The sequence below is a fragment of the Lacticaseibacillus thailandensis DSM 22698 = JCM 13996 genome (genome assembly GCF_001312865.1).
In the GTDB taxonomy this organism is placed as follows: domain Bacteria; phylum Bacillota; class Bacilli; order Lactobacillales; family Lactobacillaceae; genus Lacticaseibacillus; species Lacticaseibacillus thailandensis.
In genome coordinates this window covers 1-57,671 of record NZ_BBER01000005.1, presented here as the reverse complement: position 1 = coordinate 57,671, position 57,671 = coordinate 1, and the positions used below count along the sequence as shown (strand labels likewise).

Below are 57,671 nucleotides of genomic sequence, written 5' to 3'. Positions count from 1 at the left end.
ACGTGTCATCGAAATATAGGCGGTCGTGATAAACGACGGTGGGCAAACTGGTCACACCATTAGCCGCCACCTCAGCTGCCACCGTGGCCGCGACTTGGTCCGCATTGGCCTGTCGCTGCACGTGGTACGTGCTGGTCAAGTAGTCCGCAACGGACGGAGCCGCCTTCAACTCATCCTGGTGCGTGAACACCGCCCGCACCAAGCGCAAAGCCGCTTGAGGATCAGCATAATCAATGTAGCCGTTGGCAATGTTCCCCGCGCGCAATGGCTCCTTCTGCTTATTCCAAAACTTGAGGTGTACCTGCAACTTACCCGCGGCCACGGCCGCTTCCAGGTCCTCGTGCACCTGGGCCAACCAGTTACGCGTATCACCACAACCGAGATTAATAATTGCGATGATGGATTCCGGCGCCGTCGCGGCACCGTACGTTAACGTGGTGTCATTATCCAAACTAAACTTTGTCATGAATTCAACCTACCTTTGCTCATAATATCGTTGCCCGCATTATACACCCAGAACGTACCGCCGGATGGCGCGTGCCACCCCGTTGTGATCGTTATCGCTAGTCACAAAGGTGGCAGCGCTCGCCGCGCATTGCCCATCGCCACCGGGACGCCCACGCTGGCCAACATGGGTAAATCGTTCATTCCGTCCCCAATGGCCATCGTTTCTTCAGCCGCAATTCCGAGGTATGCGCCGAGGTCGGTCAATGCCGTGCCCTTGTTGGCAGTTTGGCTCATAATTTCAATGAAGTACGGTCGCGTCCGCACGATGTAGTAGTGCGCCCCTAGCTGGTTGATGCATTGCATTTGGACCGCGCTGATATCGGCCGGATTACCCGCCAACACAATTTTGGCCGCGTGAAAATCAGGGCTAATATCCGCCAGCGACACGTGGTGAATGCCAGCGTGATTCGCCGCTGCCTGCCGTACCGTGTACGGGTTAATGTAACTATCGGTGACGTAGTTATGCCCTTGCTCATCTAGAAAGTGAAAGTGCATGTGGTGGGCGACGCTAAACTCCGCCACCGTGGCAATATCATCCCGGCGCATGGTGTGCCCTTTAAGTACCCGTCCCGTCAGCGTTTGCAATAACGCCCCATTATAAGTGATGGCATACTGGGTATCACCATGCAAATTTAGTTCACGCAAATATGACCGGATGCCAAACAATGGGCGACTAGTGGTGAGCACCACCTTCACACCGCGACTAGTAGCCTGTTGTAAAACAACGGCCGTGGTGTCAGTCATCTGTCCCTGTGAATTGAGCAGCGTATCATTGATATCAACTGCAACCATTTTTATCGTCATGACACCCTCCTCCCTGGTAGCACCTCACGGTCAACGCCGCCGGTACCACCAGTAACATATCAAAAGTCTATCCTTCGATTATAACGTAAATTATCGGTAAGCGGTGCCATGACCGGTATTACTTGCACCACGAACAAAAAAATCAGACCCAATTATGTGGACTTTTCGGAGGAAGCGCGATATACCGATAATGCCGAAAACGTCATGCACACCTTTGGTGATAACGTCATGCGGGTAGAACACCTCGCGGCACACGACGGGGTCGCGTTGGCCCGAGCCATTCGCAAAGTCATTACCGCGACCAACACCAAAGCAATGGCACGAAACCACCAGTCAGCATAAGGACTGGCAAGACGTACCTCACCGCAGCGAGCAAGCTTCCCCATTACAGCCCCGAATAACAGGAGCAAAAAGCACAAGCCCACAATCGAGCTTGTGCTTTGTTTACGCATCTAACTACACTCCTACTTAACGGGCCGCATCCGGGTCGCGCGGTACTGGCCGGTTAAGCCGTCAAAACTGAACGCCTCGTTGGTCAGGTCAAATTCCACACGCTGTTTTTCGGTCAGTTGGAAGCGACTAATATCGGTACCCTCAATGGCGTGGTACGGCAAAAAAAACAACTTTGCCATCATCCGCATCAATGATGCCACGGCCCACTCCGGCATCATACCAACGTACCTTACCTAACTGCACCGCACCTGCCTCCTCACGTGTAACGTATTGCCACCCAATTCTACACTCTTGGGTACCGTCCTCACCGTTAATTTTACTACTTCACCCCAGCAACGACACGTCGCCGATAACTTAAATATAACATCAACCAGTGGGCTGTTAAAATGCCCACCACCAAAAAAAGCATTTCTAGGCAACAGATTCACCGTCGCCCAGAAACGCTATTTCTTTATGATACCTAAATGTCGTACTTGAACCTACTCCACTTGTGCTGACGAACGCCGCCCCCGCACAATCTTTTTACGGAGTTCCTCAATGAAGAACACCGGTAGTGGGATGCAGGCGAGGAAGACCCACTCCTGCCAGTGCAACGGCCCGGTCTGGAACACGTCCTGCAAAATTGGTGCGTGCATCAAGCAATCAGGATGAGGAATTCGACCACGATCCCGACGTTGATCTTGAAGTTCTTCCAGATGCCAATACTGAAGACCGACGCGTTGCGCGTCCGGCAGTTCATTACGTTGGCCATCTGTACAAAGATGACACAGGCCAACGTCATCGTCGTCGCCGTGATATAACCACGGGTACCGTCGGCCGCCAGGGCCACACTTGGCCAACCAGCCAGGTAGTTGACGAAGAAGTAGCCACAGGTGGAAACCAGGGCCCCAATCATTCCGTACCAGGCAAAGGCGCGCCACAACACGTTCTTCGTCAGCAAGTGTGACGTCTGTGAACGTGGCGGTTCCTTCATGGCTCCGGGTTCAGCCCGTTCAGCCCCCAGGCCCAATGCCGGAAGCATATCGGTCCCCAGGTCGATGGTCAGAATCTGCATAACGGTTAATGGTAATGGAATCAACCCACGGCTGAGCAGGAACAGCACGGACGGAATGGCTTCACCCACATTTGAGTTCAGGATGTAGGTCAAGAACTTCTGGATGTTGCTGTAGACGGTCCGGCCTTCCTCAATGGCAGCGACGATGGACGCAAAGTTATCGTCCGTCAGCACCATGTCAGCGGCATCTTTAGCCACGTCGGTCCCGGTAACCCCCATGGCCACACCAATGTTAGCCTTCTTGAGGGCTGGGGCGTCGTTGACCCCGTCACCAGTAGACGCAACGATTTCACCCATTTCTTGCAGGGTGGAAACGATCTTGTACTTCTGTTCTGGTGCAACGCGGGCAAAGATGAGTTCGTCCTTGAAGGCCGCCTTCAAATCGTCTTTGCTCATCGCAGCCAGCTCGCTACCAGTAATGACCCGGGCCTGGTTGCTAGAGACAATGCCAATTTGCGCCGCCACGTTGCGTGCCACCACCGGACTGTCACCAGTAACCATGATGATCCGAATCGACGCGTCGTGGCATTCCTTGACCGCCTGGAAAATCTCCGGACGGGCTGGGTCGGCCATGGCTGCCTGCCCCACGAGCGTGAGGTTTGTTTCACAGTTGTCGATCGTCAGGTCGTCCAGGTTGGCCGGCACCTGGTCCGCCGGAATATCCCGGTAGGCTACAGCCAGTGTCCGCAACCCAGATTCGGCATATTCCTGTTCCGCCTTCATGGCTGCCTTTTTATCAGCATCCGTGATGGGCCGGATGGTCTCGCCTTTGTCCAAGACGGTAGCACACTGGGTCAACATGTCGCCCAGTGATCCCTTGACGTTGATCCGCAAACTGCCATCAGGAAGTTTGTTGATCGTTGACATCCGCTTACGGACGGAATCAAAGGTCAGTTCCTTCACGCGCGGCATCTGCTTGTTGAGATCATCTGCGTCTATGCCGCCCTTTTCGGCCATGATGATCATGGCAGCTTCGGTTGGCGTCCCTAATAGTTTCGGGGCACCCTGGGGATCATCCCCCGGCTGGACGCGGGTATCGTTATCAATGGCGGAAATTTCAAGTAATGTTTTCAGTTCTGGTTCGTCCTTGAGGTGGACGTGGTGTCCCCGCCGCAGGATCTTCCCGTTGGCGACGTAGCCAGTCCCCTTCACGCCGTATTCACGGAACGGTAGCCAGATGTGGTTGACCGTCATTTGGTTCTGAGTTAAGGTCCCGGTCTTATCGGAACAAATGACCGTCGTCTCACCCAGAGTTTCTACGGAGTTCAGGTCCTTGACCAGGGCGTGCTTCTTGGCCATGCGCTGCACCCCTTGGGCCAGGGACAACGTCACGGTTGGCAATAACCCTTCAGGAATGAACGCCACGATCATCCCCAAGGCAAAGATAAAGGATTTGGCCACTGGGTATTTAACCACAAAGATAGCCAGGATGAAAAAGAGGATCCCAATACCAATGGCGATCATCGACAACTGCCGGGTCAGCCGGTTGAGTTCCAGCGTCAGCGGGCTGTCCTGGTGGGACTGTTGCTGCGTCAGCTGGGCAATCTTCCCAAATTCGGTCGTCATCCCCGTTGCCAGCGCCACAGCCGTCCCGGTCCCGGCACCAACATTGGTACCTTCATAGATCAGGTTGGCTTCGGCAAACTGACCTTCACCCGGATCGTAATCCACGCTCTTGCTTTCGGGAACAGATTCCCCCGTGAGCGCGGACTGGTCGACCTGCATCGAACTAGCCTGAATCAGCATGGCGTCCGCCGGCACGGCGTCACCAGCCTGCAGGTCAAAGACATCGCCGGGTACCAACTCAGTAGTTTCGATCTGTTTGAGTTGCCCATCCCGATGCACATTTACATAGGTGGGTAACATCTTCATCAACGAATCGGTCGCCTTTTGGGCGGCGTGTTCCTGCCAGAAGCTGAACACCCCGTTAATGATATTGACTGCCCAAATGGCAATCCCCAGTTCCAACATTCCGGCTACTACGGCGATAATACCGCCGACCCAGAGTAGCCAGGCCATCAGGCTCGTAAAGTTCTTCAAGAAGGCTTTTAGCTGAGATTGCTTTTTGCTCTTCTGAATTTCGTTTGGCCCGTACTGACGGAGTCGCTTAGCAGCTTCATCACTGGCGAGACCTGCAGCGCTGGTACCAAAGTCGTGATAGACCGTCGCCACTGGTTCCTTGGCGTAGTCCTGCGGCGTCTTCTTGGCGTCACGCTGAACTTGTTCACTCATCTGCTTGTCACCTCATCTAAAAGTGGTGTTGCGTTGCCACAACACAAATTCTTGGCCAGAGCCAAGTAAAGCGGTTCATTTGCCGCTAGGTTGGACCATACAGCGGTATAACACAACATGACCATAAACTGCAACCAGCGGTGTGATATTGTCCCACCGCTGGCATTCCCTTTTGGTCACGTAAAGTAATTTTAACACCATCACCAGTCCGTGCGCACAATATCGGCACAGAAAGTCACTGGAGAGCAACTACTTGGCTGGTCCACCCGTAATGGGGTGCGTGGCCATACTGTTGTAAATGGTACGCTTGAGCACTGCTAAGTCGCGGGCCGTGTCGGTAGGACCAAGCTGACCGAGCAGGTGTCCTTGCAAGAAGTAAATGAACAATGGTCCCGCGATGGCCCGGATGACATCGCCAACCGTCATTTCTGGGCGAATTTGGCCCACCTGCTGCAAATGCTTGAACGTGCCCACCGCCTTGTTCACGGCGGCATTGCCATTATCTGGCTGTAACCACTTGGTGAAACCTTCTTCACGCAAGTGCCGGTTCGTTAGTAGTTGTGAGAAAAGAATCACGAAAGCGTCGGCGTTGACCTGCAAAAAAATGCAACCGATCCGTGACCACATAATCCAGCAACGTCTGTAAATCATCCGTTGTTGGTAAATGGTCCACAAAGCTGCTTTGGTACGCCCCAAACATATTCGTAATAATTGGGGTAACGATGGCCGTCAATAGGTCACGTTTGGTTTTGAAATACTTGAAAATCGTGGCCTGACTAATGCCTGCCGCATCCGCAATTTGCTGCGTGCTGGCGCCATCGTAACCGTTAGCCGCGAATACCGCCAATCCCGCTAGGAGCGCCTTGCGCTTCCCCGGCGGCATGGGTTGCGCTGCCACCCACTCACGGTAGTCCATAAACACATTATTCGTTGACTCCGTCATGTTTGTACCCCCAAATTGGTTGATCAATTCGTATTAACTGGATGTGCACATCACCCTCTAGTCAGTTTACCACCGGGCGGCCAATTCCAGTTTTGTCGTCTTTAAACTTTGCGGTAGCGTTTCAAACCGACCACGTTTAACGCGGCGAGTACGACGCAAAGGCCAGTAATACCACTAGGTCGACCCAGATCTTGCTCAAACCGTCACCATTAAAAATAATGGCATTTTGTGCGTCGGCCGCGTAGCGTATCGGAAAAATGTAGCTGAAGTAGTCCAACCACTTGGGTAGCGCGTCCAACGGAATCAACCCCGACAGGAAGATCTGCGGCACCAGCACGATGGGCAGAAATTGCATCATTTGGAATTCGGATGCCGCCAAAGTGGACAGGAAAATGCCAGCTGTCACCGCCACAAACGCAACCAGCACGTTGACGAGTATCACATTGGCTAGGTTGCCGACAACCTCAACGTTGAGCAACCACACCGTCGAAATGACGATGACAACTGTCTGTAATAAGGCCAGAATCCCGTAGGTGCCCAAATAGCCCAGGACAATTTCGCTACGCCGCACCGGGGTGGCCAACACACGATCCAGTGTCCCCGTTGACCGTTCCTTAAGCAACGCCATACCTGAAACCAAGAAGACAAACAGGAACACGAAGAACGCCATCATGATTGGCATGATCTTGTCAAAGTAACTGGTATTACTATCCCCGTACACATAGTGGTTGTGTACCTTAACGGCCTTGGTCGTCTGTTTAGTCTTACCAGCAGTTGTGGTTGGCGTGGTACTAGTGGCACCCTGAGCAGCCACCTGTGCTTGCATCTTCGCCTGCAACGTGGCATTCGCCATAGCCAACTTAGTCACTTTGGCGCTTAACTCCTTCAGCGTAGTAGACGTCATGCTACTTTGGAAGGCCAGCTTGGTCATGCTGGTCTTGGTCGAATCAGTGTTGGCGTATGTGACGTCAAACCGACTGTCGTGCTCCTTGACGATGGCATCCACTTTACCCGACTTCAAGGCAGCCTTTGCGGACCGGTTCGTCGTGTACTTGTGGGCACTAACGTGTTTTACGTCATTCAGTTGGGTCCGCAGGCTGCTTTGCACGCCCACCGTAGCCACATCCACGTGCGTCGTGGAGTTCACTGAGAAAACCACGCTCATCAACCACATTACCAGGACCGGGGCAACAAAGACTAACGCGAGGGTCCGCGGATCCCGCAGCAATTCCTTGGCAATTCGCCGCATTAATTTAATTACTCGTCGCATTATAGTTCGCCCTCCGCCTTCAAAAATACCTCTTCAACCGTGTCCACTTGATAATCAGCTTCCAATTTATTCGGGGCGTCAAACGCCATAACTTTGCCGCCTAGCAATAGCGCCACCCGGTCACACTTCTCCGCCTCGTCCATAACGTGGGTCGTGATGAGCACGCTGCTACCAGCCGCCACGGCGCGCCGCAATTCGTCCCAGATGCGTAACCGCAAGGCGGGGTCAATGCCGACAGTCGGCTCATCAAGCACCAATAACCGTGGTGAATGGAGTAAGGCAATCGCCAATGACAACCGCCGCATCATCCCACCAGAGTAACCAGATACCCGTTTGTCCAGATCACCAGTGAGGTCAACTACCTGGGCCACCCGGTCGATCTCGGCAGTCAGCGTATCCTGGGGTAGACTCTTCATCACCGCAAAAAACTGGAGGTTTTCACGGCCCGTAAGTGTGGTGTATAACGCATCGGATTGCGCCATATAGCCAATTTGCCCCAGTAGCGCGCGGTTAGGCATGGTTGCGCCGTAAACCTGCGCACTCCCGCTATCAGCGATTTCCATCCCCAGTGTCGTTTTGATGACCGTGGACTTGCCCGCACCTGAGGGACCAATGAGGCCCAAAATCTCCCCAGGTTGTAAGTCCAGGTTCACGCCGTTGAGCACCGTTTGTTGGCCAAACTTCTTGGTCAGTCCTGACAATTTAATGACGCCTACCATACGTGTATCCTCCTCGTCTTGTCGGTGAGTGAGTGCTCACTAACCTATCGGTGCAAAGACTACACCCAACCATGGTGAGGGTCAAGGAAAATCACAAAAAAAAGGCGCTGTCTGCAACCAGACAACGCCCGCAAATCATTTATTTAGTATTATGCACATGCCGCCGTACACGGGTGAAAGCCCACGCAATCGCCGCCGCCACGCACGCCACGATCACGACCACCAAAACGTCCGGCCACTGCCCACTTGTAACCAGGTCACCACCAAACGCGTACACAAAGGCCACGGTGCTGGTGCCCAGGACGCACGCCGCAACGTAACGTCGCCGGGTAATGGTCACCCGGTTAGCCGCCACGTTAACAAACATCGTGGGAATCATGGGCACCGCATAGCCGATCGCCAGCACAATTTCGGGCCGTCGAGCATTGACGAGTAAGCGGTACAGCCACGTATCCGGCGGTTGCCGCTTCCGACCGACCTGACCAAACAAGTAGGTCTGTAGCATGTTGCCACAGGTCATCCCCACGGCGTCCACCATGAACCCCCGCCAATGGCCAAAACAAACACCACCAAAGAATGCCAGCACCGAAATGGGTACTCCCGGGATGTTCGCCATAATGACCAATAAGGCGGTAAAAATCAGGAGGTCAACGGGACCTAACGTCCGCATGGCCAGCAACCAGGCTTTGTAGTGGCGCGCCGACCGCCAGAGGGCATTCAACTGGTCCCAGTAACGGTAACCAAGAATGGCCACTAGCACGAGTGCGACGATGATGGTGACGACACGCCCACGCCGGCTTGACCAATCCGTTCGTAACCACCGCACACCATCGCCTCCCAGCATCTAGGTGAGTTACCACTCACCTTTTCTCGACCCAATGATAATAATGCAGTCGCCCGTTGGTGTCAATTGGGACAACTGCGTTTCAGCCAGTGCTCGTGCCCCAGCAAATAGCGCCCTCACGCGTTGGTCGCCAACTCCGGCATCTGGTCCCGGTACAACTGGGCGTAAAAGCCGTTCGCTGCCATCAATTCCGCATGGGTGCCACGTTCAATAATAGTGCCATGGCGCAACACGTCAATCTCATCCGCATGCACGATGGTCCGCAACCGGTGAGCAATCAGAAAGCTGGTACGCCCACGCGTGACGGCATTCATCGCTGCCTGCAGCTGCGCCTCGGTGACGGTATCCACGTTGCTGGTGGCCTCGTCCATGATCAATACCGGCGGGTCGGTCAAAATCGTCCGCGCGATACTCAGCAGTTGTTTTTGTCCGGCAGAGAAGACGGACTGTTCATCCGTAATTAGCGTATCGTAGCCATCGGGCAACGTCATGATGTAATCGTGGATGCGGGCCTGCTGGGCGGCGTTGATCACAGCCGCATCCCCAGCATCAGGATCACCAAAACGAATGTTATCCCGGATGGTGCCCGAAAACAACTGCGGATCCTGTAGCACGATGCCGACGTTGTTCCGCAGGCTGGTAAGTTCGAGTGCGCGAATGTCGGTGCCATCAATGGTAATGCTCCCGGTATCGACATCGTAAAAACGGTTGAGCAGGTTCATTACGGTGGTCTTCCCCGAACCGGTCGGCCCCACCAGCGCCACCATGTGCCCGCGTGGCGCATCAATATTGATGCCGTGCAAGATCTCGACACCTGGCAGGTAGCCAAAGTGGACGTCGGTCAACTTAACGCCGTGGTGCACCCCGTCAATCACTTTGCCATCGGTGGACCGGACCTCATCGGGCTGCGCAAAGACTTCGCTCACGCGCCGAGCACCAGTGACGGCCTGCTGGATGATGTTATACACGCTGGTCAACTGAATGATTGGCTGATAATACTGCTGAGCATACTGGACAAAGACGGCCACCACGGCCAGCCCGGTCCCCAGCGCCATGTTGCCCTGCAGTACGTACCAACTACCAAAGAAGATAACGATGGCCGTATTCAGGAGCATCAGCCCCGACATGACCGGCATCAGCATCCCAGCCCAAATTTGCCCGCGCTGGGCCGCTTGCAGCACCGTCGCGTTGCGGCTGGTAAAGCCGGCAATTGACGGTTGTTGCAAACCGTTGGTGATAATGACCTTCTGACCGGTAATTTGTTCATTAATGTAGCCGTTCAGCGCCCCAACGGCACGCTGTTGCTCGTTGACCGCCCGGCTGGCGTGTGTGATGACGAACCAGCACACCAAAACCGCCAGTGGCGTAGTAATGATCGTCACGACGCCCATCATGACGTTACTAGAAAACATCATGATCAGGACCCCTATCAGGGAACCAAACCAATAGAAACTGTTGACAAACACTTGGTTCATGGCATTAAAAATGTTATCGAGATCGCTGGTAAACCGGGCCAGTAAGTCCCCGTCCTCAGTCCGGTCAAAATAGCTGACCCCAATTCGCTGCATTTTGGCGAATAGTTCGCTCCGCATACGGGAGGTTGATACACCGGCGACCCAGCCCAAAATGGCTGAGGTGGCGCAATCCGCAAATCCTGCCACCACGTTAATGGTAATCATCGTCGCTGCCGTCCGGATAAAGGGTGCCATAACGACGGTTTGATGAGCGCGAAACTCAGCCAGTACGGTGGTCAGTTGCGTCACCGCGTGACCCAGTAAAATGGGGGTGTATACCGCTGCGCCGCAGTAAATGGCCACAGTCAGCACACTGATGATCAATTGCCACGGGTACGGCTTGAGGTAGTGGCCAAAGTAATGACGTGCAATTTGAAAATCACTTTGCATTTAGCCCACCTCCTCAGTGTTACGCTGCGAATCCAGAATAGTTTGGTAGACCCGGTTTGTCGCCGCCAGCTCGGCATGCGTCCCGTTGCCGACCACGCGACCGTGATCCATGACCAAAATACGGTCGGCGTGCATCACGGACGAAATCTTTTCCGCAATAATAACCGTCGTCATGTGGCCGAGGTCCCGCGCCAATGCTTCTTGCACCCGCTTTTCACTACGCGCATCCAACGCACTGGTCGCGTCGTCGAGCACCAGTACGGCTGGCTGCCCAATTAGACCGCGGGTAATGCTCAACCGTTGCTTCTGCCCACCAGAAAAGTTTGCCGCCCGCTCGTCCACGGGCGCGTCGAAACGCTCAGGTAGCTGGTCGATGAACTCGGCTGCTTGGGCAATCTTGGCCGCCCACTCCATGTCGGCTACCGTGGCGTCCGGCCGAACTTGCCGCAAATTGCTGGCAATCGTACCCGAAAACAGCGTCGACCGCTGCAGCACCACCGCCACGGCTTTGCGGATACTCCGTGGGTTTAGTTCCCGTAGGTCGTGACCGCCCACTAAAATGGCACCGGTGTCGGGATCGAATAATCGCCCTAGTAATTGCGCCAGCGTGGACTTGCCACTCCCAGTCGCACCCACGATGCCGAGCATCTCACCTGGTTGGACTTTGAAGCTGATATTTTTGAGCACGGGTTCGTCGTCACCCGGATAGGTGAACGTGACGTTCCGCAACTCGATCCCGCCGTCGAGGTTCAACACGGGCGCCCGGTTAGGAAACAGCATCGACGGCGCGTGCCGTAGCACCTCACCAATCCGCCCAAGGGAAACAAAGGCCCGCGTCGCCCCGGTGGCGATAAACGCCGCGTTCATCAGGGCGTACAAAATCTGGAGCACGTACCCCACAAACGACGAAATAACGGCTAAGTATGCCGGATGACTGGTAATTTGGTTCCCAATGAGTAGCACAGCAACACCAACAACAACGTTGGCAATCATGAAGAACCCGGGAACCATCACGGCGAAGGCATACCCAATCTTGATGCTCAGCGTCTCCATCAAACCAGATGCGTGGTTAAACTTAGCCATCTGCGCGTTTTCCTGGTTAAAACTCTTCACGACGCGCACACCCATCATGTTTTCACGCGCGATGGTGTTCACTTCATCAATGTAGTGTTGAATTTTGCCAAAGTAGCCCCCCATTTTGACGGTCATAAAGGCCCCCAGAGCGCCAATCACCACAATCATGGCTAGGAGCAACCACCAGAGGTCAGGAATGGCCAGCAACGCTAGCGCGAGGGCGCCCGCAAAGGTGATGGGGACCCGCAAAACGATCTGGAGGATCGACATGACGAGCATCTGCACCTGGTTAATGTCGTTGGTCATGCGCACACCAAGGGATGACGCACTAAAGGCCTCAATATCGGCGTAGGCAAAGCGTTGAATGCGCTGATACAAGTCCGTACGCATATCTGCGGCAACCCGCACGGCGTTTGGGCAGCCCAAACGGTATTGAAGATGCCAGCAACGATGCCTAGCAGTGCCACCAGCAGCAACTGTAACCCCAAAGTGAGTACGGTCGCCTGCTGGTTAGCGATGATGGCCGCCAACACCTTCTGCAATAGAAATGGCTGCCACAGAATGGCAGCGGCTTGCAAAATCGTGGTAATAACCGCCCCAGCGGCGGTACCGGCATGCCGGCGCAAGTATGGCCAAAGGACCCGCATAGCAACAACCTCCCCCAACGTAAAATGAGGCGGAGCTACATGGCCCCGCCATAATTTCACTAAAACCTTATCTTCATCTAATGTAGCATAATCGTCCCCGTTGCACCATGGGTGGTTACCTTTGGATCCAATTCGTGGGGGCGGTACGTCTCCCGCCCCAGATGTAATCCGCCACTTCCGCGACTGGGACGTACATCCCACCAACTACCAATGGGATGGCCAGCATCAGCGTGGTATACTTACCTGCGTAAACGTCAAGTGAAAGGGTTATTTTATGCAGATTGTCAACTGGATTATTCTAGCTATCGTGCTGTTGGACTGGGTTGCGGCGATCATCACCGTTTTCCACGCGCAGCGTAATATTGCCGCCACTTGGGCATGGCTCCTGGTGCTAGTCGTTATACCGGTGTTCGGCTTTATTCTGTACCTCTTTACGGGCCGCGGACTGGGCAACACCAAGCTTTTCCGCCTGCGCACAGCCGACCGGATTGGGCTCAAAGAAGTCATCGATACCCAGCGGGATAGCCTCCCCCGGTTAAAACGTACGGATACCGACGAAATTACACAGCACCGCGCCTCAACGGTCGAAATGTTCCGCCAGTTAGATAACGCCCCACTCATTCGGCGCAACGCCATCGAGATTATCACGGATGGTAACGATAAATTTGCGCGCATGTTTGCCGACATTAAGGCGGCACGCCACAGTATTCACATCGAATATTACACGTTCTACCCGGACAAAATTGGTACCCAGTTGCGTGACTTACTCGTCGAAAAGGCCCGTCAAGGCGTCGAAGTGCGGGTAGTCTACGATGCCTTTGGCTCCCACGGCACCACCCACCACTGGTTTAAGCCCCTCCACGACGCGGGCGGGAAAACCGTCCCCTTTGTCACTAGCCGTAATGCCATCGTGAGCTTCCGGTTAAACTACCATGATCACCGGAAAATCGTGGTCATCGACGGTAAAATTGGTTACACGGGCGGGTTTAACGTTGGTGACCAATACCTCGGGCGGGCCCCCAAGTTCGGTTACTGGCGTGATACCCATCTGCGAATTGTCGGCCATGGGGCACAGTTACTGCAAGTGCGGTTCATCATGGACTGGAACTCCTCCGTGGGCCAAGCCGACCACCTGCAGTATGACCTCCGCTACTTTCCCACCCCGGACAAAGAAATCTCTGGCACCACCAGCATGCAGCTGGTGACCAGTGGTCCCGATTCCAGTACCGAACAAATTAAGCTGGGTTACATCAAACTGATCAACGCGGCTCGCCGGCGGGTCTGGATTCAAAGTCCGTACCTCGTACCTGACGACGCCGTCATCACGGCGTTGCGGATGGCCGCGGCCGCCGGGATCGATGTGCGCATCATGATTCCGTGCATGCCCGACCACCCGTTCATCTACCGGGCGACACAGTACTACGCCAACTACCTGCACCAGTTTGGCGTCCACGTGTACATTTACAACAACGGTTTTCTGCACGCTAAGACCATGCTGGTGGATGACGACATGGCGAGCGTCGGGAGTGCCAACCAGGACTTCCGCTCCTACAGCCTTAATTTCGAAATCAATACGTTCATGTACGACCACAGCATTGTGCGGCAGTTGGCTGACATTTACCAAAGCGACATGGAAGACTGCACCGAACTGACCGACCGCATGATTGCAGCGCAAGGACGTTGGCTCCGGTTCAAGCAACTCTTCTCGCGCTTATTGTCACCCGTTCTATAACGCGAATAGCTCTACCATTACTAGCGGTCGGACTTGCCGTAAAGTCCGGCCGCTTTTTTTGCGTTGGGCTCTTGTTGGCGCCACTTCAAATAACAAGTTGACATATTTTTAGCACTCTAGTTGACAGAGTGCTAAACAGGTGCGATAATACATTATGTAAACAAGAGGACGACGTTAGGCAACTTGTTTGCGGATGCCAGTTTAATAAGCAGCAGCAAGGTACCGCCCACGTCGGTGATACCTTTTTCCATGCCCTGAGTGGTGTACGCTCACTGCAACTCCTGTTTACTAAACCTAGCAAATACTCAACCCTCAAGGAGGAACGTAATATGGCACAGTTTTCAGACCCATTTTTTTAACAACGATATGGATGATTTCTTCAACCAAGTAATGCGTCGCATGGGTAGTGACGGTTCTGCCCGTTACATCGTCAACGGCCACGAAATGACCCCCGACGAGTTCGCCCAGTACCGCGCCACCGGCAAGTTGCCCGTCCAGTCCGCCAACGAGATTCCCGTCCAGCAGACTGGCGAATCGGCAACCAAGAAGGGCGGCATTCTCGAAAAGCTTGGTCGAAACTTGACGGCGGAAGCCAAAGAAGGTCTGCTCGACCCGGTCATCGGGCGGGAACACGAAATTCAGGAGACCGCCGAAGTCCTGAGCCGGCGGACTAAGAACAACCCGATTCTCGTCGGTGATGCCGGTGTTGGTAAGACCGCGGTTGTTGAAGGCCTGGCCCAAGCAATTGTTGCAGGTAACGTCCCTGAGTCCGTGAAGGACAAGCAGATTTATTCGATTGACCTCTCGAGCCTCGAAGCCGGGACGCAATACCGGGGCTCCTTTGAACAGAACATTCAGGAATTAATTAAGGAAGTCAAAGCCGCAGGGAACGTTATCCTGTTCTTTGACGAAATCCACCAGGTTCTGGGCGCCGGCGCTACCGGCGGTGAAGAAAACGGCAGTAAGGGTATGGCCGACATCATTAAGCCCGCCCTTTCCCGTGGGGATATCACCGTGATTGGGGCCACGACCCAGGACGAATACCGTAACACCATCATGAAGGACGCGGCATTGGCACGGCGCTTCAACGACGTGACGATCAATGCCCCAAGTCCAGCCGACACCTTTAAGATTTTGCAGGGTGTCCGCAAGCTGTACGAACAGCATCACCACGTCCAGTTACCTGACGACGTACTGCACGCCGCTGTGGACTACTCCGTACAGTACATTCCACAGCGCTCCCTACCGGACAAGGCCATCGACCTGCTGGACATGACGGCGGCACACCTAGCCGCTAAGCATCCGGTCATGGACAAAGTCGCCCTGGAGGACCGCATCAAGTCCCTCAACGAACAGAAGGACGCCGCGGCCAAGAAGGAAGACTTCGAACAGGCCGCTAAGCTGAAGACCGAACTGGAACAGGCTCAGCAGCAGCTCGACCACGGCGATGCGGATACCAAGCAGCTACGGCCACGCCAAATGACGTCGCCGCCGCCGTTGAACGGCTGACCGGGATTCCGGTCGCCAGATGGGTGCATCCGACATTGAGCGGCTCAAAGGTATCGGTGACCGGCTCAAGGGTAAGGTCATCGGCCAAGACGAAGCCGTAGACATGGCAGCCCGTGCCATCCGGCGGAACCGTGCCGGCTTTGACGAGGGTAACCGGCCAATTGGTAGCTTCCTGTTCGTTGGTCCAACCGGTGTCGGTAAGACCGAACTGGCCAAGCAACTCGCCCGCGACCTCTTCGGCAATAAGGATGCCATCATCCGGCTAGACATGTCCGAGTACTCCGACCGGACCGCGGTTTCGAAGCTGATTGGGACCACTGCCGGTTACGTGGGCTACGGCGATAACGGCAACACCCTGACGGAAAAGGTTCGTCGGAACCCATACTCCATCGTCCTCTTCGATGAAATCGAAAAGGCCGACCCACAGGTATTGACGCTACTGTTGCAAGTCATGGATGACGGCCGTCTGACGGATGGTCAGGGCAACGTGGTCAACTTTAAGAACACGGTTATCATCGCGACTTCCAATGCCGGCTTTGGTGAAGAAGCCTTGACTGGCAAGCAGGACAAGGACTTGCCACTGATGAAGCGGCTAGCACCATACTTCCGTCCTGAATTTCTCAACCGGTTTAACGGCATCGTTGAGTTCAGCCACCTGACCAAGGATGACTTGAGCAAGATCGTGGACCTGATGTTGACAGACGTGAACACCACGTTGGCGAAGAAGCACATCACGTTGACGGTCAGTGACGACGCGAAGAACTGGCTGATTGAACAGGGCTATGACGAAGCCATGGGTGCACGGCCACTGCGCCGGGTCATCGAACGGAATATCCGCGATAAGGTCACGGACTTCTACCTCGACCACCTGGATGCTAAACAGCTGCAGGCCGACCTGGTTAACGGCCAAATCGTTATTAGCACCACAAAGTAATCGTCCACGGGACACGGCAGGGTGTCCCGCCGCACCAAATTAACAATCACGCCCAAACGGCCCGGTGCACGTCACGCATGGTGACGGCGCCGGGCCGTTGGTGTACATAAAATTGGTCTAATAATAAACGCCTTAGTAGCGTCGCATAATTATGAACCACAGATTGGCAATAAGACCCTGAGGTGGGCCTTATCTAGCCCAAACGGTAACAGCCATTTGCGCCCACGCAGCTTGCCGTGCATCAATACCATCACTATCGATAGTATTAACTTTCTCAGCAAGGCTACGAGTCTCCGCAAACTTGGCATGTGCAACCGTGTCGGCCTTTGCCCGCAATGAACGCTTGGCCTTTCTATTCTCTTCTTTAGTTAACAAGAACTTGTTACCAATACGATCACTATCTTCAACATTCGCATTCAACTCCAACACCTTCACGTCATTCAGATCGATGTCTTCAACTTCGTTACTATATGCAAGTTCTGACAAAATGTACTTCGCTGCTCGTTCAGTTTTAACTGAAGCGGTAAGGATGTCGTTGGCAAACTGCCTATCAGAGGTCATTTGCTCCGAGATAGCGTGATTAATTTCAGCAACTGTATTAATACTGCCCCGATAAAGATTATTGGCGATGGTTGCAAAGGACTTCTCATACTGGTTGGCAACAAGGCCACCAATTGTAAAATTGCGAACCGTAAAGGAAATAACTTTAAATAAAACTACCCCAATATCATGTTCATTGAAGGTATCATCACGATCAATCATAACCAAAATTAGCGGGTAGAAAGTTTTTGCGCCCAACAAATTCAGCACATAAAGATTTCGGATAACGACTTGGTCACTAAAGATGGATTCTTTTCTGGGATCGGAGATTGACACATAAAAGTCAGACAATTCGGCAAGTTTTTTTAACAAATTCACGAGCTTCGTTGGCAGTCTGAATTTTTTTGGCTAAGTGACCGGTACAATTTCTTTTCCGTGGTAAACGGTTCAGTTGCGTTCCAGTATGAACGTATAAATTTAGTCGCAACTGACGAACTATACCCCAAAGGATCCATCATCTGATCCCAATAATGCTTGATGGTATCATCACCCTTAGCTTTGCGGAACAAATGGTTTTTAAGTAAGTCCGAGCTATCGAGATCACGCCCACGCGCATTGAGGGTTTCAAAAATAATGAACGCACTAGACTCATCGTTGGTAGAAATTAGCATCACAAATTCATGCTCCAGCAGCATCTTCTTTTGCAATTCCAAATATTCTAAACGTTCAGGAATAGTTTTGCGCGTCTTAAATGCGGCTTGAATTTTATTATTGAAGTAATTATAGGCCTTAACAAAATTCTTTTCGCTATCAATTTTAGCCTGCTTGCTATACGCCTCAAATTCATTGGGCACCTGAATTAATTGCCGAAAGTAGTCACTGAGTTGCTCAGACTGTGTGAAAACATAGTTGCCATTACGACAAATCAAATCATTTTGAATATCTTCGGCACGAACCTGTGCTTTAGGACTGTCAGTTAGGTGCGCAAACTGGTCACGGAGAAGCGCCAACATGATTACTACGGTCGTTACGCGCTGTTGGCCATCAACGATGTATGCACGTCCGTCAAGATTGTTAACAACAACTTGGCCCAGAAAATGGTCATCCTCATCGCTGCTTACAACTTCCTGCAGATCCGACCAGAAGTCCTCCCACTGGTTAACATCCCACGCATAACCGCGTTGGTAAGCTGGAACTGCAAAGTTGGAATTCTCGGTCAGCAAACTCTGAATCGATTTACGTGCAAAATTCATTTCGGTCATAATATCCCTCCATCACCATGAGCCATTAGTTAACTCCCTTAATTGTAACCGCATGCTTGCCATATTTACAGCAAAAAAAACCAGTCATAAAAGAGGGCAACAAATCAGCGCGAACATCGCCATGCATTACTCCTTTACTCAGTCGCCAATTCGATCAATATTCGGATCAGCTCAAAGACGGAGCTGAAACACAATGCCCGACCACCAACTCACGTACGACGAAGTTTACCAACAAGTCAGAAACCTTGCAGATGTTGATTGCTCAGGCACCAGCGGCATATTGCGATTGCGCGAGCGTACACCCCAAGCGCTACAATCTATGGCTTGGGTCCGACACCAAGTTACTCGACGAAACCCTTGAACACGACCTACCTTATTAGGCAGCATCTACCCGTAAATTTATCACCACATACCAAAAGCCGCCCATCCCTGAGCGGCTTTTAGCGTATAAATGACAGTTCGGGCTTAACATCCACAAATCGGCAGAAATCAATGGATTGCCGCTGGCATCCCCCCTTAACGGATCTTCGTTACCTTGTTGTGCGCGTTCATCTGAACGTGCATCTTGGAAATACTGATGTAGCCTAACTTCTTAACCAAGGTGTTCTGGACCTTCTTGGACTGGATATACTTGATGAATGCATCAGCAGCCTTGTTGTCCTTGCCCTTTGGCGTGTACATGTGTTCGTAGGACCAGATGCGCCACTTGTTCGTTGCGACGTTGGCCGCGGTGGGCTTAACACCGTTAACGTTGACCGCCCGCAGACCGTGATTAACGTAAGCAAAGGCGAGATAGCTGATTGCGCCCGGCGTGCTTTCAACTACCTTCTGCACGGCGCCGTTAGAATCCTGCTCCTGCGTCTTAATGGCCGTGGCCCCCTTCAGGACGGCATTTTCAAAGGTGGCTCGGGTACCACTACCGGCCGCACGGTTCACTACCACGATGGTTTGGTTTGCGCCGCCCAACTGCTTCCAGTTGGTGACTTTGCCCGTAAAGACTTCGCGCAACTGCTTCATGGTTAGCGAGTGAACACTCACGTCCTTGTTGACCACTGGCGCCATACCGACTACCGCTACTTTGTGGTCCACCAATTTGCCCGCCTTGATGCCCGTCTGCTGAGCGGCAAAGATGTCCGAGTTCCCAATTTCCACGGAACCATCCTGCACCTGGCTGAGGCCAGTACCAGATCCACCGCCCTGGACTGACAGGTTAACCTGAGGGTGACTCGTTTGGAAATCCTTCGCGGCCTGCTCAACCAGCGGCTGTAATGCCGTTGACCCCACGGCGATCGTTTTTCCTGAAACCGTGGCCGCGTGAACCTGAACTGTACCGTTATGGGCCACCACCCCACCAACTACAATGGCGCCCAAGGCAACGGCGACAGTGACAAGCTTACTTAACTTCATCAGCAATTACCTCTTTCTTCGTGCATTAACAAGAACCATCCCGATTACAAAGATAATGATAGCCGGGGCGTGTAACGGAACGCTGCATGCGTACGTAAAGAAGTGTGTTGTCTTTGTATCGGTCAATCACGGGTTTTACATCGGGTCCAACCGCCCACCGGCAAAAAAACGGGGCCCCTCTTCTCGAGGGACCCCGTTACGGTGGTACTGTTGTTAGTCTGCCGCGAAGACGTGGTCCTCGTCGAGCATGTACTGAAATTCAATCTGGTTACTAGTGAGGTCGATCCGAAATAGTCCGGTCATCGCGGTCTGCGCGTCTGTCAGCGCCACAAAGTACTCGTGGTCACTCCCCGCGACCCGCTGCATGGCACCGTATTTGCCTTGAAACCCTTGTTGCCGAAACTGCTTGATGATCCGAATCATTTCAATCTGCGTTACTTCACTACTTTCACTACTCATTGCTACGTTCCCCAATCATTCTGACCTGTAATCGCCGCGCGGCCAAGCCCTCAATCGCGCGCTTCAGCCGCGCAGAGCCTGCGCATGGCCACGTGGGCGCCCGTAAGGACCAACCCATGGCGCAAAAAAAGCACTCCCCCCGAAAGTGGAGTGCTTCCCGAATCCATCAGGTAATTACTTGCCTAACTTTTCCTTGTTCGTAACCTTCAGCTTGTCATCAAAGTCGTAGACAACTGGTTCGCCAGTAGCCATTTCGAGGTTCATGATGTCAGCATCGGAAATGTTTTCGATGTACTTAGTCAGGGCACGCAGAGAGTTACCATGTGCAGCGATGATAACGTTCTTGCCGGCCAGCAGGTCTGGAGCAATGTGGTCTTCCCAGAATGGGATAACACGTTCCAGAGTGACCTTGAGGTTTTCACCACCAGGATGATCCGTGGGTCCAAGTCAGCGTAACGACGGTCTTGTGCTGCTGACTCTGGGTCATCAGCATCCAACAATGGTGGCAACACGTCGTACGAACGACGCCAGATGTGCACCTGTTCGTCACCGTACTTCTCGGCCGTTTCCTTCTTGTTCAAGCCCTGCAGAGCGCCATAGTGACGTTCGTTCAGACGCCAAGTCTTCGTTTCTGGAATCCAAAGCTGGTCAGCTTCTTCCAGAGCGTAGTGCAACGTCTTGATTGCACGGGTCAAAACGGAAGTGTAAGCCTGATCAAACTGGATGCCAGCTTCCTTCAGCTTCTTACCAGCTGCCTTAGCTTCTTCAACACCCTTTTCGGACAGGTCAACATCGTGCCAGCCAGTGAACTGGTTGGACAAATTCCATTCGGATTGACCATGACGAATCAGAACCAATTTTGCCATGTTAACAATTACCTCACTTTTTTTAGTTACCAAACCTTGCTTGGCATTTACCTTCCCATTCTACACTAACTGCCCTAGTGGTTCCACCTTCGTTTGTAGCCGGCGCCACCAGCCGCACCGAACCACTAGGTAGCACGAAATCCCGCCCACTCGGTGACAAACCACCAGCAAACGGGGTAATCGGCAAAGCTATTTTCAAAGTGATCGCCACTAATCGGCGACTACTGGTCACTCACGTCACGACCCGGCGCCGCGGCTTTGTTCGTGGCCCCTGACTTGCCGGACTGCTGGACCCCCAGAATATCGAGCAGGAAGGTGAAGACCGGAATCCCCACAATCAGACCCCAGGTGCCCCAGATGTGCTCAGCAAACAGTAAAACCACAAACGTAAAGAAGATCGGTAACTGCGTGCGGCTACTCATAAACTTCGGGTTGAGAACGTAAGATTCCAGGATGTGAATGACGATGATCATCACGATGATCGTCGCGACGTCCTGCCAGCCGCCCACCGTGTACGCGATGATGGACAGCGGGACGACCGAAATAATGGCCCCCGCAACGGGAATCAGCGACAACAGGAAGACCATGATGCCCAAACTCGGAATGTTCGGCATCTTCATGAATAAGAGGGTGATAACCGTGATGGTGGTGTTCACCAACGCAATGACGATTTGTGCTTCCAGGACGATCCCAAACGTATTGATAAACTTCTTGGCAAAGAAGCTGACGTCGGCAAAGAACCAGCCGAACGTTGAATCCAAAAACTTCTGGCCAAAGGCGTTGAGCGAATCCAACTCAATCGTGTAGAAGAAGCTCAGCAACAGCGACAACAAGAACGTGACGATCATCCCACCGATGCTTGTGAGCGCGCTGAGTAGCGTGGTGACGGAGTTTTGCAGTTGTTGCTTCAAGTTCATCTTTGATAGCTGCTTCAACCCCCACTGGATTAGCTGGTTATCATCGAAAGCCTTGCTGTTGTAAAACTTGCTGACCGAATTAAACAGGTGCAAACTCTGCTCCCCGATCATCGGGGCGTACCGCGTAATGACGTAGTACAGTGCCGCCAGCAGCAATAAGTACACCGGAATGACGACGAACAGCGGTCGCAGGCGTGGGAGGAGCCGCTGCACCCAGCGAATCAGTCGGATAATCAGAAAGGTAAAGATGAACGTTAACAGTATCGTGCTCATCAGGTCACGGACCAGCCATAAGACCATGACGATAACGAGCAGTACGGCCAGCCGCCGTACCCGGGTGTGATGAACAAAACGTTGGTAAGGGGTCATGTAAATCCTCCAGTTCCCAGTAACACGGAAATAAAAAGCCGGCACTATACCTAGGTACAGTTCCGGCGGTCAATTACTATGTGGGGTTACTCATCTTCATCAGCCGTCGAGTTAATGGCCACGTTGGAAATATCACGCGGCGGTTGGGCAGCCAGGTGGGCGACCACCGACGTCAATACCGGAATTGGCGTCAGGAAGTTCTCGCCGATCCACCGTACCGTTACGGCGTAAAGCCCTGAGGTAACAAACGACTGCCAGAACTCGGCGTAAGTCCCGGTAAACCACGGTCGCTTGACGTTCTGGTCAAAGAACTTGCCCACCGTGCGCGCAAAGCAATCATGCAGGATCTGGTCCCCACCGGACACAATGGCTAGACGAAAGCGGGTCGAATGATCCCGGACGAATTCAAAGTAACGGGGAATGATGTTTTCCGCGTTCAGCGGCTCCACTTCACCCAGCTGGTCGATCAAATGATCCATCTGGGAGCTAAAGTAGTCGTCCAATACGTCCTGCTTGGACTTGTAATTACGGTAAAAACCCATCCGGGAAATTCCTGAACGCTGAGAAATAGCACTCACCGTAATCTCATCCAGTGGCTGGTCCTCCATCAGCAGGAACAACCCCTCTTGGATACATTCGCGACTAAACGCCTGCTGCTCGCGTGTATATTCAGTTGCCATGCCGTCACCTCCAGTCCAGTAAATGTCTACTTGTTGTCCATTAAACCACACTTTATCAATACCGCCAATATATCCGTGACAAGCAGGGGGGCGGTGTCACAGATACGCCCCATGCGTGGTCTAGCGGTGATTATGGTTGTTACGCGGTCCTCAATGTCGGGCCGTGATTCAGGTTATTTATAACACTTTCGGTTTCATACTGGTATTAAAATTCCGATATTTGACCAATCGACTTGATCTACCAAACAGTAATAGCCGCCACACCCATCCGGTGTTGGCGGCTATCATTCAATGTCTGAATTAACGTACCACGATGACGCTGGCCTTAGCGTTGCGCGTGACAAACGCAGACACACTGCCCAGGTGGTTGTTGGAGCGCTCATGCGTCCCAACAATGATCAGGTCGGGCTTGAATGCCGGCGCTACTTCTTCAACGATTACGCGGCCCGGCTTGCCTTCCGCCACAATGGGCTGCGCATCCTCAACCCCGAACTGCGTGGCTTTGTCCACGTAGGTATCCAGATTGTGGGTGATTTCTGCCCGCCGCTGCGCCAGGATATCCGGTGACAGTGACTGAAAGATGTTCATATCACCCGTTTCCAGCACCGACACGATGCCTAACGGAATACCGTAGATTTTGGCCAGGGTGCAAGCGTAGTTGAACGCCCGCCGGCTGGACTCATCATCATCGTCGTCGACCGCCAGTAGCAACCGCTTAAAGTGTAGTGACTCAACCTGAAAATCATCTTCAGTTACCATTCGCTTCAACCTCCTTAAGGTTGCCTTTGAGTTCAGCAAAATAACGCTTGTACAGTTTATTATAACCGAAAAATAGTCGGTGCAAGAGGACCCAGCGCGGAATGCTAAAGTCATGCGGGTCAAAAATCGTCGTGCCCACATGTGCCTGGTCGATCAACGTCAACGCCTGGTTCTTCAACGCGCTGTCTGGGGTGTACCGTTTAAAAATATGCCGCGGTACGCCCAGCCACAGGTACGCCCGCCGCGGATCGTCGTGTGCGTAAACCGTGTTGGTCTGATCCAGGTCACGGGTCACGTAATCCCGCACCAGCCACTCGGCAATATTGTAGCCGTTGAGGGTGAGAAAGTAACCGCTACGGCCTGACCGCATGTTAATCTCAAGTAACTTGTACGTCTGGTCGCGGTCATCAAACTTCAAGTCTAAGTTCGCCAAACCGGTGTAACCAATACCCTCCAGGAAGGGCTGAACCAGGTCGCACAACTCGCGATCATATGCTGGCAACATCGCCATTACGTTCCCAATAGCCGCTGGGGACGGGTCAACCAGTAACGGCCGTCCTACCGACATCAGCTTGACGTGATGCTGCTGATCCACGTACGCGTTGATCACGCGCATGTGGCTATCATCCCCCGGAATAAAGTCCTGTAGTACTAGGTCGCAACTATAATCCTGCTCGTAGATACGGGCCACGATCGTGTTGAGCTCCACCTGGGAGTGGATCGTAAACACCTTTTTCCGACCCCGAAAGTTGATGCCTTGCCACTCCACGGACTCGGTAGGTTTAAGCATGACAGGAAAACTAAACGGTGACGTAATGGCCACCCCGCTGTCGTACATTGCCCGGGTAATAATTTTGGTTTCTGGGTAGGGTAGATCATAATCCCCACACAGGTTGTAAAACTGTTCCTTATCATTTAATTGCTTGAGTAAATCATAATCGACGCTGGGACAAACAAACCGTGGGTCCAATTCGTCTTTGTGCCGCGCCACCAACTCGGCGTACGTATCAGTGCAAGCACCAACAACAGTGGTCCGTCCTGCTCGTCGTACCGTGCCGCTACGTCATGCATTGCCGCCACAAACGTGGCATCTTGATCTAATTCTGGTACCACGTGAACGTGCACAATGTGCGACCAGCGCGTCGGTACGAGTTGGTTACGGGCAAAGGCGTCCACGGGCTGCCCGGTTAATGCGTAGAAGTTACGCGCCATGCCATAGGTGGTCGCGTCACTGCCTAGCAATACCGGCCGATAGTCGTTTGGACTAGCCATAAACACTCTCCCTTTGGTATCTTCCTGTCAAATAGTGCGGTTCTAGTATACCACAGGGAACGGTCCACCTACGCAAGCGCTTTCAATAATACACAGGTGCGTCGTGGACTACTTGTCGCTGGCGTAGCGCCAAGTACCGGTAACACCAAGTTTTTTTCCGCCAGTCACCAAAAATGATGTACTGAAATCGAAGTCAGGGAGGAAGGAAACCAGTGCCAGTGGCCGGCCACTTTGAACAGGATTCCCAGGTGACCGCGCCGGAAGTGATTAGCCCAGACGAATCACCGCCGCCTCCTGGCACCAATTATCGCCAATCTGGTCAACTTCAGTATTAGCGGCATAATTTTCGGGGATAGTTTTTCTCGCCAGACTTCGTGTTCGACACTGAGCAGCACTAAGCTGGTGTCGTGGTCTATTTTCATCATCGCTGTGCTACTGATACTGGCCCTCACGTAGTAATAAACGGTGCAACGAAGATGGGTAAAGTCAGCGTGTACCATATCAAGGATCACAAAAGGGGCCAGCAAACGCCGGCCCCTTTTTCGTTGCAGCTTATAATTTAAGCCCGCCATTTTCGCTACTATTCAAGTTCCTCGCCGTTAGACTGAATAACACGCTGATACCAGTAAAAGGAGTCCTTACGAAGGCGCTTCCCGGAACCATTACCCTTATCATCCAAATCAACATAAATATAGCCATACCGTTTACTCATCTCGGCCTGTGAATAACTAACTATGTCGATTGGTCCCCAAGAAGCATAACCAATCACATTCACTCCGTCCTTGACCGCCTCCCGCATAGCAGCAATGTGCTGACGTAAATAGTCGATGCGGTACGAATCATGAATCTTGCCATTTTCAACCTTATCAAGAGCACCCAAACCATTTTCAGCAACAAATAGTGGTAGATGGTACCGATCCCAGAGATTGTTAAATGCATAGCGGAACCCAGTGGGGTCGTATGACCATCCCCAAATGGACGCATCAAGATGGTTATTAGCTTGTTGCTCATTAGGCTTATCTGCCGAAACAACACTACTGGAGTAATAACTAAAGGCAATATAATCAACCGTGTTACGCCGAATAGTGTCTAATTCGTCCTGCGTGACCTTAAGATTGATATCATGCTCCTTGAAGTAACGCTTCATGTAGCCTGGATATTCGCCTAAAACCGTCACGTCGGTGAAGAAATAGGACTCTTTCTGATTGAGCTGATACGCGGCCATGACGTCTTCAGGCTTGTCGCTTTGAGGATACATGGACGTATAACCCAGCATCATCCCCATTTGCAGGCCCTTATTGAGGCTGTGTGCATACTCAACGGTCTTAGCATTTGCCACAAATTGGTGATGAACAGCCTGAAACTTAGCCTGCTCCTGATTGGCATGCTCGCCCTTTAAAATACCCAAGCCTGCGAATTCACCCCAACCATACACATCGTTAACTTGATTAAAAATAATCCAGTATTTAACTTTATCCTGGTACCGATCCAATAGCACTTTGGCAAACTTCAAGAACAGATCAACTAGCTTAGGGTTAGACCACCCACCATACTCAGTGATGAGGTAGGTTGGCATTTCGTAATGCGAAATTGTCATAACGTGCTCAATGTGTAATTCGAGCATCTTGTCAATCAACCGATCATAAAACTTAAGCCCTTCTTCGTTAGGGCTTCCCTCATCGCCACGAGGAAAAATCCTGCTCCAGCTAAATGACGTTCTGAAGCATTTAAAGCCCATTTCTGCCATCATTTCCAAATCACTGGCAAACGTGTGGTAAAAATCAATTCCTCTACGCCGAGGATAATTCCCTTGTTTATCATTGAGTGCCCGCTCAATTTCTTCACGGGTCACGTTTTCCCCAAAAGAACCCAACCGACTATACTCATCGGGTAATAGCATAATGTCGGCTTGACTTGGGCCACGGCCATCAACATCCCAAGCACCTTCAGCCTGGTTTGCCGCAATGGCACCGCCCCACATAAAATCAGGTCGAAATCCTTCTTGTGCATGCAATAAATTCTTATCCATTAACTATAACCTCCATTACTAGATATCTTCTCGACGGACCTTACTAAACATATCTGCAAATTGCGTGGCAAACTGATCGTAATCATCACACGCTAGTAACAACTCTACGTTGTGTTTAATTGATAGTGCGCTAATCATGACCTGTAGCAGTTCACCAAAAACATGGACCGCTTTATTACTAACGGCAATCATGATTATTAACCTGCAACTACTTTCCGCGCTCCACTTAATAGGTTTATCATTCATGATTACTAACATAACTGTGTGCTTAGCCTTCATACGCATAGTGTGCGGAATAGCAACATTACCAAAATTTGTTGCTGCCAATTTTTCGCGCTTCAAAATTTCGTGGATAAACTTATCATCCGTGTACCCCTGACTCTCAAATTGTTGTGCGCCAAAATCTAGTGCTTCTTGCTTTGTTTTAAATTGCATATGGTTGAAAAATAGGTCTCGCGATAAATAACGGTGAAGGTAACCAATATTTTTTAGCACCCAATCTTGGTGTGCAATTTGATCAATTTCCTTATGCAAACGGGCAATATCGATACTCGAAAGTAACGGAGATACCCGCACTACCCGTTGATCCGGCATCGTCTTTAGCGATTGCGTAGTAATAATGAGTCGTGAATCAAACTGAATCCCTCCACCAGGAATATCCTGCATGACCTGTGTAACTCGAAGCTCATGCCCAAAAACATCATCAAGTCGCTCTAACAGACTCGTAGCCATATCGTAATACTCTGGTACAACCACAACAGCGTTGATTAAGTGGTGTTGATCGTTTTCCAGGTATGCTCCTAAATGCAACAATAGATAAACACTCTCACAATGATCAATGGTCAAATGCAGCTCATCTGATAACGCTTCAAGCATGTAAAGAGCCATCTCATAAAGTAATGGATACTGTTGCGTTAGCTGGCTAAAATCCTCAGTTTGCGGACTTTGCCCAAATCTGACCCGACTAACCATGTTGTTGACGTGAATAATGAAGCGTACTTGAAAGCTAGGATCATTCAGCTGCAAATTATATTCGTGGCTGGTTTTATCAATCACTTGCAAGCATGCATCAACAACGCGTTTGGGTACGTACTGCTCCAAATCCTCTATACCTTGCTTATTAGTATCACGCGCAATAGTTTTACCCACCAGCGCCAAGGTTAATGCACTAACTTCGTATTCATTAAATCGAAGGTTAAATTGTTGAAAAAGGCGGTCAGTTATCTGGAGCGTTAATTCATATTCCTCCCGACTCTTAAGGCCTTTATTTTGAATAAATTGACTATAGCTGTTACCCTGCATGATGCGGTTGATGGAAATTGCATAGTGTAGCAGCAAATCATTCATTTCATAACCATTAATAACTAAGTCCTTTTTGTTAACTACCGAGGTAATAATTTGCTGGAGGGAATCTATCGAAATATTGGGAATTAGATGTGCTAAATTAAATGGACCTGGTTGTAAACGACCTAAACTCCTTAACTGTTCACCTGCAAACCGGTGAAATAAGCGACGTCGACTATACTCAGTGCCCTCCAAAGTAAGCATGGCCTTACTCAATTTTATCTGGACGTCATTTCCTTTGTTCTCATGATTAAATTTAGCCACTGCATCCTTAATCGTTGCCTCCGAAAAATAGGTTTGGTTAATAACCGATTCAAGTGACACGCTACCTTGCGACGAAGCAAAGAGGATACCAAACAGCTGATTTTGTATATTTTGTTTTGGCGTATCTAATAGCGCACTATTTAGTGATTTTATCCGGTAGCCAAATTGCCCAGACTCTATTACAGAAGAGGACGCATTAATACTATTGACATGGTTACGTATTGTACGAGTGCTAACCCCAAATTGAACTGCTAATGTCTGCGCTGATTGCCAATTGCGATGAGCGTGCAAGAACTTAACTAGATCACTATCCTGAAGTTTCATATTGAGGTCTCTCTCACTTTATTCGTCATCACCCGACTGTTCTTGCTTCAAAGCCACACTGTCAGCTGCCCGGAAGAACGGCAAGTAAACAAGCCAAGAAATAATAAATAGTACAACTACATAAATCACACCGCGCAATGACTTGGTGGCAAAAAAAAGGCAAAAATAGGAGTTGGCAGGTACCACAGTCCAAACACGTGAGCCGGAATAGGTACAAGGCCCAATTTCATAACTACCCATGCTGAAATTGGGCCAAGTAGTCCCATAATCCACATTGGCACCATCAAAATTGGGTTGAACGCAATTGGTGCACCAAACACAATTGGCTCGTTGATGTTAAAAATCGACGGAATCAAGCCCGCACGTCCAACCATCTTCATCCGAGCTGATTTGGCCATAAAAGCCATCATAATGGCTAATGCTAAGGTTGCACCGCCACCACCAATAACAAACATATCGATAACTTCGTCAACAAAGATATGCGTTGGGGCGCCACCATTAGCTACCTGTTGGGCATTAGCAGCAATACCTGGCAGGGCAATTGCAATTTCGACTGGGTAAATAATCCAGCTGGAAATACCAAAAGTGTACAAAAACGAATAGCCCAAGAAAATAATGAAAACAAAACCGCCAAAACTGCCACCAATCTTAACTAACGGCATTAATACACTAGTAATTGACGCAGACATATTGAAGTGCAACTGGAACGTGAACAGCCATCCAATGAGTAAAACAACAATAATCGGAATCAACGTGTTAAACCACGTAGCAACAAAATCAGGCAAACTGGAGTCTTCACCGAAAAACTGGAACTTGGAAGCAATGTTCATCACAAAACCGACGAACAGCCCTGATACCAGCGCGGCCAGCATCCCACCAGTGCCTAACAAGTTGATATTGAGGACCAAATTCCCAGCCTTAGTAAACGAGGGATACGTCACCAACAAGAAGAATGCAATACCGGCTAACCCTGCCGCCTTGGCAACATCCTTATGGTTTTTGTGGGTCATAATGGCCTCAGGCAACAAATAGGATAAAAATAATGAGAATAGTCCAAAGCTAAAGGTACTCAACATCGAAAAGTCTGGGAATCCCTTCCAAACGTTCTGAACGAGTGACAATATCGTCGCAAACGACCCAATGAAAATCATTGGAATCGCTGTTAAAATGGAATCTTGCACGGATGCTACCCATGGATTTTTGACAATCTTATTTGCTTTAGGAGCAAATACATCCGTCATCCATGTAATCAGCTTCTTCATGACTTTTCCTCCTTCAAAGACTTAAATACCGGCACCAATTTCTCAGCCATAATCAATTCACTCTGAATTGTCATTAAGGTATCTTGCGCATGCCCAAACAAGACTGAGTAAGGAATGTATTCTCCGTTTGCTTCCCTCTGCAACATGTCCGTTTGATTCTTGTGCGCAATGGTTATTTCCTGCCTAGCATCGTGCAGTAACTGATGTAACTGCTCAAAGTCAACGGTATCGCCCGCGAGCAAATCGAACACTTTCATGATGGTGTCACGAGCATTTCCAGCATGTAAAATAACCTGCATCGAGATGAGATTCAGATTTTCACGTAACGTTTCTTCCTTAGCTTCCATACGACCCTATCCCCTGTTTAATTCCTCGTTTGCAAAAGTAACTAATCCCGCGCCATCAAGTGCTCCATATACCTTTTGAGGAATAATGGCCACCTTGACCCCATACTGATCAGCCTCCTTCTGCGCATCGTGCAGCATATACTTAAGGTGTGGTGCAATTAGTAGTAAATCTACCCCCTGGAGAAAGTCTCCCAGTTCAGAATCACTACGCGCCTTAAACTCCAAATCGGACTTAGCCTTCTTTGCCGCCTTACGTCCAGCAGCAGCCATAAAACCGCTTGATGCTCCACTACCACAAACCAGTAAAACTTTTGCCATAGTTATTTCCTCCTGTCATAATTTTTCTACGCTTTAATAGTAATCGCTTACAATTAGGCTTAGAGCCAAAGTTGTTTCCGGGGGTAGGAAACTTTTAGTGTACAAAATTGTTATTAAAAATAATCCTAGAATTAAAATGTGGACGTAAGCATTCCGTGATATTTGCACAAATGTTGTTGCGCTTAATTTCTCAAATTAGAATTTGTTGGCGTTCATTTGATCACATAAAAATACCCCAGAGCCATCCTTTACAAGAATCACTCTGGGATATTTAACAGATATTAAGATTTAAATGTTAATCGTTGCAGTCATCCTCAAAGATGAACTCACGCTGTTGCTGCTGCGTGTACAGGTATTCTTTCAGCGCCTGCGCAATTACTTCCGCGTTGCTCTCACCCGTCGCCTGGGTCTCTTTGGCCAGCTGGTCCATAATGTCAGCTGGTAGTTTGATCGTGATGTCGGTGGATTCAGTCATATTGTCATACTCCTTCTACTACGTGAAACGTAGCATCTCAGCTACAGACATCTTACTAACGGCCTTTATTTTAACACAACTGGCGATTGCTAAGGCATCCACCCTTAGTTATCCCTATCGTATCATTAGTTGACTACTTACTTTTGGTTAGTGTATACTATACCTTGTAGATAGGAACCAGTTACTAACGCCCCAACCTGAGGAGGCTGATAGGATGAAGATTAACATTAAACCAGCAGCACAAGAATATTTGCGTAACAAGATTCGCGATACGGACAACGTGTTCCTTGCGCTGGACGACGGCTCCAGCAAGTATTCCATGGTCGGCGGCACCTGTACCATTGGTAGCAGTTTCCAGTTAGTACTACGTGACGATGCAGATCCCGATTACGCCGATCCGATGGAAAACAACGCCAACCTGGCGTTGACTACGGGCAGCGAAGAGAGTACGTTCCTCGGCAACGGCCTGAACCTGGATTACAAAAACGCCGCGCTAGTACTGCGCGATGACAGTGGCATTATCGATGGTAACGTCACGGTTGCGCGCTACGTACCCCAGAACTTGGACACTGAGGAACTGCGTCAGCAGATGCAGGCCCTGGGCGTTAACATCTGTGGTGCCTAGCCCAAACAAAGCGACCACGGTCGGTCAACCGTGGTCGCTATGACCCAACTCAATAATATGGTAACAACCGCCCCACCGGTACCCCTTTACCGGTGGGGTATTTTTGTTGCACTGCAGTCGGGCAATCCACACGCGGCCATTATGCTCCCACTTGCCGCATCAACGCCACCATGTACCAGGCACCTTCCTGGTAGTCACGGACACGCAGGCTTTCGTTTGGCGCGTGGGCCCCGCTACCATAGTAACCGCAGCCAACCGATACAATTGGCACATGCAGCGTGTCGGCTACGGGTGCTTGGGGCCCGCCACCAGCGGAGTTGGGCACAACCCGTACGTTGTCAGCGCCGTACACCGACTTGGCGACGTTGGTGGCTGCCTGGAAGAATGGATTCTCCAGGTCGGAACGGAACGGATCCTCCCCCAACTTAAAAGTCATCTCGACATCTTTGAATCCATTCCGGTCGAGCTATGCCCGGATGAGGTCAAAGCAGGCCTGCGGAGTCTGTCCCTGGGCCAGCCGGCAATCTAACTTGGCGTGGGCTTCTCGTGGGATGACGGTCTTCACCCCATCCCCGGTATAGCCGGCATTAAAACCATTCACGGTCAGGGACGGTTCGTTCACGCTCGCCAGCTTAGGGTCGTCACGTAGGTATGGTTGCCGTAACCCCGCCCGCTGGCGCAAGCCATCCGCGTCAAAGTCCATCCGGTCAACCGCCTGCTTGGTCGCCGCAGACATGGGTGCGACCAAATCATAGTACCCATCGACAGCTAAGCGTCGGTCGGGCGTCCGCAGCGAGTGCAACGCGTCGATCAACCGCCACGCCGCGTTATCAACGTAAGCACCGAGCGATGAGTGCAAGTCCACATCCGCCGTCCGCACGCTGAGGTCGAACGCCAAAATACCTTTGACCCCACCAGTCACGGTGAAGTGTTCCTGCCCGTTCTTACTGCCGCCTTCCCAAACGCAGACATCAGCGGCCAAATCCGCCGCGTGGTGCTGCACATAGTCGGCAAAGTGGCCTGAGCCCACTTCTTCTTCACCTTCAACCACGAATTTAAGGTTACATGGCAGCCCACCGTGATCCTGCAAGTAACGTACGGCCGTCAACCGGCACATCAGTTCACCTTTGTCATCCCCAATCCCCCGGGCCCGCACGGTACCATCATCCTGGAAGGTTGGTTCAAACGGCTCGGTGTGCCATTCGTCGAGGGGTTCCGGCGGTTGAACATCGTAGTGGTTGTAGAACAACATCGTGTGGTCTGACGCCCCCTGGAACTGGGCAAAGACGACGGGGTTGCCGCCCAGCTCATCCCACTGCGTTACGTAACTGGCACCCAACTCGCGGAAGGTGTGTTGCAGCCAATTGGCGGTCTCCTGAATGCCGCGGTGCTGCGCGGAGACACTCTCCAAGCGCACGTACGGTGCCAAATGGTCAAAGTAATCACGGGCAAACTGTTCAACGGTGGCCCGTTCGGTACTGGTTGCTGATTCTGTATTTGCCATAACGTTAATCCTCCTTGCATGCTTGTGTACAGGGTACTTGGCGTGGACTGGTGCGGGCAAAGGCCGCTTACGCTAGCGCTTTTACCCGCGGGGCTCCGCTCTCTAGTCAAAACGAGCTGCACCCCGCAAAAGCTACCGCATAAGGCATGCCCCCCCCCAAGGCCAAACCAGGGCCTTTCGGCGAGCCTGCCTTATGCTAGCGCTTTTACCCGCGGGGCTCCGCTCTCTACTTCAAATCGACCCCACGCCATCCTGGGTTGCCGCCGGCCGCATTATCAACCATGCCGGTCAGCTTCGTGTTCCGCAGGTAGTTTGTCGCGTTCTGGTACAGTGGGATGACCCCTTGTTCCTTCATTAACAACTTCTCCGCCTTGACCATATCGTTCCACCGCTCGGTCTCGTTGGCCGTCGTGTGGACCGTGTTCATCAGGCTGTCGTACTCAGAATTGCTCCAACCACCGAAGTTGTAGGAATTACCCGTGACCATCATGTCCAAGAACGTTGTCGGATCGTAGTCGGGACTCCAGCTCGTCAGAATAACATCAAAGTCATTGCCCAACAGGTCCTTGACCCGCGTCGCCTTAGGTACCTTCTTCACCGTGACCTTCAAACCCTTCAGGTTCTTCGTCCAGGCTTCCTGCAGGTACTGGGAAATCTGGTCCCACTGGTCATCCTCATCCACGGTCAGGTTGAAGCTGAGACCGTTCAGCCCCAACTCTTTGAGCCCCTTAGCCCAGTACTGCTGTGCCAACTTCCGGTTGTAACTTACCCCGCTGTTGGCCGGGTCATTTTTGACGTAGGCTTCCTGAGCAAAGTCGGTGCCGGTCTTCGGGTTCTGCCCCAGGTCGCGGGAAACAAAGCCGAGTGCCGGTTGCGAGCCATCGGCCAACGTGTTCTGCGTGAACGTCTTCCGGTCGATTGATAACGACAGCGCCTTGCGAATATCCACGTTGTTGAAGGCCCGCTTCAAGGTATCGTTACTTGGCGCCTTTTCATTAGTGACCACGTAGGTGCCCACCCCAGAAAGGACCTGCTTGAATGACTTGTCGTTTTTTTTCATTTTTGACCTCATCCCCAGATAATTCGGTTTGGTCCAGCTGGCCCGACTCAAACATATTTAAGCCAGTTGACGTGGTCTTAACTACCTGGTATGTAACTTTGTCCAGGTGCACGTTCTTTTTATTCCAATACTTATTGTTCTTCACCAGCGTCCAGGAATCGTTGGTCCCGTTCCAACTCTTCAGCGTGTACGGGCCATCATACCCAGTCTTGGCGGCGTTGGTGCCGTACTTACTGCCGTACTTCGTGACCACGCTACGTTCGGCCGGCAAAAATTCGGCGTTCGGCATCATCGACAGGAACGTGGCCATTGGGTGTTCCAGGTGTACGACCAACTTGTAGTCACCATCAGCCTGGACACCCAGGGTCGACGGGTCCTGTTTACCACTATTAATGGCGTCCGCATTCTTGATACCGGAGTAGCGGTACGCGTTGACCGCTTTGGTCTTAGGATCAACGTTCCGGCGCCAGGAATAAACAAAGTCGTGGGCGTTCAACGGCTTGCCGTCCGCCCACTTGGCGTCGTGGCGCAGTTCAAAGGTGTAGGTCAACCCATCTGCGGATTTGGTCCAAGATTTAGCGATGCCGGGCTGCAGTTTGTTGTGCTTGCCCATCACTACCAAGCCTTCCTCAACGTTGGTCAACACTTCACCGCTGGAAGTATCGGCCGCCTGCGCCCCGTCCAGCGTTTCTAGCTGGCTCGGAATGGATACCGTGATGGCCTTGGTGGCGGATGCACTAGCTTTGCTATTGCCACAGGCAGCTAACAGCAGTACTGACGCTGCCGTTGCTGCCAACAAGCCGACTCTTGCCGGCCAACTCCCCTTGTGACGATTCACTGTCTTCATAATTAGATCCTCCCATGGACTGTTTGTATTAACCCAATTAGTTAACTGACTAATATGTCACCGTGCTGCGGTTACCCGCGGGGATACACCCTCTTGCCTCCTTGGTAAACCTGCTTATCCGCCTGCCGGACCGCATCCACATCGTCTAGCGGGTTCTCCCGCAATACCAGGAAGTCAGCGTACTTGCCGGCCGTCAAGGCACCGTACTCGTCGCTGACCCCTAACAAATCGGCCGAGTTGCGCGTCGCCGCGTACAGTACGTCCTGCGGGGCCATCCCCACTTTGTGTACCAGCAGGTGCAGCTCATCCCAGTACCCGGTGGCAAAGTCGTTGAACGGCGTTCCCGCGTCGGTCCCCGTGGCGAACGGTACGCCGGCCTTGACCGCCATCTTCATGTTCTTGAAGAACGCCTGAGCAAAGTCGCTCGCCTTGCGCACCATGTAGTCCGGGATCTTACCCGCACCGTGTTCTACGATGCCCTCGACTGCGTTCAACGTCGGGACTAAGTACACCTGGTGGTCCTTCATGAACTCGGCTTCCTCTTCATCAAGGAAGATGCCGTGTTCAATTGAATCCACGCCAGCTTCCAAAGCCAACCGGATCCCAGACGTGCCCTGCGCGTGGGCTGCAACCTTGCGCCGGCGGGCATGGGCCTCCCGGGTCGCAACCGCCATCTCCTCCTTGGTGAACTCCGCGTCCAGCGGGCTGTCAGCGACCGACATAACCCCGCCAGTTGCCATGATTTTGATCACATCGGCACCGTTCTTGAAGGCCTGGCGCACCGCGTGACGCATCTCATCCGGCGAATCCACCAAGTACGACTCGTTGCCGGTGTGGTGTGGGCTGTCGCCGTGACCACCCGTCGCACTCATGGCCCGGCCGGAAGCCACCACGTGCGGCGCTGGGAAACCGTATTCTGCTTGCGCGTTCCGTAGCTTGACGTCCACGTCGTAATCCGTCGACAGGTTACGGACGTACGTAACCCCGGATTCAAGCAGGTCCTTGAGGTTTTGCAGGGCCAGCAACGTGGTCTCGGCTTCACTCCGTTCACTCGCAGCCAACTGGTGGGCGTTACTACCCAAATGCACATGGCAGTTCATCATCCCCGGCATCACGTACTGGCCGTCGCAATCCACCGTAGTATCGGCAGTCGGCGCCGTGCCCGTACCGGTAGCGGCAACTTTGCCCGTCGCGTCGTCCACCGTCAGCCAGCTATCCGGCGTAAAGCATCGTGTTCCCCATCAAAAAGTGCCAAGTGCGTATACAGTGTTGTTGTCATGTTATTTTTCCTCACTTTCAAAGTTTGTATGGTGGTCACTACTATATGTGTCGTGGTCCGATTATCCGGCTAATCCCCCACGTTGAGGCGTTTACGGGTATGAAAAATGGCGCCCCACCACCAATTTCAGTGTGCAGAGCGCCGGCTCGTATCACTATTTGACGTCGAGTCGGCCTAGTTCAGCTATATCCGCGTTATTTCATCACCGGCACTCGTGCCGACAATAAAACCCGCAACTAACGAATGACTGCAATCGGTGTAATAATCACCTTTGCGATCATGGTAATTGCGGGTATTTGGATTGCTTCTAGGCGTTCAACGTTTTGGTTCATCATGGTTATTCCTCCACGGGTACGTGTTGGGCGTACCCACTGCACCGGGTGTCAGCCACCCGGAGAATAACCGTTAGCGTCGTGGCGGCGTCCCATAAAACCGCCACTAACGATTATTCATTAACTGCATCAGCGTGTGGGACAACGTTAATGCTAATAATCGCCGGAATAATAATGATGCTAATCTGGTTGATCTTAGTCATAATCAATTGCCCCTTTCACTGTGGAAGATTTTCCTCGTCCTCGAGGATGGGATTAGCATATAGCAAAACAATGAGGGTCGTCAACACCTTTTTCACATTTTGTCTTAATATAACGTACAAAAAGATAAAATGTAAGTGATCAATTGCTATTCAATAGCGCAATTGGTGGTTAAAGCTTGCCCTAATTAATTACGCTCGTTAGACTAATTAGCCACTAAAAAAATCGCACCCCCCGATTGGAGTACGACTTGTTGGTATTGATCCATGCTGGTTCTACACTGCCATTTCCGCGTTGGCCGCAATGGCCGCCGCAAACGTTTCGTACGTGTGCGCATCAAACGCGACGATACGTACCCGCCGCACGTACTGACACGTGCGCATGGTAGCCATTAACGTCCGCACGGCCACTGGCGCCGCTTTGACCAGCGGAAAGCCATACACACCCGTACTGATCGACGGAAAGTCGACCGTCCGGCACCGGTGCGCGTCCGCCACCAGTAGACTATTGCGGTAGCTATTCGCCAGCAACTCACTTTCACCGTAACCGCCACCCTGCCAGACAGGCCCCGCAGTGTGGACCACGTACGCCGCCCGCAGATCAAACCCGGGTGTGATTTTAGCCTCACCGACCATACACCCGTTCAACCGCCGGCACGCCGCCTGTAAACGGGGTCCAGCCGCACGGTGAATGGCACCATCCACACCACCACCGCCCAGCAGCGATGGGTTGGCTGCGTTCACGATGGCGTCACTGCGGCTCTTAGTAATATCGCCGCGGATCACACTAACATTGATTTTCATGGCTGCACCCCCTTTATTGTTAAATTTATAATAACGCCTGCAGTAGGGGGTGCCAAGCGCTTTGCGTGCTTTGTAACTCAGCCGTAACGATTGTCATTTTGCGGTCTGTACCAAAGTGCCACAGCTATTATGTGGCGATTGCTGACCCGAATCCATAACAACACTTAATTATGCGGTAACCGCGCTAATTGTTCTTCCAACCACTGCACGTATTGGCGTTCCCGCGTCAAGGCGTGGTCTAAGATCAGGTAGTGACCAAATTGTTGACTGGCTGCGTCCGGGTCGGCAAACAGTAGCTGTCGGCGTGCCTCCAGGTGCTGCAGCCACTCGCGGTGAATTCTCAGCTGCTCTTTGATCATCCCCGGTAGCCGGGTATCATCCGCCCGTTGCACAAAGTAAAGCTTGAGGACAAATTCATCCTTGGTCGTCGCCATGGTGGGCGTTGGCGACCCCACCCATGCCGTGAGCACTGCCTGTCCCTCCGCAGTGTTACGGTACCGCTTCTTCTCCAGCTTGGTGCCCGTCACCTCAACCGTATGTGCAATGAGCCCCTGGGCCTCCATCTTGCCCAACAACGGGTAGATTTGGCTGTGCTGCGCCTGCCAAAACTCACCAATTTCGTGGGCAAAATCTTGGGTCAACTCGTAGCCCGTGCGGGGTGCTTGGCTCAGCAACCCCAAGATGATGTACTGCAAAGTATTTCGTTGTGCCATGTACGCGTCCTCCGCTTGACTTCCTTTGCCCTCCAGTATATATTAATCAAGTTGATAAAAACATGTAAATATTTACACGTTTAAAAATACTGGATTAGGAGTAACGATAATGACAGCACACAATGACATGAACAAAAAGTTCGCCACCCTCGATGATTTCCTGGGCACCTACTTTATCTACACCTACGACAACGGTTGGGAATACGAATGGTACGCCCACAATGACCACACCGTTGACTACCGGATCCATGGCGGCATGGTTGCCGGCCGCTGGGTCACGGGTCAGGAAGCCAACATCGTGATGCTGGTACCCGGCATTTACAAGATTGCCTGGACGGAGCCAACCGGGACCGACGTTGCCCTCGACTTTATGCCCAACGACCACCGGATCAACGGCACGATCTTCTTCCCTAAGTGGGTTCAGGATCACCCAGAAATCACGGTCACGTACCAAAACGAACACATTGACCTGATGGAAGCAGCCCGCGAAAAGTACGAGACGTACCCCAAGCTGGTCGTACCCGAATTTGCCCAAATCACTTACATTGCGATGCCGGTCAAAACAACACCGATGTCATCAACGAGGCCCCTTACGCGGGTATGACTGACGATATTCGCGCCGGTAAGTTTTACGACGACAACTACAAGCGACTGAGCAAGTAATCCGTTGTGAGTGGCGCCCCAGTTGCGACCCCAAGACCATCCCCCAGTGGGAGCAGAGTACAACACCGGTTAACACCCACATCAGCAGGGAAAAACCACGAAGACAGCATCTTCGTGGCTTTTTTTTGACGCCAAGACCATTACTTGCCGCCCGACACCGGTGGCTATTCCCAGCCCCGTGACAGACCGGAGACAGCGCGTTGCATCGCCAAGGCCATAACCGTCGTTATCAATGCTAGAATAGTTAGGTATTCAAGATGGGAGATATACATATGCATTCTTGGCGTTACATTACGGCCGTCCTCCGCGAATTCTGGGCGCACTGGGTCAGTTACTTCGTGCTGATCAACATGGTAGGGGTCCTCCTCAGCCTGCTCGTCATCCCCATCTTGCGGTGGCTCACCCGGGCAGTACTAGTCACTGGGGGCGTGCCCTACCTGACGTTGACCAACGCCCCACAGGTGGCCCTGCAACATCCGGCCGTCACCGTGGGGTTACTGGCAATTGGTATCAGCGTTCTGGTATTGATCTACCTGCAGTTTGCCGTGCTCCTGATCGGCGTCGACCGCATCCACCGGCACGATGGCCACGGCTGGCGGGGATTATGGCAAAGCGTTTGGGGGAGCCTGCGCCATTTGCGCTGGACCTCACTCTTTTTCTTTGCCCCCTACTGCCTGATTGTCATCCCCGCTGCGGGCCTGATCGTCGGTTCCAGCCTGCTGGCCAAAGTTCGCGTACCGATTTTCATCACTGCGTGGCTGCTCGAACGGCCGCCCCTAGCCGCACTGGTCGGCCTGCTGTACATAATCATGACCTACCTCGCCGTCCGTTGGCTACGCGTCCTGCCACTCGCCATTCTTGGCCAACAGCACCTGCGTGCCGCCGCCCGCCAGAGTTGGCGCGCTACCCGTGGTCACTGGTGGTTCTACTTTGTCCGCGCCACGTTACTCGGCGTGACCGTCTGGGCCATCGCGTATGTGTGGTCGGAGGCCTGGATCGGTATCCAACAGCTCTGCGATTCCTACGCGTTTGCGTACCCCGCCGCTATTGTCACCATGACCCTGATGGTGGTTGGCAAAGTCATCTTGGGCGCGATGGGCAGCACGGCTTGCTTGCTGTTTCTGCTTGAACCGCGCGCACTTACCCGTCCCGTTCTGCCCCGTATCCAGCCGCACTACCGGCGTGGCACCCTGGTGACTGCGGGCCTGGTCGTCACCGGAGCGCTAGTGGGCTTGGTAGCCTTCAACGCGGTCTACCTCAAAGGAGCGGCGGCCGACCACCCGCTGACCATCTCCCACCGCGGGGTCGACGGTAACAATGGCGTCCAAAACACCATCCCCGCCATGCGGCGTACCGCGCGGGAACACCCCGATTACATTGAGATCGACGTTCACGAAACTAAGGACGACCAGTTTGTCGTTCTCCACGACGAAAATCTGCGTACTAGCTGGGATTAACAAGACACCCAAGCAGCTCACCCTGAAACAACTACAGCGGATTGTCGTGCACGAACACGGCCACCACGCCCATTTGGCCAGTCTCGACAGCTACCTCGCGGCGGCCGACGCTCGGGGGCAAAAGCTCATTGTGGAAATCAAAACAACCAGCCACGACAGTCGTGGCATGCTGACCCGCTTTATCCACCGCTACGCCCATACGCTCATCGCCCACCACGACCGGGTGCACTCCCTGAATTACCACGTGGTGACCACGCTACGGCGCCGGGTTCCGCACCTCTACGTCAGTTTCATCCTGCCGTACGCCCTAGTCCTGCAGCAAACCGACGCCAACGCCTACACCCTAGAGGAAACGACCCTCGATGATAGCTTCGTAGACGGTGCGCATAACCACCACCAAGCCGTTTGGGCCTGGACGGTTAATGACGCCGACAGTATGGAGCAAATGCTGTTCATCGGCGCTGACGGCATCATTACCGACCACCTGCGCATGTTGCAACGGACCATCCGCACCCACAATGACCACCCGTCATACGCGGAGCGCATGCAGTTTTTCAGTAACTCGCTGGACGACGTGGCCGCACAAAGTGAAGTCGACTGAACGCAAAAGGGCGGCGCATCGCATCCTCATTGGTGTGATTCGCCGCTTGATTGAATAACGTTTAATTATTGGCTTCATCTTCTAGGTAAGCATGATCCAATGCGGCCAGGCCGGCCGCACCGTTACCCAGTAGCTCACCCACATAATTACGCACGTTGCCGTAATGCTGGTCGACCCAGTCCAATGCCGTGTCGAGATAATCAACCGAACCCCGGTCATGTCCCGCATGTCTTGCAGCATCCGCCGGGTCGCCCCCATCTGGCAAATGCCACCAATGTCTGGTTAATGACTGCCGCCTGTTCGTGGTTGGACAGCAAGTAGTCTCGGCGAATCACGTCCCGCGGAACGCCGAGCGCACCGAGTAGCAAAGCCGCAGCGGTACCGGTACGGTCCTTACCGGCGGAACAGTGGAACATCACCGCACCGGGCGTGTTGACAGCCGTGACTAAAAATTGGCGTAACGATTCCTGCAATTCGGGCTTGGCCACCAGGTCCTGGTACCCGCGACGAATGTGCTCTGGCCCGTCCTCATGGTGGATCACGTAATCCCGCAAGGCATCCGACTCCATTTTCAGGTCGCCAACAAACAATGGGGCGGCAACGTACTGCACCCCCGACAACTTGACGTCGGGGTTCTGACCCGCCTCGTTAGGTAGGCGTAGATCCACCACGCGGTAACGTCTAACGCCTCCAATTGTTGCACATCATGCGTGGTCGCCTCAGTGAGCCGCCCACCGCGAATAATTTTGTGCGGCCGCAGGTACCGGCCACTGGTCGTCCGTAGATGGTGGTAGGTCCGCGTGTTCACGACGTGTTCCAAACCTAGGATATCAATTGCCCGCTGTGGGGCGGTTGCTACTGTCAATGTCATCACCTCGAGAAAACTGTAGCATATTTTGTGGTGACGTGAAAGCGTGTGCAATTATCTCCACCTGTGACTTAGTTTTACATCACCGCCATACCCAACGCAATCGCTTTACGTACTCCGCCCCATCCGTGAAAATGAGGGTATGATGTAGAAGCTCGTAACCAATGAGGAGGACTACCATGCAACCCCGGCAACAGCAGCGTTCCACCATTTTGAGTATCGTCACCTTTCTGGGCGTCTTTGGCGCGTACATGACCTTTGAGCATTTCGGCTACTCCGGGTGGCTAGAGATCGTCCTCACCATCATCGCGGCGGCCGTCAGCGCCCTCGTGGGGGCGTTGATTGCCAATTTTATGGTTAAATAAGGCCTTTAATCCGTTCTACTCGATTCGCCTTGGATTATGACCGACAAGTTTTTTTTGAAAAGCCCCCGGCAAATGAAGAAAAGCAGTCCGGCCAATTAACGGGTAACCGCACCGAACTTTATTGTGCCGTTGGTAACCCCGGGCCATGGGTCCCGGCTCAAACCACGGTGACCTGGCCTAGTATTAATTGAAAATAAAAAAGTAGTGCTGCAAGCCCTCCGGTTTGTCGCACTACTTTTTGTCCTGAAAAAAATGACAACGGCCCGCCGCGTCAACATCGCGAACGAGCCGTTATATGTAGGTTTTTGCCCACCCATGTGCGAACCGGCGCTCAGCAGCAGCTCACACACATCAACCATGAACATTATGACCCGTTTTTAGGCAAAGTGCAACGGTTTGTGCACAAAAAAACCCACCTTTTAGCCGTTATTGTCAGCATCTGTTCATAAACCGTGAACAACCGTTGTTCATGAATGCAACAACCACATCAAAACCTACGCTCGCTTCTCCACCACATGCGCATCGACCGTCCGCCGACCGTGACGGGCTCGCAACGCGTAGAGGATGGTGACCGTGTCGACCACTTCCTGGAACATTGCACCAATAATCGCCGGAATCACCCCGGTACTGGCCACCAACATCAGCGCTGTACAAATACCAATTCCGATCAGCACCGCCTGCCGGGCGATGACCATCGTATCCCGCGCAATCAGAATGCTAGTGGCGACCTGGCTCAGGTCATCATGTAGCAACACCACGTCTGCCGACTCACTGGCCGCCGTGGCGCCACGTGCGCCCATCGCGATGCCGACGTCGGCCACGGCGAGCGACGGCGCATCGTTCACCCCATCACCAACCATGATGACCGGGTGTTGCTCCTTAGGCACGTTCTTCAGCACGGCAATTTTGTCTGCTGGTAGCTGCTCGGCGTATACCGTGTCGATGCCAGCCTGATCCGCTACGGCGTCCGCCGTAGCTTGCCGGTCACCAGAAATCATCAATAAGTGCTGCACACCCAACGCGTGCAAGCGCCGCATTGTGGCTGGGGACTCGGCACGAATGGTATCCGCAAAGAGGATGCGACCCACGTAGCGGCCATCCACCGCCACGTAGACGGCCGTTTGGTCACTGACGTTGCTCGCGTGCACAAAGGCGGCTTGGCCGACCGCCACGGTTTGCCCCGCGACGGTCGCCGTCACCCCGTGACCCGTCGTTTCCGCCACGTCCGTCGCCAGCAACAAGGACTGGTCTGCCACCGCGGTCACTAACGCCCGCGCCAGGATATGCCCTGAGTGCTGCTCGGCCGCAGCCGCCCAGGCCAGCAACGTCGCTTTATCCACATCCGTGACGGCCGGCTCGACGCTGACCACGCGCAGGTCCCCACGCGTCACCGTCCCGGTCTTATCAAAAGCCACAGTCCGGGCGGCCGCTAGTTTTTCCAAGGCCGCTCCGGACTTGACGATGATGCCTTCACGGCTAGTCCGACTCATCCCTGAGACCAGCGCGATTGGTGCCGCCAGAATCAATGGGCACGGTGACGCTACCACCAGCACCTCGGCAAAGCGCACCGGTCCCCAGCCACGTACCAGGCCACCCCCGCGATCAAGTACGCCAGCAACGTAAACGGTACCGCGTATCGGTCGGCCAGCCGCACAAAGGGGGCCTGCTGACTGGCTGCATCCTGAACTAACCGCACAATGCTTTGGTACTGACTGTCCGCCGCGGTTTTGGTTACGGTCACCGTCAACGCAGCATCCCCGTTGACGGTCTCCGACATTAATGGGGAACCCGCCGCCTTAGCTACGGGGCGCGATTCACCGGTAATGTTGGCCTCATCTACTAGTGACTCGCCGGAGACAACACATCCGTCCACCGGGACCACTTCTCCCGGACGGACAACGATGACGTCGTCCACCCGGACGTCCGCCGCGGCCACGTCGACTAACTGGCCGGCTTCCTGCCGGTGCGCCATGGTCGGCGTGTGCGCGAGCAATTCACGAAGCTCCGAGTTCGCTTTGTGCGCGGCGTAGTCCTCCAACGCGTCACCACCAGTTAGCATGAGCAGTACGATCAGAGCCGCCCAGTACTCACCAACCGCCACGGTAGCCACCACGGCCGTGATGGCCAACAAGTCCACGCCAAATTTCCCAGAACGTAGCGTTTGTACCATGTCCCAAAACATCAGGGCCGCTAACGCCAGTCCCGCCACGTTGATGACCGTGGCCGCCACCAACGGCTGACCCAAGCCCCACTCGGCGACGGCCGCCACCACGGCCACCACCAAAACAAACCACAAACGCCAATAGGTACGGAATACGCGCATGTTACTCGCCCCTTCCCCATAACTTGTTATAATGCGTTTAATTACTACTCTTATTTTACAAGCTCGTGCAGACTCAGTCAACCGTGGCGCTAACACCCATCGGTACAGCGTTAGCGGCGGATACTGATAGCCGGGTATCACTGCCCTTTTTTTTCGTAATGAGGTCAAAATTTCGACACATTTTCAGAATACAATATATAATTAATATCTGTTGACACAATTATCTGGCGTGCTGACCTGACGGCACGCAGCAGTACACACACTATATCAGCACTATCGGGAGGTTTTTCTAGGTGGCGAATTCGACAACACAAACAGCAAGCCAGCCCCCAAAGAAGAAGCGGGTCTACCTCTATGAGGTTGACCTGATGCGCGTCATTTTCATCTTTGGGGTTCTAGCAAACCACGCAACTAGTACGGTCACGACGCCCATGACCGCCCAATCGGGACCCTGGTACATCATGCTGGGGACCCACTTAATTCTGCACTTTACCCGGATGGGCTTCATGTTCGTCAGCGGGTTGGTGCTGTTTTTGGGCCATTACAATAAGAACCGCAACTGGCCACAATTCTGGTATAAGCGGTACAAAGGGTCCGGTATCCCCTACCTGGTCTGGAACGGGGTCTTCCTCCTCGACACCGCCTGGGTCACTGGTGCCGCCATCACGCCTAGTTCGTGGTTCCACCAGTGGATCGACGCGGTCCTGCACGCCGACCAGTTCTACATGTACTACCTATTAGTTATGTTCCAACTGTACCTGATTTTTCCCATTCTGGTCTGGTTCCTCCACAAGCTGGGCTCGTTACGCAACCATCTCATCCTGCTCGTCATTTCTGGCGGGATTCAGCTGGCCTTCCTGGCGTGGGCCAAGTACGTCTTTCCGTACATCAGCCACGCCGGCTGGCCGTACATGTTCGCTAACTATGGCAACTTTATCGGCTCCTACCAATCTACTTCCTCGGCGGCGCCATCACGGCCATTCACTACAAACAGGTGGTCGAGTTTCTGCAAAGTCGTGCTAAGTGGATTTACAGCATCACTGCGTTGCTGGCCGTCGGGACCTTTGGCCTGTTCTACTTCAACATGTTTATCCTCAAGCTCGACCGGCACTACGTTGAACTGATTCATCAGCCATACCTCGGGGTCTACTCCAGCTTCATGGTCATCACCACGTTCCTGGTCTCCCTGGAATATGCTAAGCGCCGCACCCTGCCGCACTGGCGGTGGTTCAGCAACTTTGTCAGCCTGTCGTCGAAGATCAGTTTTGGGGTCTACCTGCTACAATCGGTAGCGCTAACCGGACTGATTGGCATCCTTGACGTCCTGAACCTCACCGACTGGCAACTGATTGCGGCGATTCCGTTCGCCTACATCTTTGCCCTCGGCAGTACTTGGCTCCTATCGTACTTCTGCTACAAGGTGCCACCATTCGGAATCCTAATTGGCCGCCCGAACTTCTCACTAAAACAAACTTATCGCAAACTCTTTAGAAAAGAGGCCACTGCAAATGACTAAATTAACCGACGAACTTACCAGTCACCTCCAGGCCAACCTGGACCGGGCCATCATCAAGGACGAGGCCAGTGATACCTGGTTTACCGGCCGGGACCTGCAGCACGACATCAACGTGCTCACGGACGCCCTGCGCGCCGCCAATGTTGGTCGTGACGACGTTGTCTTTATGAGCCTTGACAACTCACCCGTCTACGTTCCCATCAACCACGCACTCTGGCACATGGGCGCCACTGCACACCCCGTCGCCCCCACCACGGGCCACGCTGAGCTGGTCAACGACTTTGAAGAATCGCAATACGCCGCCGTCCTGCTGAACCCCGAGCGCGCTGCGGCGTTCAAAGGTGCGCCCGGCACCGCCGCCACGCACCTGACCACGCTGAAGATGTTCCCCGACCTGGTATTGATTCGCAACACCAAACACACTACGCCCGCCAGTCACGCTGCACCAACCGACGAGACGCTGGGCATGATCCTCAACACTTCGGGTACCACGGGCAAGCCCAAGCGGGTCGGTTTGAACCACTACATGATGTGGAAAGCCGCCCACAACGACCTGGAAAGTCACCAGATGACCCGGGACGATACCGTCCTGATCGTGATGCCGATGTTCCACATTAACGCCCAGGAAGTCATCATGTTGTCGACCTTCCTATCTGACGGCCGAATTGTGGTGGCGCCAAAGTTCTCCGCTCGCCGGTTCTGGCCGGAGGTGCTGAACAACGACGTTACCTGGACGTCCGTCGTCCCGACCATCATCACCATCCTCCTGCAAAACGAAAACGCCCTGAAGGCATACCGGCCGGAACACAAGTTGCGGTTTGTCCGCTGCGCTTCCGCGATGTTGACCATCAACCGGCATAAAGCCTTCGTCAGCAAGTTTCACGTGCCCATCCTTGAGGGTTACGGCATGACCGAATCGACTAGCCAGTGTACCTTAAACCCAATTGGTGCGGTCAAGATGGGCTCCGCCGGTAAACCGTATAAAACCGACGTCGCCATCGTGGAAGGTGACCACTTTACCACCAAAGCCGGAGTGCACGGCCAAATCGTCATTCATGCGACCACGTGATCACCGACTATCTGGACCACAAGCCCGATGAATTCATGCACGGGTGGTTGCTGACTGGTGACCTCGGCTACTTTGACGCTGATGGTTACCTGTGGCTAGAAGGCCGCGCAAAGTACGTCATTAACCGTGGCGGCGAGAAGGTCAGTCCGACCAAGGTCGAAAACACGCTGTATGACCTCAACTTTGTCAAGGCTTGTGCTGTTGTGGGGGTCAAAGACGCGATCTACGGTCAAGCCGTCGCCGCCGCCATCAATGATGGCAGTGATGATCCCACCGTCCACGCCCAGCACCAGCAAGCCATTCAGGAATATACCGCCGCCCACCTGGCCAAGTTTGAGCGGCCGACCCAAATCTACTTTGTCGATAGTTTCCCGAAGAACCCTACCGGCAAGATTATGCGGCCTAAGCTGGCCAGCCAGCTAGAAGCCCTGGCCGCTAGCCAACCGGTCGGTAAATAGTCCCTGCTTGCCCGTAATCAGTACGGGCAGGCCACTACATAGTGGTCACTGGTAACACCGTGACTGCAAGGCGTACCTTCGTCCACAGGTCACTAAATGAGGTAAATACATGAAACGCATTTTGCACCGCACCTTAATGACAATATTCCTAGTTTTCGTCGTCGGCTTTGCTTTCTGGGGCTGGAACCTCACCCGGAGCGACGGTAAAAGTGGCACACTTGAGACCATTACGATCGGCTACCAGGCGGGTGACCCGGTCGACGTGGCCCGTATCCACGGTGACTTCAAGCGCAAGATGAAGGCCAAGGGCTACAAAATCGTGTTCAAGGAATTCCAAAACGGGGCGGCGGAAATGGAAGCTATGAGTTCTGGCACCATCGATTACGCCCGGGTGGGTGATACCCCACCCGTCTCCGCCATCTCCCAGGGCCACAAGGTCACGCTCGTTGCGGCGGGGTCCTCCAAGGCTAACGGTAGTGGCATCGTGGTGGGCAAAAACTCCGGTATCACCAGCCTCAAGCAACTCAAGGGCAAAACGATTGCGTACACCTCCAACACCAGCTCCCAGTACATGGTGCTCAAGGCCATTAAGAAAGCCGGCCTGTCAACGAGCGACGTGAAGTTAAAGGATATGTCGCAGTCGGCGGCCTCCGTCGCCTTTGCCAAGGGTAAGATCGACGCCTGGGCCAACTGGGATCCGTACACCGCCCAGGCGGAAATCAACTATGGCGCCCGGATGCTGGTCAACGGTCAACAGCTGAACGTTAACAACCGGGACTACCTAATTTCCAGTGCTTACGCCCAAGAACACACCGATGTCAACAAGTTAGTCGTGAAGTACCTCGGTCAGGACATGACGTGGGCCAACAACCACAAGAGCAAGCTCATCACCCTCATGGTCAAAGCCCTGAAGCTCAAGCGTTCCATCGTGGCCAAAATGGTCAACCGGCGTAGCTACGCCATGGGTAGTGTGACGAAGTCCGAAATTAAGGAGGAGCAGTCAATTGCCAACCTCTTCTATGAACAGGGCGTAACCAAGAAACAGATCACCATTAAGAAGGTCAACAACAGTAATTGATGCATAACAAAGGCCGCAACTACCAACGCTGGTAGTTGCGGCCTTTTGGTGCACTGGACTGGATTAAGCACTCACATGAAACTCTTGGGGGTCATGGGGCCGAGAAAAGTAATATCCCTGGCCACGAGTAATGCGAAAGCGTTGCGCTAACGCCACGTCTGCAGGCGTCTCGATACCCTCAAAGGTAAACAGCATTTGCTGCTCCTCTGCCTGGTCAAACCAGAACTTGAGGGCGGCGATGCACTCGGGAGATGGCTGCTCACCCCGCTTCCGCATGTTCTGGAGGGCAAACTTGATCGTATTGACGTACGGCAGCAGGTGCTGCACCTGCTTAAACTGGTTGTCCGACCCCACATCATCAATGGCCAACAGGACGCCGGCACTGCGGTAGCCCGCGCTCAGCCGTTTGAGCACCTCCAAATCGGGACACTCCACGAGCTCAACGGTAAGTTGCCGTGGTGACAAGTATTGGCGCACAAAGTTGGTCAACTGGTGCATCATGTTTTCATCGGCAAACTGCGCCCGCGTCAGGTTAATCGAAACGTGGTGGTTATCAAGCTCCTTCACGGCCTCCGCGAGTAGTTGCACCACCTGGCTGGGAGGTAATTCAAAGCTGGACGGAACTCGCCACGCGGAACGTTTTTCGTCCCACTCACGCAACAATAATTCATAGAGAATCACCCGCTTGGTGGCGATGTTTTCAATGGGTTGAGCAAAATAAGTAAAGCGCGTCATCTGCGTCAGACCAGTCCTCATTGTAATTGCTAATAATTTCATTATGCCACTAACTACCCATACTTGCACATTCATGGCTGTAACTGGTGGTGCCCATAAAGTTAGGTAGTAAATGTGTTGAACAGCTACGGATCCAGGCCCCGTTGATTTCAAAACGAGTTGCGCCCCGCAAACGTTACCGCGTAGGGCACTTACACCCCAGGCTAAATTAGCCTTTATCTCCACAAAACGCCACGCACGGAATCATGCGCGGCGCCTATTGGGGATCAGGGGCGGCCTGCTTCATTGGGGGAAAACAGGCACAACTACAGCTTACCGTCTCACTAACATGCACGCCACACCCCCAACCACGCAACGCCGCCACGACGCGCTGGCCCGCAAGATAAATTTTTACTGCTGGCAAAACCCGCCTCCACGTCCTGCAATCTCAGGTCAGTACAATATGAAAGGGTTTACTACGGCCAACCCGTTAGCTATGCTGTAAGTATAGTGATTGGTCCAAACCGCCAGTACGCTGAGTGGTTTAGACCCAGTGGAGGTTAATTGACCATGAAACATGAAGAATTTGACGCGGCTGTTGGCGGGCGCCTCATCGTGTCTTGCCAAGCCCTACCGGATGAACCGCTGTATACGTCCCAGGGTGGCGTCATGCCACTAATGGCCCGGGCCGCTGCCCGGGGCGGGGCAGCCGGCATCCGCGCCAATACCGTCCGCGATATTCAGCAGATCCAGGCAGTCGTCCACCTGCCCATTATTGGCATCATCAAGCGGGATTACCCGCCAGAAGCACCCTACATCACCGCTACCATGCGGGAGGTCGACGAACTGCATGCTACCCATGTCGCTGTAATTGCGCTCGACTGCACTGACCGGCCGCGTCATGACGGCCAAAGCGTCCGCGACTTTGTCCATGCGATCAAAGCCAAGTATCCCGACCAGCTTCTGATGGCTGACATCGCCACCTACGATGAAGGCATCGCGGCGCGTACTGCTGGGTGCGATTACGTGGGAACCACCCTGTGTGGCTACACTGAGGCCAGCAAGGATATCCCCGTTCCACCGTTTGACCTCGTGCAACGCCTAGCGGCCGCCGGGGTGCCGACCATCGCGGAAGGCCACGTCCAGCAGCCAGAACAAGCCCAACGTATGCTCGAGGTGGGCGCGCTGGCCGTCGTGGTCGGTGGCGCCATTACCCGTCCCATGGAGATCACGCAGCGGTTTGTTGCAGGAATGCACGCCTAGGCGTGACTAGTGCCACGTCACCGCTGGGTAAGTTGCACCGCGCCGACCCGTTGCGTTAGAATGAAATGCGGATGGTTGTAAGCGCATACTTTGCCTACAGTAAAGCCGCGCTAGCTATCCAGTTGCGCAACGCGGTTCTTCATGTGGGGTGAATAAATTGAACATGCACGCGTGGGCTTTTGTGACGCTTGGTCTCCTGGGGTTATGCCTGATGGGGGTCGGTATTTACCAGATTGTTGCCGGCCTCACCAAGTTTGTTGTACTCGGGTTCATCAACGCCGGCTTTGGCGTAATCGCAGTCGCCGTTGGCATTGCCTTCCTGATGGTGGCAGTCAACGGCGGTGCGGCAGGACGCCGGTAACGGCACCGACCAGTGCTAGTAAGCGGAGTGTAATCCGTGATTGTATTAAAAAAAGTGTGGGACCAGCGTCCCACACTTTTTGTTTGATCTGTTTAATCTAAGGCTATTTGCCGACAGCCACGGCCTGCTTGGTCTTGGCCCGACTGCCACGGCTCTGCCGCCGTGCTAGCTTAATCATCTGGGCCTGACGCGCCTTGTTGAGTTTCTCAGGGCCAATGTAGCGCTCTTCCGCCGCAAACCGCGCGTTGCATGCAGCCTCAAAACTGTGGAACTGCTCGTTGAGCACGAGGCGCCCCTCATACATCATCCGGGCAACCCACTTGGAAGACTGCTTGTCAAAGCTGACGCCCACCACGCCACTGCTGTTGGTACTCCGCAAAACGGTCATCCCGTCCACGTGCGCCTTCTCGCTGATGTGGTGCTTGACCATCTGGGCCCGCGTCTTCTCCTGAGACAGGATGTTCTTACGCGAAACCTCAGCCCGGTAGCAACCGCAGCTTTGCGTTTGGCCCTTCCGCAACCGGTAACCATCAACGATCACTTCGTTCCCGCAATCACAGCGGCATAGCCAGTTAGCATTACCATTCAATGGGTTACGACTCGCAAATTCGAACACCGTTAAGCGCCCAAACCGCTGACCGGTCAAATCAATTCTTGTCAATAAACTCACTCCCGTTTGTTGTTACTAGTATTGTTGCTCGGCCCCGTACAGCCCCCAAGCTGTACTGAAAACGACCGACGACTAGCAATGACCAATCCCCCCAGACTGGTTCACCGCCTTATCCTAATTATGCCACGGACAGTATCGTGTTTCCACTACTTCCCCGCTTATGTTACAGGTAAATAACGCCTGGCAATTCCACGAACTCCGTCACCACGCATTTACCGAGCATATACAAAAAAAATGTAAAAAAACAGTCTTGACACCGTCACAGGTACTATCCTATTTCACACATCCGGCATGCGGGTACGCTTGCAACAAGCACACCATGACTTACACTACTAACCACGCAAAATGGTCCGCCACTACACGTTCACGTGCAGTAGCGGACCATCATCATACCCGTTCCCCAAATTGTAAATATCATCACCGCAATGGTGTGGTGCTGTGATTAGCTAATAGCCTGCTCGAGAGCGTCGCTTTGCGTCCGCCCCAGGTACTCAATTTCAGCAGCCATTCGTGCACGCCGCGCGGTGTCGAAGTCCTTGGAACGTTGGTTCAATACCAACTTACCCTTGTACATCATCCGCGCTACCCACATATCGGTCTTCTTGTCGTAACAAACGCCAACAACCCCGCTGTGGTTACTACGACGACGCGTCATCATAATGCCGAAACGAATATCTTCAGTGCAGTTTTTCGTTTGCATTTGAGCGCGCGTGGCTTCATTGTGCATAATGCTGCGCCGCGCAACCTCCGAACGTAAACAACCGCAACTGCGAGTCATCCCTTTGCGTAAACGGTAACCGTCCACAACGACCTGGCGGCCGCAGACACACTGACACAGCCATTGGGCGTTACCAGTGTGCGGATCATTGCCAGCGTACTTCAACACGGTTAACCGGGCAAAGGTGCGTCCGGTCATGTCAACTCGTTTCATCTTCGTCATCCTTTCAATCACAGCACGCTACCTCGACCGTGACCTACTTCCCCGAAGACGTATGACGCGGCTTTGTGTACACGCGACCCCCACCGCGAACAGCAGTTGTTATCTGGCGATAACCACTGCTTGCCTGCATCATATAGGCAAAAGCGTACACAAAACACCTCAGGGCCCCGCGTCATACTTGGTTCACCCGGCAAAACGGGTAAGCTGTCCAGACGTCCACACACGGTGCGCGCCTGTCGCCCTCATTAACAATAATAATAACACTTGTTAGCCGTATTTGAACCACCTTTTGCCCATTACTTTTAAAATTTCTTACGGGTCAACCATTAGCCAAAATTCTCATTTTTTTGACATTTTATGTTAATGTTCCCCTGGCAATAACAAAGCCGCAGTCCACACAGCGTTACACTGTCAGACTGCGGCTTTGGCTAAATCTACCCCGTTACTTGGTAGACCGGATAATTAAATCACGTTACGCTGGAATGGGTCGTCGGAGATACCTTCGGACAGAATCTTCTTGGACCATTCCTTAGCGGAGAACAGGCTGTGGTCACGGTAATTCCCACAACTCTTGATGTCCGTGCCCGGAACGTCTTCCCACTTGATGTCATTGGCAATCTGTTCCAATGAGCTCTTCAAGGCCTTGGCGACCTCGGTGGTGGAGTGCTCACCCCAAGTAATCAGGTGGAAACCGGTCCGGCAACCGAATGGTGAGCAGTCAATGATACCGTCCATGCGGTCACGCAGCAAACCTGCCAGCAAGTGCTCGATGGTGTGCAGGCCGGCCGTAGGAATGGCATTCTCGTTTGGCTGAACGAGGCGCAGGTCAAAGTTGCTGATCTTGTCGCCCTTGTTCCCGGTCTCAACGGTAATCAAACGTACATAAGGCGCCTTAACCGCCGTGTGGTCCAACTGAAAACTTTCTACTTTTGTCTGTGGCTTAGTCATAAATCAAAAGCTTCCTTTCTGCCCCGAAAAGTCGGGAAATTGCTGACCGTCTCAACTACGGCGAATCATTAATACTATTCTACCGCCAATGCCGCTTACTGTCACAGGGTCCAACTAATTGGGCCTTTAATTGCCGATATACCAGCGATACAACGCGTCACCAACTGCCAACGGCACGTAGCGCAGATCCACTTGGTAATCGCCATCGCCCCGTCGCAGAATCACCCGCACGTGTGCCAACCCCGTGCGCACCATCCACCAGGATTGCCGCACCGTGAGGGACTGCACGCGGATGCGCGGTACTACCAGGAGCTCGCGTTCAAACCACCGACCAGTTTGTAACCACGCAAAGTGGCCCTGAATGGCGTAGCACGGCGCGTGGCGGCGTAACGTCCCTGCACCCCACCCCAAACCAGCAGCGCCAGGCTGAACCACCCCCATGGCCGTAGCCAAATTAGGCAGGGCAACACCACGATAGCAGGTAAAATCATCGCATTACGAATTAACGCCCAGTATCCCGTACTCACCACGTGGAGCGCGCGTAACGGGCTGGTAACCAGTTGACGTATTTACTTAACAACATCCACACCTTGTCCTGGTGGGCTAGCGGGTAAATGACCATGTCCTTGTCATCCTCATTATTGGCCACGTTTGCCGCCAAAATCACTTGGGCCGTCCCCACGTGTAGCCACTGACGGATAATATTTTGTTTGTACCGCACCGCTTGAATCCGCCGCGCATGCGCCGTGACGGTACTGGTTTGCAGTAACCCTTTGCGTGAATGCAGCTGCTGACCGTCAAAACTGAGCGTAAAGCCCCAGTAACGGATCAAGATGCGTGCGAACTCGATTATGATCCCGCCCACCAGCGCGAGGAGCCCGACGACGATGACTGCCAGAACCGGTAACCGGGTAACCAACCGGGAAGCCCAGTCGACTAGCCCCGGAAAAAAAGTCACTGACCCGTGACCCCACCGCGATGAGCAGCAACAGGAGTGGTACGAACCCCAACGACGTGATGCCAAAGAGCATTAACTCGTCCATGGGCAGCTGGTAGGTGGTTGCCCGCACTGCCGGAGTGGTAGGCATCTCTTGAGCCACCGGCACCTCAATATTTGCCGTTTGGTTGGCGGCCCGCGCAGCCTGGTGCCGGGCCTCAATTTCTTGGCCGACGGCGATCGGCACTAGTGTGAGTACAATCTCGCCCGAGCCCCCGCCACGCGCGGCGGTTTCAATCTGCACCTTTTCCAAGTGCAACGGCTTCATGAAGAACCATTGTAGATGCTGCACCGTCTGGATGCGCGCGTACGTGACGTGCCGGTGCTGCCGGCGCAGAACGCCTTGGTTGAGGGTAATGCCTGATTGGACAGTTCATAGGTAGTACGCCAATACGGCAGCACCACAAATAGCGCGAGTGCCGCCACCACCGCCAAAATCACGAGGACTAACCACCGCGTGGCCCCGTTGATTAGGCTGGCCCGCGCGGCGTTATCACTCACCAAATCCACGAAGACTAAAACAATCAGCATCCACAGCAACTGAATACTATCAACTAGCATGGCAAGTGGATGCAGGTGCCGTGGTTTAGAGGTCATTGTCTTGTACCTCCATTGCGCGCGCCATAATCAGTTCACGCAGGTGCGTGGCGACCGCCGTTTCCACACCCTCTATGTCATGCGTAGTCGCGGCCGTCGCAATCACCACCTGCTCTAGGTGTTGCCAGTGCATCAGTGCCCTGCCTTCAGGGTAACGTTCTGAATTCGGGCGATGGGGATGGCAATCCGTTTACGCATAACGAAGCCCGACTGGATCTCCACCGCGTTATCCGTGATTGAATATTCTGAAAACCGGTAACGGTATGGAACTAACGCCAATTCCACCAAAAATTCAGCCACGGTCAAGCCCAATGCGGCCCACACTAACCACAGCGGCCACGACCATAGGTGATTTGCCACCGCCAAACCCGCCGTAATCACCACACCGGCGCATAACGACCCCACGGCACTCAGCGCCCAGATTCGCTTGATTTGTGCCGGTAATTGTTGTGTTGTTTGCATTGCTCTTCTTCCCCCAGAGTCCGTAAAGTCTCCGCACAGTGTTATTCAATAGTCATCCGCTTTAATGTTATTCAAAGTATAACACCAAAAGCCGGGGAAAAAGTTATACTCGTTCACACCAGTAAACATTATTTTTAACAGGTTCAGCTTTTGGCAACACAAAAAAAGGCACAACGACCATCCGCCTCGTCAAAGGGTCGAAATGGACCGTTGTGTCTTTTCATTTATTCACCATCCGAGGTGCGATGATGATTGTTAATCTTCCTGGTGCTTCCTACGTAAGATCAATCCCAACAGAGCGATTACGCTGAGTAGTTCGATCCCCATTGCCGCTAACTGGTCGGAATTACTATCACCAGTTTGTGGTAACGTGTGTAGCCCGTGGGCTGTGCTACCAGTGCCTGGTAGACGGTGACTGCCAGTCGTGCCAGCGGCCAGCGCAATACCATTACCACCAGTCTGTGGCAGATAGTGACCAGTGCCGGTTGCAACTGAAACGCCATTACCGCCAGTTTGTGGCAAGGTCCCACCTGTTTGTGGTAGACGGTGACCACCAGTCGTGCCAGTCTGTTGAGACTTAGCTGGCTTCGGGTTAGCCGCTACCGACAGGGACTTAGAACGGGACGAAGACTTGCTCAACGAAGCGCTGCGTGACTGAACGGTGCTGAGACTGTCAGAAACACTAGTGGACTTGGACTTCGACGTCTCAATCGAGTTTGAAACGCTGACCGACTTGCTCTGACTATTAGCCTTGGAATTCGACAGGCTGCCAGAAACCGACCCACTCAGTGACGTGCTCCGTGACTGCTCCGTACTCTGCGAAGTTGAAACGCTCGTGGACTGACTCTTGTCGGCCGACTTGCTCTGCGACGTCAACTTCGACTGGCTTGCGCTCAGTGATAGGCTCAACGACTGACTACCGGAGTGTTCACCTGAACGACTGCCGCTCAGTGAAGCACTTAGTGACTGGCTCCGCGATGCCTGCGTCGATGTAGATGCACTCATCGAAGTAGACAGTGACTTGCTGGTACTCTCACTAGCACTCTTGGAAGCGGAGGCCGATTGTGACGGCGTCACGGATGGGTTCTTACTAATGCTTTCACTTAGTGAACGACTTGCCGATTCAGATTCGCTCTTATCCTCTGACGTAGATTCGGAGCTGCTCAATGAAGCACTCTTGGACTGACTGTGGTTGATCGAGATCGATTCGGACGTGGACCGTGAAGAACTCATGGAACCACTCTTGACTGCCGAATCACTCAGGGAATCAGACAGGCTTGCCGACTTGCTCAACGACGTTGCCGTCGATAAGCTCTTGCTGCTGGACTTGCTGGTACTCTGAGAACCACTCAGCACTGCCGAGATGGATTCGGATGTCGACTTCGATGCGCTCTGTACTGCGGAGATCGACTTGCTCGTCGAGCCGGAGTAGGTCAA

At 53.1% G+C, this 57,671-nt stretch carries 52 protein-coding genes and 10 pseudogenes (1 of these 62 running past the window's edge); 15 read left to right on the top strand and 47 right to left on the bottom strand.

The features are described from left to right. Window positions 1–466 carry the 5' portion of a thioredoxin domain-containing protein gene (locus JCM13996_RS07920; protein WP_054750720.1) on the bottom strand. 26 nt of this gene lie to the left of the window's left edge, so only the first 466 of its 492 coding nucleotides appear in the window; the start codon lies at window positions 464–466; its stop codon lies off the left edge, out of view. A 101-nt stretch (window positions 467–567) separates the two neighbouring features. Further along, window positions 568–1,311: a Cof-type HAD-IIB family hydrolase gene (locus JCM13996_RS07915; protein ID WP_056969683.1), complete on the bottom strand. Its 744-nt coding sequence runs from the start codon at window positions 1,309–1,311 to the stop codon at window positions 568–570. Between the two features lie 156 nt (window positions 1,312–1,467). Between JCM13996_RS07915 and JCM13996_RS07910 the strand changes: the two genes are divergently transcribed. Beyond that, window positions 1,468–1,653, top strand: a complete 186-nt coding sequence (locus tag JCM13996_RS07910; RefSeq protein ID WP_156321918.1) for a hypothetical protein — start codon at window positions 1,468–1,470, stop codon at window positions 1,651–1,653. Between the two features lie 122 nt (window positions 1,654–1,775). Here the strand turns inward: JCM13996_RS07910 and JCM13996_RS07905 are convergent, their stop codons facing one another. From JCM13996_RS07905 to JCM13996_RS12630, 10 genes and pseudogenes are all read right to left on the bottom strand, one after another. Next, the gene (locus tag JCM13996_RS07905; RefSeq protein WP_156321917.1) at window positions 1,776–1,964 is read right to left on the bottom strand and encodes a hypothetical protein; all 189 of its coding nucleotides are present in this window, start codon (window positions 1,962–1,964) and stop codon (window positions 1,776–1,778) included. A 279-nt stretch (window positions 1,965–2,243) separates the two neighbouring features. Then, a pseudogene (locus JCM13996_RS07900) lies at window positions 2,244–5,050 on the bottom strand (cation-translocating P-type ATPase). Between the two features lie 249 nt (window positions 5,051–5,299). After that, window positions 5,300–5,590, bottom strand: coding sequence for a hypothetical protein (locus JCM13996_RS07895; protein WP_054750716.1), 291 nt, complete (start codon window positions 5,588–5,590; stop codon window positions 5,300–5,302). Further along, window positions 5,583–5,993, bottom strand: coding sequence for a TetR/AcrR family transcriptional regulator (locus tag JCM13996_RS07890; protein ID WP_054750715.1), 411 nt, complete (start codon window positions 5,991–5,993; stop codon window positions 5,583–5,585). The genes JCM13996_RS07895 and JCM13996_RS07890 overlap by 8 nt, the downstream gene beginning before the upstream one ends. A 101-nt stretch (window positions 5,994–6,094) precedes the next feature. Beyond that, a pseudogene (locus JCM13996_RS07885) lies at window positions 6,095–7,263 on the bottom strand (ABC transporter permease). Further along, window positions 7,263–7,982, bottom strand: a complete 720-nt coding sequence (locus JCM13996_RS07880; protein ID WP_054750714.1) for an ABC transporter ATP-binding protein — start codon at window positions 7,980–7,982, stop codon at window positions 7,263–7,265. The pseudogene JCM13996_RS07885 and the gene JCM13996_RS07880 overlap by 1 nt, the downstream one beginning before the upstream one ends. A 139-nt stretch (window positions 7,983–8,121) precedes the next feature. Then, entirely contained in the window at window positions 8,122–8,808 is a 687-nt protein-coding gene (locus JCM13996_RS07875; RefSeq protein ID WP_054750713.1) for a VTT domain-containing protein, read from the bottom strand. 134 nt (window positions 8,809–8,942) lie between these two features. Further along, window positions 8,943–10,730, bottom strand: coding sequence for an ABC transporter ATP-binding protein (locus tag JCM13996_RS07870; protein ID WP_054750712.1), 1,788 nt, complete (start codon window positions 10,728–10,730; stop codon window positions 8,943–8,945). Beyond that, window positions 10,731–11,378: an ABC transporter ATP-binding protein gene (locus JCM13996_RS12635; protein WP_305068998.1), complete on the bottom strand. Its 648-nt coding sequence runs from the start codon at window positions 11,376–11,378 to the stop codon at window positions 10,731–10,733. It lies immediately after the preceding gene. 342 nt (window positions 11,379–11,720) lie between these two features. Next, a pseudogene (locus JCM13996_RS12630) lies at window positions 11,721–12,233 on the bottom strand (ABC transporter transmembrane domain-containing protein); the annotation flags it as partial. Window positions 12,234–12,725: 492 nt separating this feature from the next. Between JCM13996_RS12630 and cls the strand changes: the two are divergent. Together cls and JCM13996_RS07855 are read left to right on the top strand one after the other, a co-directional pair. Further along, a complete protein-coding gene (gene cls / locus JCM13996_RS07860) occupies window positions 12,726–14,183 on the top strand; it encodes a cardiolipin synthase (RefSeq protein ID WP_054750711.1) in 1,458 nt (485 codons plus the stop codon). 329 nt (window positions 14,184–14,512) lie between these two features. Next, window positions 14,513–16,626 (top strand): annotated as a pseudogene (locus tag JCM13996_RS07855) (AAA family ATPase). 189 nt (window positions 16,627–16,815) lie between these two features. Here JCM13996_RS07855 and JCM13996_RS07850 read toward each other — a convergent pair. The 15 genes and pseudogenes from JCM13996_RS07850 to JCM13996_RS07775 all read right to left on the bottom strand — a co-directional run bounded on the left by JCM13996_RS07850 (window position 16,816) and on the right by JCM13996_RS07775 (window position 31,520). Further along, window positions 16,816–17,538, bottom strand: coding sequence for a hypothetical protein (locus JCM13996_RS07850; protein WP_054750710.1), 723 nt, complete (start codon window positions 17,536–17,538; stop codon window positions 16,816–16,818). A gap of 2 nt (window positions 17,539–17,540) precedes the next feature. Then, on the bottom strand, window positions 17,541–18,428 hold the full coding sequence (locus JCM13996_RS07845; protein ID WP_054750709.1) for a DUF262 domain-containing protein: 888 nt from the start codon (window positions 18,426–18,428) through the stop codon (window positions 17,541–17,543). Between the two features lie 516 nt (window positions 18,429–18,944). Then, complete coding sequence (locus JCM13996_RS07840) at window positions 18,945–19,835, bottom strand: phosphate ABC transporter substrate-binding protein PstS family protein (protein ID WP_054750708.1); 891 nt, start codon at window positions 19,833–19,835, stop codon at window positions 18,945–18,947. Between the two features lie 213 nt (window positions 19,836–20,048). Further along, window positions 20,049–20,294: a hypothetical protein gene (locus JCM13996_RS07835; protein WP_054750707.1), complete on the bottom strand. Its 246-nt coding sequence runs from the start codon at window positions 20,292–20,294 to the stop codon at window positions 20,049–20,051. Window positions 20,295–20,468: 174 nt separating this feature from the next. Continuing rightward, window positions 20,469–21,160 (bottom strand): annotated as a pseudogene (locus JCM13996_RS07830) (2,3-diphosphoglycerate-dependent phosphoglycerate mutase). 221 nt (window positions 21,161–21,381) lie between these two features. Next, window positions 21,382–22,446 carry an AI-2E family transporter gene (locus tag JCM13996_RS07825; protein WP_054750706.1) on the bottom strand — a complete coding sequence of 355 codons (1,065 nt, stop codon included), beginning with the start codon at window positions 22,444–22,446 and terminating at the stop codon, window positions 21,382–21,384. 86 nt (window positions 22,447–22,532) lie between these two features. Further along, window positions 22,533–23,126: a TetR/AcrR family transcriptional regulator gene (locus JCM13996_RS07820; protein WP_054750705.1), complete on the bottom strand. Its 594-nt coding sequence runs from the start codon at window positions 23,124–23,126 to the stop codon at window positions 22,533–22,535. A gap of 300 nt (window positions 23,127–23,426) precedes the next feature. Next, window positions 23,427–23,885: a universal stress protein gene (locus JCM13996_RS07815; protein ID WP_054750704.1), complete on the bottom strand. Its 459-nt coding sequence runs from the start codon at window positions 23,883–23,885 to the stop codon at window positions 23,427–23,429. Continuing rightward, window positions 23,875–25,157, bottom strand: a pseudogene (locus JCM13996_RS07810) (carboxylate--amine ligase). The gene JCM13996_RS07815 and the pseudogene JCM13996_RS07810 overlap by 11 nt, the downstream one beginning before the upstream one ends. A 580-nt stretch (window positions 25,158–25,737) precedes the next feature. Continuing rightward, window positions 25,738–27,186, bottom strand: coding sequence for a glycoside hydrolase family 1 protein (locus tag JCM13996_RS07800; RefSeq protein ID WP_054750702.1), 1,449 nt, complete (start codon window positions 27,184–27,186; stop codon window positions 25,738–25,740). A gap of 18 nt (window positions 27,187–27,204) precedes the next feature. After that, window positions 27,205–29,118, bottom strand: a complete 1,914-nt coding sequence (locus JCM13996_RS07795) for a BglG family transcription antiterminator (RefSeq protein ID WP_054750701.1) — start codon at window positions 29,116–29,118, stop codon at window positions 27,205–27,207. A 125-nt stretch (window positions 29,119–29,243) separates the two neighbouring features. Then, window positions 29,244–30,380 carry a PTS sugar transporter subunit IIC gene (locus JCM13996_RS07790; RefSeq protein ID WP_225353543.1) on the bottom strand — a complete coding sequence of 379 codons (1,137 nt, stop codon included), beginning with the start codon at window positions 30,378–30,380 and terminating at the stop codon, window positions 29,244–29,246. Continuing rightward, a complete protein-coding gene (locus JCM13996_RS07785) occupies window positions 30,377–30,727 on the bottom strand; it encodes a PTS lactose/cellobiose transporter subunit IIA (RefSeq protein WP_054750700.1) in 351 nt (116 codons plus the stop codon). The genes JCM13996_RS07790 and JCM13996_RS07785 overlap by 4 nt, the downstream gene beginning before the upstream one ends. A 6-nt stretch (window positions 30,728–30,733) precedes the next feature. Further along, entirely contained in the window at window positions 30,734–31,045 is a 312-nt protein-coding gene (locus tag JCM13996_RS07780) for a PTS sugar transporter subunit IIB (protein WP_054750699.1), read from the bottom strand. 295 nt (window positions 31,046–31,340) lie between these two features. After that, window positions 31,341–31,520, bottom strand: a complete 180-nt coding sequence (locus JCM13996_RS07775; protein ID WP_054750698.1) for a ribbon-helix-helix domain-containing protein — start codon at window positions 31,518–31,520, stop codon at window positions 31,341–31,343. Window positions 31,521–31,734: 214 nt separating this feature from the next. Here JCM13996_RS07775 and JCM13996_RS07770 point away from each other — a divergent pair, with 214 nt between their 5' ends. Further along, window positions 31,735–32,145 (top strand): iron-sulfur cluster biosynthesis family protein, encoded by a 411-nt coding sequence (locus JCM13996_RS07770; RefSeq protein ID WP_054750697.1) that lies wholly within the window; start codon window positions 31,735–31,737, stop codon window positions 32,143–32,145. Between the two features lie 139 nt (window positions 32,146–32,284). On the opposite strand, the gene JCM13996_RS12955 is transcribed toward JCM13996_RS07770, so the two are convergent. The 6 genes and pseudogenes from JCM13996_RS12955 to JCM13996_RS07740 form a co-directional block, all read right to left on the bottom strand. Next, window positions 32,285–32,581, bottom strand: coding sequence for a M20/M25/M40 family metallo-hydrolase (locus JCM13996_RS12955; protein ID WP_338034391.1), 297 nt, complete (start codon window positions 32,579–32,581; stop codon window positions 32,285–32,287). A gap of 30 nt (window positions 32,582–32,611) precedes the next feature. After that, the gene (locus tag JCM13996_RS07765) at window positions 32,612–33,649 is read right to left on the bottom strand and encodes a M20/M25/M40 family metallo-hydrolase (protein ID WP_338034390.1); all 1,038 of its coding nucleotides are present in this window, start codon (window positions 33,647–33,649) and stop codon (window positions 32,612–32,614) included. Between the two features lie 226 nt (window positions 33,650–33,875). After that, window positions 33,876–35,322, bottom strand: a pseudogene (locus tag JCM13996_RS11900) (peptide ABC transporter substrate-binding protein). A gap of 305 nt (window positions 35,323–35,627) precedes the next feature. Next, window positions 35,628–36,758, bottom strand: coding sequence for a metal-dependent hydrolase family protein (locus tag JCM13996_RS07750; protein ID WP_225353542.1), 1,131 nt, complete (start codon window positions 36,756–36,758; stop codon window positions 35,628–35,630). An 885-nt stretch (window positions 36,759–37,643) separates the two neighbouring features. Beyond that, window positions 37,644–38,171, bottom strand: a complete 528-nt coding sequence (locus JCM13996_RS07745; RefSeq protein ID WP_054750694.1) for an O-acetyl-ADP-ribose deacetylase — start codon at window positions 38,169–38,171, stop codon at window positions 37,644–37,646. Window positions 38,172–38,335: 164 nt separating this feature from the next. Then, on the bottom strand, window positions 38,336–38,884 hold the full coding sequence (locus tag JCM13996_RS07740) for a PadR family transcriptional regulator (RefSeq protein ID WP_054750693.1): 549 nt from the start codon (window positions 38,882–38,884) through the stop codon (window positions 38,336–38,338). A 127-nt stretch (window positions 38,885–39,011) separates the two neighbouring features. On the opposite strand from JCM13996_RS07740, the pseudogene JCM13996_RS07735 reads away from it, so the two are divergent. The 3 genes and pseudogenes from JCM13996_RS07735 (at window position 39,012) to JCM13996_RS07725 (ending at window position 41,605) form a co-directional block, all read left to right on the top strand. After that, window positions 39,012–39,547, top strand: a pseudogene (locus JCM13996_RS07735) (phenolic acid decarboxylase). 272 nt (window positions 39,548–39,819) lie between these two features. After that, window positions 39,820–41,004 (top strand): glycerophosphoryl diester phosphodiesterase membrane domain-containing protein, encoded by a 1,185-nt coding sequence (locus tag JCM13996_RS07730; protein ID WP_054750692.1) that lies wholly within the window; start codon window positions 39,820–39,822, stop codon window positions 41,002–41,004. Further along, window positions 40,961–41,605 (top strand): glycerophosphodiester phosphodiesterase family protein, encoded by a 645-nt coding sequence (locus tag JCM13996_RS07725; RefSeq protein ID WP_054750691.1) that lies wholly within the window; start codon window positions 40,961–40,963, stop codon window positions 41,603–41,605. Before JCM13996_RS07730 ends, JCM13996_RS07725 begins: the two co-directional genes overlap by 44 nt. A 61-nt stretch (window positions 41,606–41,666) precedes the next feature. On the opposite strand, the gene JCM13996_RS12495 is transcribed toward JCM13996_RS07725, so the two are convergent. Together JCM13996_RS12495 and JCM13996_RS07720 are read right to left on the bottom strand one after the other, a co-directional pair. Beyond that, window positions 41,667–41,789 carry a hypothetical protein gene (locus JCM13996_RS12495; protein WP_263848895.1) on the bottom strand — a complete coding sequence of 41 codons (123 nt, stop codon included), beginning with the start codon at window positions 41,787–41,789 and terminating at the stop codon, window positions 41,667–41,669. Window positions 41,790–41,820: 31 nt separating this feature from the next. Then, window positions 41,821–42,476: pseudogene (locus JCM13996_RS07720) on the bottom strand (tyrosine-protein phosphatase). 176 nt (window positions 42,477–42,652) lie between these two features. On the opposite strand from JCM13996_RS07720, the gene JCM13996_RS07715 reads away from it, so the two are divergent. Beyond that, entirely contained in the window at window positions 42,653–42,838 is a 186-nt protein-coding gene (locus JCM13996_RS07715; RefSeq protein ID WP_054750689.1) for a hypothetical protein, read from the top strand. 494 nt (window positions 42,839–43,332) lie between these two features. Here the strand turns inward: JCM13996_RS07715 and JCM13996_RS07710 are convergent. Then, window positions 43,333–45,161 (bottom strand): annotated as a pseudogene (locus JCM13996_RS07710) (heavy metal translocating P-type ATPase). Window positions 45,162–45,454: 293 nt separating this feature from the next. On the opposite strand from JCM13996_RS07710, the gene JCM13996_RS11895 reads away from it, so the two are divergent. The 5 genes from JCM13996_RS11895 to JCM13996_RS07695 all read left to right on the top strand — a co-directional run bounded on the left by JCM13996_RS11895 (window position 45,455) and on the right by JCM13996_RS07695 (window position 49,282). Then, window positions 45,455–46,285 (top strand): acyltransferase family protein, encoded by an 831-nt coding sequence (locus JCM13996_RS11895; protein ID WP_225353541.1) that lies wholly within the window; start codon window positions 45,455–45,457, stop codon window positions 46,283–46,285. Then, window positions 46,207–46,677 carry a hypothetical protein gene (locus JCM13996_RS11890; protein ID WP_225353540.1) on the top strand — a complete coding sequence of 157 codons (471 nt, stop codon included), beginning with the start codon at window positions 46,207–46,209 and terminating at the stop codon, window positions 46,675–46,677. Before JCM13996_RS11895 ends, JCM13996_RS11890 begins: the two co-directional genes overlap by 79 nt. Continuing rightward, window positions 46,670–47,746, top strand: a complete 1,077-nt coding sequence (locus JCM13996_RS07700) for an AMP-binding protein (protein WP_225353539.1) — start codon at window positions 46,670–46,672, stop codon at window positions 47,744–47,746. The genes JCM13996_RS11890 and JCM13996_RS07700 overlap by 8 nt, the downstream gene beginning before the upstream one ends. Beyond that, window positions 47,743–48,204 carry an AMP-binding enzyme gene (locus JCM13996_RS11885; protein ID WP_225353538.1) on the top strand — a complete coding sequence of 154 codons (462 nt, stop codon included), beginning with the start codon at window positions 47,743–47,745 and terminating at the stop codon, window positions 48,202–48,204. Before JCM13996_RS07700 ends, JCM13996_RS11885 begins: the two co-directional genes overlap by 4 nt. 109 nt (window positions 48,205–48,313) lie before the next feature. After that, on the top strand, window positions 48,314–49,282 hold the full coding sequence (locus tag JCM13996_RS07695; RefSeq protein ID WP_054750688.1) for an aliphatic sulfonate ABC transporter substrate-binding protein: 969 nt from the start codon (window positions 48,314–48,316) through the stop codon (window positions 49,280–49,282). Between the two features lie 63 nt (window positions 49,283–49,345). On the opposite strand, the gene JCM13996_RS07690 is transcribed toward JCM13996_RS07695, so the two are convergent. Then, on the bottom strand, window positions 49,346–50,059 hold the full coding sequence (locus JCM13996_RS07690) for an EAL domain-containing protein (protein WP_225353537.1): 714 nt from the start codon (window positions 50,057–50,059) through the stop codon (window positions 49,346–49,348). 507 nt (window positions 50,060–50,566) lie between these two features. Here JCM13996_RS07690 and JCM13996_RS07685 point away from each other — a divergent pair. Together JCM13996_RS07685 and JCM13996_RS07680 are read left to right on the top strand one after the other, a co-directional pair. Beyond that, complete coding sequence (locus JCM13996_RS07685) at window positions 50,567–51,259, top strand: N-acetylmannosamine-6-phosphate 2-epimerase (RefSeq protein ID WP_054750686.1); 693 nt, start codon at window positions 50,567–50,569, stop codon at window positions 51,257–51,259. 211 nt (window positions 51,260–51,470) lie between these two features. Beyond that, a complete protein-coding gene (locus tag JCM13996_RS07680; protein ID WP_156639682.1) occupies window positions 51,471–51,620 on the top strand; it encodes a hypothetical protein in 150 nt (49 codons plus the stop codon). A 103-nt stretch (window positions 51,621–51,723) separates the two neighbouring features. Here the strand turns inward: JCM13996_RS07680 and JCM13996_RS07675 are convergent, their stop codons facing one another. The 10 genes from JCM13996_RS07675 to JCM13996_RS07635 all read right to left on the bottom strand — a co-directional run. After that, complete coding sequence (locus JCM13996_RS07675) at window positions 51,724–52,281, bottom strand: alcohol dehydrogenase (RefSeq protein WP_225353536.1); 558 nt, start codon at window positions 52,279–52,281, stop codon at window positions 51,724–51,726. Window positions 52,282–52,732: 451 nt separating this feature from the next. Further along, entirely contained in the window at window positions 52,733–53,221 is a 489-nt protein-coding gene (locus tag JCM13996_RS07670) for an AP2 domain-containing protein (protein WP_054750684.1), read from the bottom strand. 471 nt (window positions 53,222–53,692) lie between these two features. Continuing rightward, complete coding sequence (locus JCM13996_RS07665; protein WP_054750683.1) at window positions 53,693–54,178, bottom strand: S-ribosylhomocysteine lyase; 486 nt, start codon at window positions 54,176–54,178, stop codon at window positions 53,693–53,695. A gap of 126 nt (window positions 54,179–54,304) precedes the next feature. After that, window positions 54,305–54,631, bottom strand: a complete 327-nt coding sequence (locus JCM13996_RS07660) for a PH domain-containing protein (RefSeq protein ID WP_054750682.1) — start codon at window positions 54,629–54,631, stop codon at window positions 54,305–54,307. Window positions 54,632–54,701: 70 nt separating this feature from the next. Then, window positions 54,702–55,043 (bottom strand): PH domain-containing protein, encoded by a 342-nt coding sequence (locus JCM13996_RS11145; RefSeq protein ID WP_500778414.1) that lies wholly within the window; start codon window positions 55,041–55,043, stop codon window positions 54,702–54,704. Then, entirely contained in the window at window positions 54,976–55,476 is a 501-nt protein-coding gene (locus tag JCM13996_RS07650) for a YdbT family protein (RefSeq protein WP_263848897.1), read from the bottom strand. Before JCM13996_RS07650 ends, JCM13996_RS11145 begins: the two co-directional genes overlap by 68 nt. After that, entirely contained in the window at window positions 55,440–55,772 is a 333-nt protein-coding gene (locus JCM13996_RS07645) for a hypothetical protein (RefSeq protein ID WP_054750679.1), read from the bottom strand. Before JCM13996_RS07645 ends, JCM13996_RS07650 begins: the two co-directional genes overlap by 37 nt. Continuing rightward, a complete protein-coding gene (locus JCM13996_RS11880; RefSeq protein WP_225353535.1) occupies window positions 55,762–55,905 on the bottom strand; it encodes a hypothetical protein in 144 nt (47 codons plus the stop codon). Before JCM13996_RS11880 ends, JCM13996_RS07645 begins: the two co-directional genes overlap by 11 nt. After that, on the bottom strand, window positions 55,905–56,234 hold the full coding sequence (locus JCM13996_RS07640; RefSeq protein ID WP_225353534.1) for a PH domain-containing protein: 330 nt from the start codon (window positions 56,232–56,234) through the stop codon (window positions 55,905–55,907). Before JCM13996_RS07640 ends, JCM13996_RS11880 begins: the two co-directional genes overlap by 1 nt. A 255-nt stretch (window positions 56,235–56,489) precedes the next feature. Further along, window positions 56,490–57,671 (bottom strand): LPXTG cell wall anchor domain-containing protein (locus JCM13996_RS07635; protein WP_156321913.1); only part of this gene is annotated, 1,182 nt, incomplete at its 5' end.

Excerpts from the sequence above, each read along its gene's own strand:
- JCM13996_RS07915 (WP_056969683.1), bottom strand. The coding sequence starts at position 1,311 with ATGACGATAAAAATGGTTGCAGTTGATATCAATGATACGCTGCTCAAT.
- JCM13996_RS07890 (WP_054750715.1), bottom strand. The coding sequence starts at position 5,993 with ATGACGGAGTCAACGAATAATGTGTTTATGGACTACCGTGAGTGGGTG.
- JCM13996_RS07880 (WP_054750714.1), bottom strand. The coding sequence starts at position 7,982 with ATGGTAGGCGTCATTAAATTGTCAGGACTGACCAAGAAGTTTGGCCAA.
- JCM13996_RS07870 (WP_054750712.1), bottom strand. The coding sequence starts at position 10,730 with ATGCAAAGTGATTTTCAAATTGCACGTCATTACTTTGGCCACTACCTC.
- JCM13996_RS12635 (WP_305068998.1), bottom strand. The coding sequence starts at position 11,378 with ATGCTCGGCATCGTGGGTGCGACTGGGAGTGGCAAGTCCACGCTGGCG.
- cls (WP_054750711.1), top strand. The coding sequence starts at position 12,726 with ATGCAGATTGTCAACTGGATTATTCTAGCTATCGTGCTGTTGGACTGG.
- JCM13996_RS07845 (WP_054750709.1), bottom strand. The coding sequence starts at position 18,428 with ATGACCGAAATGAATTTTGCACGTAAATCGATTCAGAGTTTGCTGACC.
- JCM13996_RS07840 (WP_054750708.1), bottom strand. The coding sequence starts at position 19,835 with ATGAAGTTAAGTAAGCTTGTCACTGTCGCCGTTGCCTTGGGCGCCATT.
- JCM13996_RS07835 (WP_054750707.1), bottom strand. The coding sequence starts at position 20,294 with ATGAGTAGTGAAAGTAGTGAAGTAACGCAGATTGAAATGATTCGGATC.
- JCM13996_RS07825 (WP_054750706.1), bottom strand. The coding sequence starts at position 22,446 with ATGACCCCTTACCAACGTTTTGTTCATCACACCCGGGTACGGCGGCTG.
- JCM13996_RS07820 (WP_054750705.1), bottom strand. The coding sequence starts at position 23,126 with ATGGCAACTGAATATACACGCGAGCAGCAGGCGTTTAGTCGCGAATGT.
- JCM13996_RS07815 (WP_054750704.1), bottom strand. The coding sequence starts at position 23,885 with ATGGTAACTGAAGATGATTTTCAGGTTGAGTCACTACACTTTAAGCGG.
- JCM13996_RS07800 (WP_054750702.1), bottom strand. The coding sequence starts at position 27,186 with ATGGATAAGAATTTATTGCATGCACAAGAAGGATTTCGACCTGATTTT.
- JCM13996_RS07795 (WP_054750701.1), bottom strand. The coding sequence starts at position 29,118 with ATGAAACTTCAGGATAGTGATCTAGTTAAGTTCTTGCACGCTCATCGC.
- JCM13996_RS07790 (WP_225353543.1), bottom strand. The coding sequence starts at position 30,380 with ATGAAGAAGCTGATTACATGGATGACGGATGTATTTGCTCCTAAAGCA.
- JCM13996_RS07785 (WP_054750700.1), bottom strand. The coding sequence starts at position 30,727 with ATGGAAGCTAAGGAAGAAACGTTACGTGAAAATCTGAATCTCATCTCG.
- JCM13996_RS07780 (WP_054750699.1), bottom strand. The coding sequence starts at position 31,045 with ATGGCAAAAGTTTTACTGGTTTGTGGTAGTGGAGCATCAAGCGGTTTT.
- JCM13996_RS07775 (WP_054750698.1), bottom strand. The coding sequence starts at position 31,520 with ATGACTGAATCCACCGACATCACGATCAAACTACCAGCTGACATTATG.
- JCM13996_RS07770 (WP_054750697.1), top strand. The coding sequence starts at position 31,735 with ATGAAGATTAACATTAAACCAGCAGCACAAGAATATTTGCGTAACAAG.
- JCM13996_RS12955 (WP_338034391.1), bottom strand. The coding sequence starts at position 32,581 with ATGACTTTTAAGTTGGGGGAGGATCCGTTCCGTTCCGACCTGGAGAAT.
- JCM13996_RS07765 (WP_338034390.1), bottom strand. The coding sequence starts at position 33,649 with ATGGCAAATACAGAATCAGCAACCAGTACCGAACGGGCCACCGTTGAA.
- JCM13996_RS07745 (WP_054750694.1), bottom strand. The coding sequence starts at position 38,171 with ATGAAAATCAATGTTAGTGTGATCCGCGGCGATATTACTAAGAGCCGC.
- JCM13996_RS07740 (WP_054750693.1), bottom strand. The coding sequence starts at position 38,884 with ATGGCACAACGAAATACTTTGCAGTACATCATCTTGGGGTTGCTGAGC.
- JCM13996_RS07730 (WP_054750692.1), top strand. The coding sequence starts at position 39,820 with ATGCATTCTTGGCGTTACATTACGGCCGTCCTCCGCGAATTCTGGGCG.
- JCM13996_RS07715 (WP_054750689.1), top strand. The coding sequence starts at position 42,653 with ATGCAACCCCGGCAACAGCAGCGTTCCACCATTTTGAGTATCGTCACC.
- JCM13996_RS07700 (WP_225353539.1), top strand. The coding sequence starts at position 46,670 with ATGACTAAATTAACCGACGAACTTACCAGTCACCTCCAGGCCAACCTG.
- JCM13996_RS07695 (WP_054750688.1), top strand. The coding sequence starts at position 48,314 with ATGAAACGCATTTTGCACCGCACCTTAATGACAATATTCCTAGTTTTC.
- JCM13996_RS07690 (WP_225353537.1), bottom strand. The coding sequence starts at position 50,059 with ATGAAATTATTAGCAATTACAATGAGGACTGGTCTGACGCAGATGACG.
- JCM13996_RS07685 (WP_054750686.1), top strand. The coding sequence starts at position 50,567 with ATGAAACATGAAGAATTTGACGCGGCTGTTGGCGGGCGCCTCATCGTG.
- JCM13996_RS07680 (WP_156639682.1), top strand. The coding sequence starts at position 51,471 with ATGGGGGTCGGTATTTACCAGATTGTTGCCGGCCTCACCAAGTTTGTT.
- JCM13996_RS07670 (WP_054750684.1), bottom strand. The coding sequence starts at position 53,221 with ATGAAACGAGTTGACATGACCGGACGCACCTTTGCCCGGTTAACCGTG.
- JCM13996_RS07665 (WP_054750683.1), bottom strand. The coding sequence starts at position 54,178 with ATGACTAAGCCACAGACAAAAGTAGAAAGTTTTCAGTTGGACCACACG.
- JCM13996_RS07645 (WP_054750679.1), bottom strand. The coding sequence starts at position 55,772 with ATGACCTCTAAACCACGGCACCTGCATCCACTTGCCATGCTAGTTGAT.
- JCM13996_RS11880 (WP_225353535.1), bottom strand. The coding sequence starts at position 55,905 with ATGCACTGGCAACACCTAGAGCAGGTGGTGATTGCGACGGCCGCGACT.
- JCM13996_RS07640 (WP_225353534.1), bottom strand. The coding sequence starts at position 56,234 with ATGCAAACAACACAACAATTACCGGCACAAATCAAGCGAATCTGGGCG.